This is a genomic window from Nocardia anaemiae NBRC 100462, assembly GCF_001612725.1.
In the GTDB taxonomy this organism is placed as follows: domain Bacteria; phylum Actinomycetota; class Actinomycetes; order Mycobacteriales; family Mycobacteriaceae; genus Nocardia; species Nocardia anaemiae.
Genome location: NZ_BDAZ01000050.1, coordinates 1 through 57,671, shown reverse-complemented (window position 1 = coordinate 57,671; position 57,671 = coordinate 1). Strand labels below are relative to the sequence as shown.

At 66.2% G+C, this 57,671-nt stretch carries 43 protein-coding genes and 1 tRNA gene; 29 read left to right on the top strand and 15 right to left on the bottom strand.

Going from position 1 to position 57,671, the window contains the following annotated elements:
• Window positions 1-84: 84 nt before the first annotated feature.
• Window positions 85-891, bottom strand: coding sequence for a helix-turn-helix domain-containing protein (locus tag NA5_RS26495; protein ID WP_062990727.1), 807 nt, complete (start codon window positions 889-891; stop codon window positions 85-87).
• A 123-nt stretch (window positions 892-1,014) separates the two neighbouring features.
• Between NA5_RS26495 and NA5_RS26490 the strand changes: the two genes are divergently transcribed.
• Genes NA5_RS26490 through NA5_RS26480 form a run of 3 tightly spaced genes read left to right on the top strand, consistent with a single transcriptional unit; the run spans window position 1,015 to window position 2,848 of the window.
• Window positions 1,015-1,449, top strand: a complete 435-nt coding sequence (locus tag NA5_RS26490) for a hypothetical protein (RefSeq protein WP_062990810.1) — start codon at window positions 1,015-1,017, stop codon at window positions 1,447-1,449.
• Window positions 1,446-1,832, top strand: coding sequence for a cupin domain-containing protein (locus NA5_RS26485; RefSeq protein WP_062990725.1), 387 nt, complete (start codon window positions 1,446-1,448; stop codon window positions 1,830-1,832). Before NA5_RS26490 ends, NA5_RS26485 begins: the two co-directional genes overlap by 4 nt.
• Window positions 1,829-2,848, top strand: coding sequence for a zinc-dependent alcohol dehydrogenase family protein (locus NA5_RS26480; protein ID WP_063813592.1), 1,020 nt, complete (start codon window positions 1,829-1,831; stop codon window positions 2,846-2,848). The genes NA5_RS26485 and NA5_RS26480 overlap by 4 nt, the downstream gene beginning before the upstream one ends.
• A 9-nt stretch (window positions 2,849-2,857) precedes the next feature.
• Here NA5_RS26480 and NA5_RS26475 read toward each other — a convergent pair whose 3' ends face one another.
• A complete protein-coding gene (locus NA5_RS26475; RefSeq protein ID WP_083897694.1) occupies window positions 2,858-3,082 on the bottom strand; it encodes a hypothetical protein in 225 nt (74 codons plus the stop codon).
• A gap of 35 nt (window positions 3,083-3,117) precedes the next feature.
• A complete protein-coding gene (locus NA5_RS26470; protein WP_062990723.1) occupies window positions 3,118-3,897 on the bottom strand; it encodes an HNH endonuclease family protein in 780 nt (259 codons plus the stop codon).
• A gap of 621 nt (window positions 3,898-4,518) precedes the next feature.
• On the opposite strand from NA5_RS26470, the gene NA5_RS26465 reads away from it, so the two are divergent.
• Together NA5_RS26465 and NA5_RS26460 are read left to right on the top strand one after the other, a co-directional pair.
• Complete coding sequence (locus NA5_RS26465) at window positions 4,519-5,391, top strand: haloalkane dehalogenase (RefSeq protein WP_062990721.1); 873 nt, start codon at window positions 4,519-4,521, stop codon at window positions 5,389-5,391.
• 84 nt (window positions 5,392-5,475) lie between these two features.
• On the top strand, window positions 5,476-6,357 hold the full coding sequence (locus NA5_RS26460) for an RNA polymerase sigma factor (RefSeq protein WP_084484428.1): 882 nt from the start codon (window positions 5,476-5,478) through the stop codon (window positions 6,355-6,357).
• Window position 6,358: 1 nt separating this feature from the next.
• On the opposite strand, the gene NA5_RS26455 is transcribed toward NA5_RS26460, so the two are convergent.
• Window positions 6,359-7,246 (bottom strand): oxidoreductase, encoded by an 888-nt coding sequence (locus tag NA5_RS26455; RefSeq protein WP_062990719.1) that lies wholly within the window; start codon window positions 7,244-7,246, stop codon window positions 6,359-6,361.
• 74 nt (window positions 7,247-7,320) lie between these two features.
• On the opposite strand from NA5_RS26455, the gene NA5_RS26450 reads away from it, so the two are divergent.
• Window positions 7,321-7,920 carry a TetR/AcrR family transcriptional regulator gene (locus NA5_RS26450; protein ID WP_062990717.1) on the top strand — a complete coding sequence of 200 codons (600 nt, stop codon included), beginning with the start codon at window positions 7,321-7,323 and terminating at the stop codon, window positions 7,918-7,920.
• 101 nt (window positions 7,921-8,021) lie between these two features.
• On the opposite strand, the gene NA5_RS26445 is transcribed toward NA5_RS26450, so the two are convergent.
• Window positions 8,022-9,158 (bottom strand): TDT family transporter, encoded by a 1,137-nt coding sequence (locus NA5_RS26445; RefSeq protein WP_062990715.1) that lies wholly within the window; start codon window positions 9,156-9,158, stop codon window positions 8,022-8,024.
• A gap of 70 nt (window positions 9,159-9,228) precedes the next feature.
• On the opposite strand from NA5_RS26445, the gene NA5_RS26440 reads away from it, so the two are divergent.
• A complete protein-coding gene (locus NA5_RS26440) occupies window positions 9,229-10,137 on the top strand; it encodes a LysR family transcriptional regulator (RefSeq protein ID WP_062990713.1) in 909 nt (302 codons plus the stop codon).
• Here NA5_RS26440 and NA5_RS26435 read toward each other — a convergent pair.
• On the bottom strand, window positions 10,134-10,793 hold the full coding sequence (locus NA5_RS26435; RefSeq protein WP_062990711.1) for a phosphate signaling complex PhoU family protein: 660 nt from the start codon (window positions 10,791-10,793) through the stop codon (window positions 10,134-10,136). The genes NA5_RS26440 and NA5_RS26435 overlap by 4 nt on opposite strands.
• Window positions 10,794-10,998: 205 nt before the next feature.
• Between NA5_RS26435 and NA5_RS26430 the strand changes: the two genes are divergently transcribed.
• Window positions 10,999-11,394 carry a nitroreductase/quinone reductase family protein gene (locus NA5_RS26430; RefSeq protein ID WP_062990709.1) on the top strand — a complete coding sequence of 132 codons (396 nt, stop codon included), beginning with the start codon at window positions 10,999-11,001 and terminating at the stop codon, window positions 11,392-11,394.
• Window positions 11,395-11,584: 190 nt separating this feature from the next.
• On the opposite strand, the gene NA5_RS40655 is transcribed toward NA5_RS26430, so the two are convergent.
• On the bottom strand, window positions 11,585-11,752 hold the full coding sequence (locus NA5_RS40655; RefSeq protein WP_157110646.1) for a hypothetical protein: 168 nt from the start codon (window positions 11,750-11,752) through the stop codon (window positions 11,585-11,587).
• A gap of 36 nt (window positions 11,753-11,788) precedes the next feature.
• On the opposite strand from NA5_RS40655, the gene NA5_RS26425 reads away from it, so the two are divergent.
• The 11 genes from NA5_RS26425 to NA5_RS26375 all read left to right on the top strand — a co-directional run bounded on the left by NA5_RS26425 (window position 11,789) and on the right by NA5_RS26375 (window position 22,620).
• Window positions 11,789-12,628: an MlaE family ABC transporter permease gene (locus tag NA5_RS26425; RefSeq protein WP_062990707.1), complete on the top strand. Its 840-nt coding sequence runs from the start codon at window positions 11,789-11,791 to the stop codon at window positions 12,626-12,628.
• Window positions 12,628-13,494, top strand: coding sequence for an MlaE family ABC transporter permease (locus NA5_RS26420; protein ID WP_062990705.1), 867 nt, complete (start codon window positions 12,628-12,630; stop codon window positions 13,492-13,494). Before NA5_RS26425 ends, NA5_RS26420 begins: the two co-directional genes overlap by 1 nt.
• 3 nt (window positions 13,495-13,497) lie before the next feature.
• Complete coding sequence (locus tag NA5_RS26415; RefSeq protein ID WP_062990703.1) at window positions 13,498-14,532, top strand: MlaD family protein; 1,035 nt, start codon at window positions 13,498-13,500, stop codon at window positions 14,530-14,532.
• Window positions 14,529-15,533 (top strand): MlaD family protein, encoded by a 1,005-nt coding sequence (locus tag NA5_RS26410; RefSeq protein ID WP_062990701.1) that lies wholly within the window; start codon window positions 14,529-14,531, stop codon window positions 15,531-15,533. The genes NA5_RS26415 and NA5_RS26410 overlap by 4 nt, the downstream gene beginning before the upstream one ends.
• A complete protein-coding gene (locus tag NA5_RS26405; RefSeq protein WP_062990699.1) occupies window positions 15,521-16,540 on the top strand; it encodes an MlaD family protein in 1,020 nt (339 codons plus the stop codon). The genes NA5_RS26410 and NA5_RS26405 overlap by 13 nt, the downstream gene beginning before the upstream one ends.
• Window positions 16,540-17,628, top strand: a complete 1,089-nt coding sequence (locus NA5_RS26400; RefSeq protein ID WP_062990804.1) for an MlaD family protein — start codon at window positions 16,540-16,542, stop codon at window positions 17,626-17,628. Before NA5_RS26405 ends, NA5_RS26400 begins: the two co-directional genes overlap by 1 nt.
• The gene (locus NA5_RS26395; RefSeq protein ID WP_062990697.1) at window positions 17,625-18,671 is read left to right on the top strand and encodes an MlaD family protein; all 1,047 of its coding nucleotides are present in this window, start codon (window positions 17,625-17,627) and stop codon (window positions 18,669-18,671) included. Before NA5_RS26400 ends, NA5_RS26395 begins: the two co-directional genes overlap by 4 nt.
• Before the next feature lie 2 nt (window positions 18,672-18,673).
• Window positions 18,674-19,624 carry an MlaD family protein gene (locus NA5_RS26390; protein ID WP_245672409.1) on the top strand — a complete coding sequence of 317 codons (951 nt, stop codon included), beginning with the start codon at window positions 18,674-18,676 and terminating at the stop codon, window positions 19,622-19,624.
• Window positions 19,625-19,740: 116 nt separating this feature from the next.
• The gene (locus tag NA5_RS26385) at window positions 19,741-20,430 is read left to right on the top strand and encodes a hypothetical protein (protein ID WP_062990693.1); all 690 of its coding nucleotides are present in this window, start codon (window positions 19,741-19,743) and stop codon (window positions 20,428-20,430) included.
• 46 nt (window positions 20,431-20,476) lie between these two features.
• A complete protein-coding gene (locus NA5_RS26380) occupies window positions 20,477-21,358 on the top strand; it encodes an aminoglycoside phosphotransferase family protein (protein ID WP_218020158.1) in 882 nt (293 codons plus the stop codon).
• A gap of 236 nt (window positions 21,359-21,594) precedes the next feature.
• Complete coding sequence (locus NA5_RS26375) at window positions 21,595-22,620, top strand: DUF418 domain-containing protein (protein ID WP_062990689.1); 1,026 nt, start codon at window positions 21,595-21,597, stop codon at window positions 22,618-22,620.
• A gap of 25 nt (window positions 22,621-22,645) precedes the next feature.
• On the opposite strand, the gene NA5_RS26370 is transcribed toward NA5_RS26375, so the two are convergent.
• Window positions 22,646-22,837: a heavy-metal-associated domain-containing protein gene (locus NA5_RS26370; protein WP_062990687.1), complete on the bottom strand. Its 192-nt coding sequence runs from the start codon at window positions 22,835-22,837 to the stop codon at window positions 22,646-22,648.
• 142 nt (window positions 22,838-22,979) lie between these two features.
• Here NA5_RS26370 and NA5_RS26365 point away from each other — a divergent pair, with 142 nt between their 5' ends.
• Window positions 22,980-23,471: a hypothetical protein gene (locus tag NA5_RS26365; RefSeq protein ID WP_062990685.1), complete on the top strand. Its 492-nt coding sequence runs from the start codon at window positions 22,980-22,982 to the stop codon at window positions 23,469-23,471.
• A gap of 11 nt (window positions 23,472-23,482) precedes the next feature.
• Window positions 23,483-23,638 carry a DUF6131 family protein gene (locus tag NA5_RS41405; protein WP_169811366.1) on the top strand — a complete coding sequence of 52 codons (156 nt, stop codon included), beginning with the start codon at window positions 23,483-23,485 and terminating at the stop codon, window positions 23,636-23,638.
• Window positions 23,639-23,689: 51 nt separating this feature from the next.
• Here the strand turns inward: NA5_RS41405 and NA5_RS26360 are convergent, their stop codons facing one another.
• Window positions 23,690-24,412: a VIT1/CCC1 transporter family protein gene (locus tag NA5_RS26360; protein WP_062990682.1), complete on the bottom strand. Its 723-nt coding sequence runs from the start codon at window positions 24,410-24,412 to the stop codon at window positions 23,690-23,692.
• 123 nt (window positions 24,413-24,535) lie between these two features.
• Entirely contained in the window at window positions 24,536-24,925 is a 390-nt protein-coding gene (locus NA5_RS26355) for a PPOX class F420-dependent oxidoreductase (RefSeq protein ID WP_062990680.1), read from the bottom strand.
• Window positions 24,926-25,055: 130 nt separating this feature from the next.
• Here NA5_RS26355 and NA5_RS26350 point away from each other — a divergent pair, with 130 nt between their 5' ends.
• On the top strand, window positions 25,056-26,048 hold the full coding sequence (locus tag NA5_RS26350; protein WP_062990678.1) for a sigma-70 family RNA polymerase sigma factor: 993 nt from the start codon (window positions 25,056-25,058) through the stop codon (window positions 26,046-26,048).
• Here the strand turns inward: NA5_RS26350 and NA5_RS26345 are convergent.
• Window positions 26,045-26,749 (bottom strand): flavodoxin family protein, encoded by a 705-nt coding sequence (locus NA5_RS26345; protein ID WP_062990802.1) that lies wholly within the window; start codon window positions 26,747-26,749, stop codon window positions 26,045-26,047. The two genes, NA5_RS26350 and NA5_RS26345, sit on opposite strands and share 4 nt — an antisense overlap.
• A gap of 391 nt (window positions 26,750-27,140) precedes the next feature.
• Window positions 27,141-30,026, bottom strand: a complete 2,886-nt coding sequence (locus tag NA5_RS26340) for an AfsR/SARP family transcriptional regulator (protein WP_084484427.1) — start codon at window positions 30,024-30,026, stop codon at window positions 27,141-27,143.
• 329 nt (window positions 30,027-30,355) lie between these two features.
• Between NA5_RS26340 and bla the strand changes: the two genes are divergently transcribed.
• Window positions 30,356-31,255, top strand: coding sequence for a class A beta-lactamase (gene bla, locus NA5_RS26335; protein WP_157110645.1), 900 nt, complete (start codon window positions 30,356-30,358; stop codon window positions 31,253-31,255).
• On the opposite strand, the gene NA5_RS26330 is transcribed toward bla, so the two are convergent.
• Window positions 31,244-32,266 carry an AraC family transcriptional regulator gene (locus NA5_RS26330; protein WP_062990800.1) on the bottom strand — a complete coding sequence of 341 codons (1,023 nt, stop codon included), beginning with the start codon at window positions 32,264-32,266 and terminating at the stop codon, window positions 31,244-31,246. The two genes, bla and NA5_RS26330, sit on opposite strands and share 12 nt — an antisense overlap.
• Window positions 32,267-32,362: 96 nt before the next feature.
• Here NA5_RS26330 and NA5_RS26325 point away from each other — a divergent pair, with 96 nt between their 5' ends.
• A complete protein-coding gene (locus NA5_RS26325; RefSeq protein ID WP_062990798.1) occupies window positions 32,363-33,910 on the top strand; it encodes a flavin-containing monooxygenase in 1,548 nt (515 codons plus the stop codon).
• A 35-nt stretch (window positions 33,911-33,945) separates the two neighbouring features.
• Here NA5_RS26325 and NA5_RS26320 read toward each other — a convergent pair whose 3' ends face one another.
• Window positions 33,946-35,154: an FAD-dependent oxidoreductase gene (locus NA5_RS26320; protein ID WP_063813590.1), complete on the bottom strand. Its 1,209-nt coding sequence runs from the start codon at window positions 35,152-35,154 to the stop codon at window positions 33,946-33,948.
• Between the two features lie 80 nt (window positions 35,155-35,234).
• On the opposite strand from NA5_RS26320, the gene NA5_RS26315 reads away from it, so the two are divergent.
• Window positions 35,235-35,702, top strand: a complete 468-nt coding sequence (locus tag NA5_RS26315; RefSeq protein WP_062990672.1) for a MarR family winged helix-turn-helix transcriptional regulator — start codon at window positions 35,235-35,237, stop codon at window positions 35,700-35,702.
• A 50-nt stretch (window positions 35,703-35,752) separates the two neighbouring features.
• Window positions 35,753-36,469 (top strand): hypothetical protein, encoded by a 717-nt coding sequence (locus tag NA5_RS26310; protein ID WP_157110644.1) that lies wholly within the window; start codon window positions 35,753-35,755, stop codon window positions 36,467-36,469.
• Between the two features lies 1 nt (window position 36,470).
• On the opposite strand, the gene NA5_RS26305 is transcribed toward NA5_RS26310, so the two are convergent.
• On the bottom strand, window positions 36,471-36,884 hold the full coding sequence (locus NA5_RS26305) for a VOC family protein (protein WP_062990668.1): 414 nt from the start codon (window positions 36,882-36,884) through the stop codon (window positions 36,471-36,473).
• 103 nt (window positions 36,885-36,987) lie between these two features.
• On the opposite strand from NA5_RS26305, the gene NA5_RS26300 reads away from it, so the two are divergent.
• From NA5_RS26300 to NA5_RS26290, 3 genes are all read left to right on the top strand, one after another.
• A tRNA-Met gene (locus tag NA5_RS26300) sits at window positions 36,988-37,061 on the top strand.
• Window positions 37,062-37,883: 822 nt separating this feature from the next.
• Window positions 37,884-51,629 (top strand): type I polyketide synthase, encoded by a 13,746-nt coding sequence (locus tag NA5_RS26295; protein WP_218020157.1) that lies wholly within the window; start codon window positions 37,884-37,886, stop codon window positions 51,627-51,629.
• The coding region (locus NA5_RS26290) for a type I polyketide synthase (RefSeq protein WP_157110643.1) at window positions 51,626-57,671 on the top strand (6,046 nt) is incomplete at its 3' end. The genes NA5_RS26295 and NA5_RS26290, both read left to right, overlap by 4 nt.

Genomic DNA, 57,671 nt, shown 5'->3' with positions numbered 1-57,671 from the left:
ACGCGGGCACTGGCGTCGATCCGAGGTCTGCTGCTCCGGCGTCGCCGACCAGTGCTGAGTTCGCATCGGCGAACGGGCTGAGCGCTAGTCGGCTTGCGCTTGACGCTGTTCGGAGCGACGGCGCAGGAATTCGGCGGTTTGGTCGTCGGCGGGCAGGAAGGCTTCCAGGTGGAGTTCGGAGAGGGTTATGTCTACGGCGGTAGCGAAGCTGGTGATGGTGGTGATCAGGCGGAGTTCACCGTCGGGGCTGGTCAGGCGGAGGGGGACGGCGAAGCCGAGGTGGTCGGGGCCGGGTGTGGCGGCGGGTAGATAGCTTTCGAGTTCGGCTATGAAGTCGTCGAGGCCGGAGTCGGGGCTGCGCAGGGCCTTGCCGCGCAGGCTCTCGGTGACGTGGCGGCCCCATTCCGGGAGATTCAGCACGCGTCGTGCCAGGCCGTCGGGATGTAGGGCGAGGCGAAGAACGTTGACCGGCGGAGTGATCAGTTCGGTGGCCGCGCCCTCGGTGAGGAGATCGAAGGCGGCATTGGCGGCGACCAGCTTGCCGTAAGGGCGGGTGACGACGGCGGGATAGGGCAGGTGCCCGTCAAGAATGCGCTCCAATGCGACTCGTACGGGGCCCAATTCCGGTGTGTGCAAATCGGATTCGGGGAAGATCGGGGCAAAACCGGCGGCGAGCAGCAGGGCATTGCGCTCGCGCAGCGACAACTCCAGCGATTCGGCCAGCCGTACCACCATGGTGCGGCCCGGACGCGAGCGACCCTGCTCCAGGAAGCTCAGATAGCGCTGGCTGGTGTCCGCGCGAATGGCCAGGTCGAGCTGGCTCACATGGCGCTGCGTGCGCCAGTGCCGCAACTGCTGAGCGAACGGATTCGGCTCCACCACTGTCGTCATGAATTCAGTGATATCCGACCCGCGGTGTCCGCGCCATTCCCCGGAGGGAATGACCGAACCGCATCGGGTGTCATTCCCTGGAGGGAATCGCGCAACAGCGCCGCGCTCGCAAAACTCGGTGCCATGAGGAATGACAACGACCTGACCCCCTTCGCCGAGCGCTACATGGCCCAGTGGAACGAAGCCGATCCGGAGCTGCGCCGCAAGCTGATCCAGGAGATTTGGGCACCCGACGGCGTCCAGACCCTGGTCGACCCGCCGGTCGAGATCCGCGAGGCGGCGGCGAACCTGAACTTCGCGGTACCCGCCTTGGAAGTGCGCGGTCACGACGCGATGGAAGCCCGGGTGTCGCGCGCCTACGAGATGTTCGTGGCTCCCGGCGAGTACATCTTCGAAGTAGGTGCGGCCACCCGACTGCCCGCCGGTCTGATCGGCCTGCCCTGGTCGATGGTGTCGCGCGCCGACGGTTCCGTCGCGGGCGGCGGTTACGAGGTAATCGGCCTCGACTCCGACGGCCGCATCACCTCCGACCACCAATTCATCGAAGGCGTGCGGTGACCGAGGCCTTACGGTTCAGCCGAATCGTGGGCACCGCGGACGGCGGCTCCCGATTCGTGGATGCGGAACTCGCACTGACCGGTCGAACCGTCGCCGCGGGCGTACCAGCAATGGCCGTCGCCGGAATGTCGGCGGCGGCGACCGTAACTTACTTGCGCAGTTCGCAATTCGACAGCGAACCGCATCCCGCGCCGACGCGGCAATGGGTCGTGATGCTGCGCGGTGTAATCGAAGTGACCACGAGCGACGGCGTTCGGCGCAGATTCGGGCCCGGTGACCTCGTCCATGTCGAGGACACCGACGGCCGCGGCCACATCACCACCGGTGTCGGCGACGCGCCCTTTGAGGCGCTGTTCGTGCCTACCACAGGAAGCAGATCATGAATGCCATTGCCTACCATCTCGATCCACTACATGGTTTAGCCGGTCTGACCGTCCGGGACCAGGAGTTTCCGCAGCCGGGACCGAATCAGGTGGTCATCAGGGTCCGTGCGGCCTCGCTGAACCGGCGGGATCTGATGTTGATGGACGGGATCTACCCGCTGCCCGCGACCCCCGGCATCATCCCGCTGTCCGACGGTGTCGGTGAGGTTATCGCCTTGGGCGACAATGTGACTCGTGCCGCGCTCGGCGATCGGGTGACCGCGTCGTACTTCGTGCGCTTCATCAATGGACCACAGCGACTGGCCCACGTCGCCGAACAATACGGCGCCAACTACGATGGCATGCTCGCCACTTATGCGGTGCTCGAAGAGGATTCAGTGGTGCATGTGCCCGAACATCTCACCGATATCGAGGCCGCCACGCTGACCTGCGCGGGAGTCGTCGCGTGGGCGGCGCTGACCAAGCCGGTACCGGTATCGCAAGATCAGACGGTCCTGACCGTCGGTAGCGGTACCGTCGCCTTGTTCGCGGTCCAGCACGCGAAAATGCTTGGTGCTCGGGTTATTTCGATTACCTCCCGCCCGGAGAAGGCCGAGCGGCTGCACAAGCTCGGCGCGGACGAGACCATCGACCGCAATGCGACACCGGACTGGGACGAGAAGGTGCTCGAACTCACCGACGGCCACGGCGTCGAACATGTGGTGGAGGCCGTCGGGCTGCCCACCCTGTCGAAATCGGTGCGCTCCGCGGGTTACAACGCGATGGTCACCATGATCGGCGCAGCGCAGCTGCCGAAGGGAGAGGCATTCGAGAATCCGTTCATCGGATCGTATCTGGCCATCCGTCGGATCGCGGTCGGTAGCCGGGACGATTTCGAGGCGATGAACCGCACCATCAGCGCACATCGCATGCGCCCGGTCATCGATCGGACGTTTCCGCTCGACCAGGCGGTGCAGGCGTACCGCTACTTCCGCGAGGACAATCCCTTCGGCAAGGTCGTCATCACCATGCCGTAGGCCTACGTATCAGGCCTCGAAGGGCACGGTATTGCCTGCCGCATCACGGGTTCCGGCGGTGGCTTCGATGGCGGCCGCCAACTCGGCGACGGTGGTCCAGGTGCGCGGCGGCTCCGCCTCGAGATTGCCGATGGTGTACCAGGTCTCGGTTTTGCGGTAGCGGACCAGGCCTTTACCCGTCGCATCGACGGTGACATCGAGCTCGCCGGAGACCGTCCCTTCCTCTTCGGTCATGACGGCCGCCTTGGCGGAAATCTCGATGATGTCGCTTATTTGAACTCTCCTCGACTGACGCAGTCGGCGACTGCGTTGCGCAGTGCGGTGTGTTCGGCGGGATCAACGTTCAGCGCATATTTTACTTTGATCTTGACGTAATGCTCGAGATAGCCACACCGGAATTTTCCCGGCGGCAGATAGTTCGCGGCATCCTGGTCACCCTTGGACCTGTTGGCGGAGGGATCGGAGGCGATCAGATTGACGGCGTCGTTGGCGATCCGGCGGCGAGTATCTTCATCGCGCTTATTCGCGCCCGAGCGCCAGGCCTCGGCCAGCGGCACGATGTGTTCGGCATCGACACCGGCCGGGTCGGTAATGAACTTGTACGGCTTGAGTTTTCCGGTCTTGGAATCCAGTACGCCGTACTGGTCCTGCCAGCCACCACCGCGGCCGACGGTGAGCTCACAGGTCTTCGGGTCGAGTTTCACCGAGCCGGCCGCGTCACGGAGCATCATCACGTCACGGCTGGTGCACTTGCTGTACTGCGTGAAGTCGGGGCCGAAGCCGTGCTCGGGCTTATTGGTATCCCAGTGCGGGAACTTCTCTCGGCTGTAACCTTCCATCGATTCTTCGGGCGCATCGACGAGCTGGCCGAGCAGATCGTTGATGTCCTTGCCCGACGCCGTTGTGACATTCGCCGGTCCGGATCCCTTGCCGGTCTTGCCGGTCCACTCGTCGAAAAAGGAATAGCCCACGGCGACAACGACAGCCAATACGACGGGTGCGCAAACAGCGAGTACGCGACGCGCGGTGCGGGACGACAACCACTTCACAAAGATCGAACTTCCTAGCCTCGCACCGATGAATTTGTCGGGCGTCAAGCTACCTGCGGCTGATCGTCCCGTATGTGATTGTCGCGTATGACGTTCGGCACAGCCAGTCGAAGGACGCACGCTGTGGCAAGGGGACTCGACGCAGACACAGAACCACCCCTGAGTCGGCGTGCCGGCGCTGATCCAGGGGTGGTCGTGTCACGAATGAGCTCGTGCGCGGCCGAATGAACGGGCCGGTTGTCCAGGCCGGATGATCCGTTCTCGCGGCGCCACGAGGCTGATGAGGGAAGTCTCGTCGTGCCGTGTCGTACTGCGGGTAACTCCTCGTGACGGTCTGTGCGAACTCCATTGTTCTTACGTAGAGCGACAGTAGATCATTCCACATTCCTTTGCAATGGCTTTACTTAAGTCTGAGAATCTCCTGAAAGCCGAACCGTGCGGTTGAAACATGTACGGCTCAGATACGGAAGTTAGGTTTACCTGCGGTTGTGGTGGGATCGCGTGCGCGACCGCCTTTCCTGTAGGTGACGAGCGTCACATTCGGCGGCAGTCGCAGCGGGGCCGAAACGTGTGTCGAAACCGCGTGCAGGCATAAAGCCGGATCCAGGAAGGACCAACATCATGGCTACCGTCGACGTTCTCGACTCGTTCATCAACTACACCGACCGCGGTGCCGGTTCAGTACCGGTGGTGTTCCTGCACGGCAACCCGACCTCATCGCACCTGTGGCGCAAGGTGATCCCGCACGTCGCCGATCAAACCCGGGTGCTCGCACCGGATCTGATCGGAATGGGTGCGTCCGGGAAGCCGGAAAGCGCCTACCGCCTCGCGGACCACGCCCGCTACCTCGATGCCTGGTTCGACGCATTGGGCCTGGACCAGGTCGTCATCGTCGGCCACGACTGGGGTGGTGCGCTCGGTATGCACTGGGCGGCACGGCATCCCGAGCGCATTCGGGGCATCGCACTGATCGAGACGTTCCTGCGGCCGATGCGCTGGGACGAACTTCCGCCGCTCGGCGCCGAACTGTTCCGCAAATTCCGGACGGCGGAGGGGGAGCGAATGGTGCTGGTGGAGAATACGTTCATCGAGTTCAACCTGCCGAAGGGCATCACCGATCTGTCGCAGGAAGATCACGACGTGTATCGCGCCCCGTTCCCGACGCCGGAATCGCGTAAGCCCATGCTGGCCTGGACGCGCGAATTTCCGGTGGAGGGTGAGCCCGCCGATGTGGTTGCGTTGGTGCAGAACTACGACCGGTGGGCGGCCGAGTCGCCGGGGGTGCCGAAGCTGCTCATGGCGCTCGACAATGGCGTCGGCCTCGGCTCGCCGGAGGTGATCGCTTGGGCCGCGGAGACATTCGCCGGTGCCGAGGTCGTCTCGGTCGGCCGGGCGGGACATCACGCTCCGGAGGATCAGCCCGATGCCATCGGCACCGCGGTCGCGACGTGGTTGCGCGCGCACTCGTTGACGGCGGCGACCGCGGGTGCGTGAGCGGTGTGCGCCGCGCGAGTGCGTGCCACCCGCGCGGCGCACACCGGACTTGCGTAACGCCGGATACCGCCGAAGGATTGTGCGGTGGAACCCGAGCTATCGCACCCGGACACAACGGCTGACAGCGCCGAAGACAGCGCTCGGGAGCGGGAGCTGGTCGATCGGGCGATTGCCGGTGATGGAGCCGCCATCTCGAATGTGGTGCGGCAACTACAGGATCCGCTGTATCGGCTCGCGCTGCGCATGGTGTGGCGACCCGCCGAGGCCGAGGATGCGACGCAGGAAATCCTGCTGCGAGTGGTCGGCAATCTCGCGACGTGGCGGGGTGAGGCCAAGCTGCTGACCTGGGCCTACCGCATCGGCGTCAACTATCTGCTGAACCTGAAACGGCAGACGCCCCAGGAGGCGGCACAGCTGAGCCTCGATGCTTACCGCGACGGACTGGCCGACGGGCTCGTCGCCGACGACTATCGCGGACCCGAGGCCGAACTGCTGACCCACGAGGTGCGGTTGAATTGCAGTCAGGCCATGTTGCAGTGCCTAGCCCGCGACGAGCGGGTCGCTTTCGTGCTCGGTGACGTTTTCGAACTCGGTTCCGCCGATGCCGCCTGGATTCTGGGTATCACCGCATCCGCATTCCGAAAGCGCTTGGAACGAGCCAAGAAACGCATCGGCACATTCCTGAATTCGACCTGCGGGGTGGCCGATCCCGAGGCGTTCTGCCGCTGCTCCCGTCGAGTCGACAAGGCATTGGCGCTCGGACGCGTCGATCCGAAGCGACCGATATTCGCCCGACATGCGGTGAGTGCGGGTGGCCGCAGCGTCAGCGAGGCCGAGCAGCAGATGATCCGGCTGCACGACGCCGCGGCGGTAATCCGGGTGCACCCCGATTACGCCGCGCCGCAAGCGAAAATGGACGCGATCGCGGGACTACTGAATTCGGGCAGGTTCCCGCTGCTCGACTGATTCACGCCTTGACCGGGAACCGCACATCGGTCAGTTCTTCGGACTTGGTCCACAATGCGGCGGCGAGGTCGGCGTTCGCGGCGGCTGTGCTGCGCCCGACGACCTTCGGGTGACCGCGGAATTCGAACCAGCTGTCCGGGCCGACATAGCCTCCCGGCGGCAACTCCTGGCTGGCGGCGAACAGTGTGGGCAGCGCGCCGAAACTCGCATCCTGGGCGAGCAGTTTATTGCCCACCCGCATGACCTCGTGCAGGATCCGGTTGCCGGAATGGCTCTGTAGATTGGTTGCGGCCCAACCGGGATGGGCGCTGAGCGCGAGCCGCGATCCGGATTCGGTGAAGCGCCGCTGCAGTTCCAGGGTGAACAGCAGATTGGCGAGTTTGGATTGCCCGTAGGCGGCGACGGAATTGTAGGTGCGGGCTTCCCAGTTGAGGTCGTCGAGGTCGATGCTGCCGCGGCGGTGCGCCTGCGAGGAGACGGTCACCACGCGGTCGGTGATATGGGGCAGCAGCAGATTCGTCAGCGCGAAATGGCCGAGGTGATTGGTGCCGAATTGGCGCTCGAAACCATCCTTCGTGCGTCCGGCGGGGACCATCATGATGCCCGCATTGTTCACCAGCACGTCGATATCGCCGGACCAGTCGGCGGCGAAGCGGCGAACGGAGGCCAGGTCGGCGAGGTCGAGTTCGCGCACCTCGGTGTGGCCGGAAATGCTCTTCGCCGCCTCCTCGCCGCGCGCGATATCGCGCACCGCGAGCACGACCCGGGCGCCGACGCGGGCCAGTTCACGGGCCGTCACCAGGCCGATCCCACTATTGGCGCCGGTGACCACGACGGTGCGGCCGTCGAAACGGGGCAGATCTGCGGAAGTCCATTCGGGGTTCGTCATAACGCCAATGTAGGCAGTGACAACAAAGTAGTCAATGCCAACACTGGGGGCGTATCGGATATCCTGCAGCGACCATGAGTTTTGTCCGCTCCCGCTCCTATCACCACGGTGACCTGCGCGCCGAGCTGCTTCAGCGCGCCGAGGCCACGTTGCGCGAGTCCGGCGTGGACGGGCTGTCACTGCGTCAGCTGGCCCGCGACCTCGGTGTCAGCCATGCCGCGCCGAGCAGGCACTTCCGGGATAAGCAGGCGCTGCTCGACGCGCTCGCACTGGTCGGTTTCGACCGGCTCGCCACGGTATACGGCGAGGTCGACCCGACCGGATCGTTCTCCGAGCGGCTGCATGCCATCGCGCGCGCCTACCTGAATTTCGCGATCGATAATCCGGCGCTGCTCGCGCTGATGTTCGCGCGCAAGCAAAGTCCGACCTCGGGCGAGGAAATGCTGGCCGCGGTCGAGCGGGCGTTCACCGTGCCCATCGCCTTGATCGCCGAGGGGCAGGCAGGCGGTGAAGTGGTTGCGGGCGATCCGATGCGGATCGGTATCGCCGCTATTGCCGCACTGCAAGGGTTGGCCACTTTCGTCGGGTCCGGTTTCGTCGAGGCCGAGCACGCGGAAGCGGCACTGAGCGAAACGATTACCCAGCTGACCTACGGTCTGCGCCCCCGCGATTGACGGCCGTCGTGACCACGAGACGCGCTCCATCGAAGGCAGCATGTGGGTGATGCCGCGGTGGGTTGCTCGCCATCAGCGGGTGCACCTCGAGACCCGACCGATCAGGCCGGTCGCAGCAGCGGCCCGATGACCAGGCCGCGAATGGTCTTGGCGGCGACGACTGCCCAGGCGCTGACCAGTCCGATATACAGCGTGACCGCGGCGACGGCGAAGATATCGGCACCGGTGTGGCCGTAGAGCGCGGTGCTGCCGGTAATGCAGGTGCCGAGCGGGAAGGTGAAGCCCCACCAGGTCAGGTTGAACCGCAATTCGCCTGCGCGAGCGGTCTTTACCGTGACGGCGGTGGCCAGCGCCACCCACAGCATGGCGAAACCCCAGGTGAGTACGCCGAAGATCACCGAGAAGACGGTCAGCCCCTTGGCATAGAGGTCGGGCAGTGCCGAGGGCCCGGCATTGGCGAGCAGCCCTGCGGCGGTGACGGATTGGCCGAGCGGGCCGAGCACGAGCCAGACGGTGGGCACCATGCCCGATGGCGGGATGCCGTGATGCACCAGGCGTGACCAGATCATGGCGGTGGTGATCAGAGCGGCGATCAGGCTCAGGCCGAACATGGCCAGGCACAGCAGGATCATGGTGAGCCGCAACTGGCCTTCGGGCAGATAGGGGACCAGCAGTGCGCCCATGGCCGCCGACACCATCGGCGGCACCACCGGCATCAGCCAGCCGCCGAAGGCGGCATCGGGCGCGATGTGGTGGTTGGTGAACATCCGGTAGGGGATGGCGACGGCGGTCAGCAGGCCGAGCGCGGTGCCGAGCGACCACAACACCCAATCGACGGCGAGTGCGGCATCGAGACCGATCACCTCGCGCCCGAGGACCAGGGTGCCTGCGCCCACGGTCACCAGTGCCATCGGCGGTGCGCCGTAGAAATGCGACATGACCGGGTGATCCTTGTGGCTACGGGCCTGCTCCGGATGGCGCATCCAGTGCACGACCCAGGCGGTGCTCACTGCCACGAGTAACAATGCGGCAAGCGCCCAGACGACCGTCGCCGCAGCGCGCAGACCAGGAAACTGCAGCGGCAGCGTGGCGGCGGCATTGGCGACAATGCCGGTGCCCATGACGGCCGCGAACCAGTTGGGCCCGAAGTGTCGCAGCGAGGGGGATGCGGCATTCTGTCCGAGCTCGCCGAGCAGACGCCGCGGGGCTGCGGGACGCAAGGTTGCTATGGCGGTCACGAGTCCAGGTTCGTCGGTGTCGGCGGTGGCGAGTAGTCACCGCCTTCCTATGCATGCATAGACTCGTTCTATGCCCCTGTCGCCGCGTGTCCCCGATCTGGCCGCGCTCGACCTGCTGCTTTCGGTCATCGAACTGGGCAGTGTCGGACGCGCGGCGCAGGCACACGGCATCAGCCAGCCCTCGGCGTCCTCGCGCATCCGCTATCTGGAGAAGTTGGTCGGCATGCCGGTGCTGGAGCGCACCACCCTCGGTTCCCGGCCCACGCCAGCCGGGGTATTGATCGCCGAATGGGCCCGCGGGGTCGTCGATGCGGCGCAGCGATTGGACGCGGGCATCGACACCTTGCGTGCCGAACGCGATTCGCAGCTGCGGGTGGCGGCGAGTCAAACCATTGCCGAATATCTGTTCCCCGGCTGGCTCATGACCCTGCGCGGTACCGCACCCGATACCGCGATCGCATTGCGGTCCGGCAATTCCGTCGAGGTCGCGCAGGCGGTGCTCGACGGCAAGGACGCCATCGGCTTCATCGAGAGCCCGCGGAATTTCCGTGGGCTGGACAGTCATGTCGTGGCCCGCGATCGGCTGGTCGTCGTGGTCGCCCCGCAACACCGCTGGGCCCGCCATGGCTCGGTCGACCTGGCCGAACTCGCGCGAACCGCGCTGATCCAACGCGAACCCGGATCCGGCACCCGGACTTGGTTCGAAAATGCTGTGGCGCGGGCGATTCCGGGCTGGGAACCCACGGTCGCGCTGGAACTCTCCTCCACCACCGCGATCAAAACCGCGGTCGCTTCCGGTGTCGGTCCGGCGGTGCTCAGCTCCCTTGCCGTGGCCGCCGAAATCGCCTCCGGCACCCTCGTTTCGCCGACCGTCACCGGTCTGGATCTGGCCCGAACCCTGCGCGCTGTTTGGCTGGCGGGCCACCGCCTCGCCGGTCCGGCCCGCGACCTCTACACCATCGCCCGCCGTTCTTCTTAGCTGGCGTCGGAGATTTGGGCTGTCGGCGGAATTCCGGTGTCCAGGAAGCGGATCAGGCGATCGATGCGGATGGTGTGGTCGATACAGCGTTCGAGGTTATTGCCGACCAGGGCGATATCGATGGCGGCCTCGGTGGCGGTTCGCTCGGTCAGCGCCGAGTGGAGTTTCCGGTGGAGTCGATCCATTGCGGGCGCCGCGGAATCGGGCGTGACGGGCTGGCGGCCGGTGGCGACCGATTCGCCCGCGAGGGCGGTGTGGTGCGCGGCCAATCGGCCCATCGCGGTGAGGATATCCATCAGGGCTTGGGGCGCAACGGGTTCCGGGTGATATTTGTAGACCTGATCGGCGACGCGGCTGATCAGCGAGCCGATCCCGGACAGCTCACCGGCGATCTGGATGGCGGTGACGACATGTCGCAGATCGCGGGCGACCGGCGCTTGCAGTGCCAGCAGCACCACGGTTCTGGCCTCGCAGGCGGCGTACATCTTCTGTAGCTGCTCGTCGAGCGCGAAGGCTTCATAGGTGGCGGCGAGATCGGCGTCGCCGAGCGCGGCCGTGACACGCTCGGTGGCATCGTGGGCGAGCCGACACATGAGCGTCAAATCATTGGTCAACGCGATGAGCTCGCGAGTGAACTGGGTCCGCACTCCGCACATTGTCGCTTATCGCCGCGCCGTCCAGGACACGAATCTCGACTCGATCGTCCGACCGATTGCAGTGCATCGTTGTTCACTGCGATGTCGACCTTATTGGCGTCGTTGAATTTCCAATGGCGAAGGCGGCGGTCCCGCCGGGAATACCGCTGGTCGGGCCCGTATCGGCACAGTGTCGAATGCGATGGGCCGGTGCTAGCGTCAGGAGATGGCGAACTTGCGCGAGGTTCAGCACCGAGTCGTGACGGCATTTCAGCGGCGGGTGGGGAATCCGATTCTGCGCAGATTGCCCACGCAGCAGTTGCTGGAGACGGTGGGGCGCGTGAGTGGGCAGCCGCGGATTACGCCGATCGGGGGTCGGCGGGTCGGCAAGGAGTTCTGGCTCGTCTCCGAATTCGGCGACAAGTCGCAGTATATTCGAAATATCAAGGCCGACAATCACGTTCGAGTGCGGCTGCGCGGACATTGGCACACCGGTACGGCACAGTTATTGCCGGATGATGATCCGCGCGCCCGGTTGCGATCGTTGCCCAAGGCCAACAGCGCGGGTGTTCGATTGCTCGGCACCGACCTGCTGACCGTCCGGATCGATCTCGACGACTGAGGTAGCGCTGCCGCAGCAACTATCTGGCTAGATGGTTCGCTGGTCCTCGGGCTCGGCGCAACGCACATGGTGCTGCTTGCTTCGACGGTCGTGGTCACACGCTGACGGTGGTGTCGGGTCGGGCGACGCTGCCGCGGGGCGGTGCTCATATGGCTCTGTTCTCGGCTTTTGCGTTCCTCGCCGCTAGTTCTCAGCCGGTGTGATCGGACCCATGAATAGCCGAATCGAGCGCGCTGAACGGCGAGTAAGTGGCGAGCATCACAGCATGCCGATTTTGTTGTGACTCGCCGTAACGATTAGCTTGCTGAATGTTGGCATCGACGCCGAAATCCGGAGAGTGCGGCATGAAATTCGACACAGCCCGTGCCGCGAGCGCGACCGCGGGATATGGAATATGACGTCCGACCTGCGGACCCGCGAATCCGCGAGTTCGGTTGTCCGGAAGAACTTTTCGGATACGGTCGTCTCGTCGCTGCGCACCTTCGGCCGGGCCTTCGGCGTCGCGCAGGAATCGGTTCTCGGCGCGTTCGGTGATATCGCGCGCGGCCAGTTCCAATGGCGCGAGGCCGTACTCCAGGCCTGGCGGTTGATCACCGTCACGACCATCCCGGCGATCTTGATGGCGATCCCGTTCGGCGTGATCGTCTCGATCCAGGTCGGCAATCTCATCCACACCCTCGGCGCGGATTCGCTGCTCGGCGCGACCGGTGGACTCGGTGTCATCAAGCAGGGCGCACCGATGGCGACCGGCTTCCTGCTCGGCGGCGCGGGTGCGGCGGCGATCGCGGCGGATCTCGGCGCACGCACCATTCGCGAAGAGATCGATGCGCTCAACACCATGGGCATCAGTCCGATCCACCGCCTGGTGATCCCGCGGATGGCGGCCATGCTGGTGGTCGCGCCGCTGCTGAATATCCTGATCATCTTTGTCGGCATCATGGCCGGATACGCGGTCGCCATCGGCGGACAGGGCGTCACGCCGGGCAGCTACTGGGCCACCTTCGGGTCGTTCACCACCACCGCGGATGTGTGGGTCTCGCTGGTGAAGGCGCTCATCTTCGGCTTTCTCGTTGTGGTCATCGCCTGCCAGCGCGGACTGGAGGCCAAGGGCGGACCGCGCGGTGTCGCCGATGCGGTGAATGCCGCGGTGGTGCTCTCGGTCGTCTCGATCACCGTGGTGAATCTGGTGCTAACGCAGGTCACCGCCATGTTCCTGCCGACGAGGCTGGCCTGATGGCGATTTCGTCCTACGCCCCCAAGGGGTTCGGCTGGCTCACGCGGTATTTCCGGCGCGGCCCTCGGGTGCTCGGCGCGGTCGACGGCTTCGGCTTTGTGGCCGTCTTCGTGGGGCAGGTGCTCGCGGCGATTCCGTTGACGCTCAGGCGGTATCGCGGTGAGACCATGCGCGCCATCACCGATATGACCTGGGGCCGCGGCTCGGTCGTGGTCGGCGGCGGCACTGTCCCGATGATGATCGTGCTCGGGCTGGTCATGGGTGCCTCCGTCGCGGTCGAATCATTCGCGACACTGAGCATGCTCGGGATGGGACCAGTCACCGGGATCGTCTCGGCCTACGCCACCACTCGCGAACTCGCGCCCATCGCGGCCGCGGTCGGCTTCGCCGCGCAGGCGGGTTGCCGGATCACCGCGGAGATCGGTTCGATGCGCATCTCCGAGGAGATCGACGCCATCGAGGCGCTCGGTCTGCGTTCGGTGCCGTTCGTGGTCACCACCCGGGTACTCGCGGGTGCGCTGGCGATCGTGCCGACCTTCCTGATCGCGCTGATCCTCAGCTACGCGGCCTGTCGCGGCATCATCACGCTGGTGCACGGCCAGTCCGCGGGCGTCTACGACCACTACTTCTTCCAGTTCGTCTCCGGCTTCGATGTGATCGCCGCGGTGATCAAGGTCGCCATCTTCGGGACGGTGGTGATCCTGGTGCACAGCTATTACGGATTCTTCGCCACCGGCGGGCCGGAGGGCGTCGGTATCGCGTCGGGTCGCGCGGTGCGCACGAGTTTCGTGGCCATTATCGCGATCGACATGGTGCTCAGCATTGTGCTGTGGGGCTTCAACGCGGCGATCAGTTTTACGGGGTAGCGGATGCCGAAGTATGGAATGCCCGGTGTAGCCGCGGACAAGAAGCGTTCGCGGACGGTTGGTTCGGCGATCATCGCGCTGATAGCCGTTGTCGCCCTGGCCACTTCGCTCTATCGGCACCTGCGCGCCGACGAGGGTCTGCGAATCGCGTTGCACACCCAGCAGATCGGTGACGGTCTCAGCGCGGGCACACAGGTGCGCCTCGACGGTGTGCTGGTCGGCACGGTCGCGCAGATCGCGCCGGATGAGCGCGGCACCCAGCGAATCACCTTGCGACTGGACCGATCCCGGCTCTTCGGCATCGATGACAGCCTGCGCGTCGACTACGCGCCGGCCAACCTGTTCGGCATCAGCGAACTCGAATTGCGCCGTGGGCCAGGTGGTTCGCCGCTGCGACCCGATGCTGTCATCGATCTGACCGGCGGGCGCGCGGCGGATGTCTACGACGCGACGATGGGCAGCATTCTGCGCAGCCTGTCCCAGGTCGGCGCGACCGTGTTCACCCCGCAGTTGGCCAGTGTCATCGCGCAGGTCTCGGCGGACTTCCAGGCATTCACCCCGCTGGTGCAGGCCCTGATCACGGTGGCACGAACCATTGCCGACAACCAGAGGATGCCGACCTCCGAGCTCGTCGGCAGACTCGGCCCGGCCTTCGACGGCGGCGGGAAATTCGCGGGCGCCACCATCGAGGTCCTCGATCAGATCCGCGATATCAAGATCCTGCAGACCGATCGTGAGCGCTACGACCGCGGTGTCGCCGCGTTGACCGGCAGTATCCTGCCCGCGCTCGGGACAACGCTGACCTCCGCGGGCGGCCATTTCGCGGAGGGCGCCGACATGCTCGCGCCGATACTGAATGTGTTGGCGCAGATGGTCCCTCGTCCGCAGCAGTCCGCGGCCGAGCTGCGGGTTCTGCTCGAACGGCTGCGGGCCGCCATGCCGGATACGCCCGACGGTCCGGTGCTGAATCTCGACGTCGATCTGCGGGGTGTGCCCGGTATCGCGGTTCCGCTGCTCGGTCCGGCGGGTGTGCGATGACGGTGCGTGCTGCCGCCTGGCGGCTCGGCGTTTTCGCCGCGGTGATGATCGTGGTGCTCTCGCTGGTGCTGACGGCGATCAAGCGGCCGGTGGCCGGGGATACCGAGGCGCACGATGCGCTGTTCACCGATGCCAATGGCCTGAAGGTCGGCGATGACGTACGCATGTTCGGTGTGCAGGTGGGCAAGGTCGAGGGCATATCGCTCGACGGCATTAGGGCCAAGGTCCATCTCACCGTCAGGACCGCCACGCCCATCTACGACAACAGCACCCTCGCGATCCGATACCAGAACCTCACCGGACAGCGGTATATCGACCTGCAGCAACAGCCGAACCCGGGTGTCCGGCTACCCGCGAACGCCGTTGTCGACACCGGGATGACGCTGCCGTCCTTCGATGTGACCAGCCTGTTCAACGGCCTGAAGCCGGTGCTGGCCACCATGTCTCCGGAGGCCGTCAACCAGTTCACCGAAAGCATGCTCGCGGTGATCGAGGGCGACGGTTCGGGTTTGGGTCCGGCCATGGATGCCATCGGCAAACTGAGCAAGTACGTCGGCGATCGGCAGACGGTGATCGCGACGCTGGTGCGCAATATGTCCGAACTCGCCGACCGGGTGGGCGGCCGGGTGCACTATCTGGTCCCGCTGCTGGCCAGGCTGACCGATATTTTCCAAGCGCTGCAGGCGAATATCGGCGGCCTCGCCGAATTCGCCATGAACGCGCCCTCGGTGCTCGGGCCGCTGGACCGGCTGCTCGCCACCGTCGGCCTGACCGCCGACAGCGGAGCGGATATCGACGGACTCATCCGCAGCCTCTTCCCCGACCCGCAGGAGGCCGTCGACGTTTTCGGCAAGCTGCCCGGCCTGCTCGCCTCGATCGACAATGCCGTGCCGCGCACCATCGCGGACTGGAAACCGGTGTGCAGCAAGGGAAATGCCGAGCTGCCGAATCCGGTGCGGGTGCTCGTCGGCGGACAGAAGGTGGCGGTATGCAACGGATGAGGCAATGGTTCGGCGGCAATGCGCCGATCCTCGACGAACCGGCGCGGCTGCGCAAAGAAGTGCGGCTCGGCATAGTCGGCGCGGTGTTCGTGGTCATCGCAATGGGCGCCGCCGCAGCGCTTTACGTGATTCCGTTCGGCAAGACGACCTACACCGCGGAGCTTTCTGAGGCGCAGTCGGTGAAGTCCGGCGACGATATCCGGGTGGCTGGCATCTCGGTCGGCACCGTGAAATCGCTGGAGTTGCGACCGGATAAGGTCATCATGCGGTTCACCGTCGACTCCGATGTGTTCGTCGGTGACCAGACCTCGCTCGACGTGCGCATGCTCACCGTGGTCGGCGGCCACTATGTCGCGTTGTTCCCGGCGGGCACCGAGCCGCTCGGCGATAAGCCGATTCCGGCCGACCGAGTCCGCCTGCCCTACAGTCTGATCCAGACTTTTCAGGACGCCACCGCACCGATCGGCAAGATCGACGGTGATACCTTGCGGCGCAATCTCGCCGCGCTCGACAAGTCGGTCGAGAGTGCGCCGGATGCCTTGCGCACCACGCTGGACACTGTCGGCGGCTATATCGATGCCATCGACCGCCAGCGCACCCAGGTCTCGAATGCCATTGCGGTGGCCGATGAATACGTGACCATGTACGACGGCGCGAAGAGCGATCTGCGCAGGTTGATGGAGAATGCCAATCTGCTCGAGACCGTACTCCTGAATAAGCGCGCCGAGCTGCGCGAATCGATTGCCTTGCTCAACAGCGTGGTTCAGCGGATCGCCGCGCTGGCACCGTCCTGGGATGCCACGTTGAAGCCGAAGGCGCAGCAATTGGCCGATGCCCTGCCGCGACTGGAACAGATGGGCGGGCAGCTGGAGCCGATTATTTCCTCCGCACACAACCTGAGTCAGAAGTTGCAGGGGCTGGTGATTCCGGAGGGCGGGATCGTGGTGGATCAGTCCGGCGAAACCATTCAGGCGGTGTGCGTGCCGCTACCCGGGAAGGCGTGCTGATGCTGAATCGGGTGCTCGGCTCGCAGGCGTTCATGTCGATCGCCGGTGCCGTCGTTGTCGCCGCGCTTGCTTTCGCCGGGTATCTCATCGCCTTCGATCCGCTACAGAGGACCGAATCCTATTGCGCGATAATGCCCGACAGCATCGGGCTGTATCCGGGCAATCAGGTGACGATGCGCGGTATCACGGTCGGCACGGTTACTTCGGTGCGGAACCAGGGCAAGGGCGTGCGGGTCGAATTCGATGTCGATGCCGACCATCCGGTGTATGCCGATGCCTCGGCCACCACCGTGTCCGACACCGTGGTCGCCGATCGCAATCTGGCCGTGTTGTCCAGCGGTAAGAACATGCAGCGCTGGGACAGCGGCCAATGCATCACCAAGACGCTCACCCCGAAGAGCCTCACCGAAACGCTGACCGCGCTGTCCTCGCTGTCCGATCAGCTCAATGGACCCGATCAGAAGTCGCTGGCCAAGGGCCTCGCCGCACTCGACGCGGCAACCTCGGGCACCGGAGCGCAGGTCAATGAGCTGATTCGCAACCTCGGCTCCGCACTGAAATCCCCCGATGCCGATATCGGCCATCTGGCAGGCATTTTCGATGCGTTCGCCTCGGTATCGCAGAAGGTGAACCAGTATTGGGGCGATCTGCAATCCATGCTGGTCCGCATCGGGCCCGCGCTGAATCAGGCGAGTACCGAATTGCTCGGTCCCGCAGTGCAACTCTTCGACGGGCTGCGCCAGATCCTGCCCATGCTCAATGACATCACCAGCATGTTCGGTGATCCGATTATGCGCGCGCTCGACGCGAGCGTGCCGCTGATCAAGCTGCTGCGCGCCAATGTCGGCTCGCTGCGCGATGTCGTGCTCATGACGCCCGCGCTCACCTCGGCATTCCGCACGGTTGTTTCCGATGGTGCGCCGGGTATCACCTATGCGTCGCCTAGGGTGGCTGTTCCGCAGTATGAAGCCGAAAAGGTTTGTGCCGCAGTCAATTCTGTGGCGCCGGGAAAGTGCGCGGGTGCCGCGAACGGCATGGTCGATGTGCAACTCGTCCCGCTGGTACTCGGATTGGCAGGTGGACGATGAGAAGGCGCCTCGTGGCGGTCGTGCTGGCGGCCGGAATCGGCTTGGGCGGCTGTGCCTTCGACCCGTCATCAGTGCCGGTCCCCGGCACATCGGTGTCCGGAGCCAGCTATCGCGTCCGGATCGAATTCGCGAATGTCTTGAACCTGCCCGCCAAGGCCAAGGTGATCGCCAATGGCGCGCAGATCGGCACGGTCGACAAGGTCGCAGTGGTCCCAGCCGCCGAAGCGCCCGCGGGCCGCGGCGGATTCGTTGTGGTCGACGCCGATATCGCGAAGTCGGTGCAGCTGCCGACCACGACCATCGCGGAGCTGCGGCAGAACACCGTGCTCGGCGATATCCACATCGCGTTGACCACGCCGCCCAATGGTTTCGGTTCGCTGCTCGGACCCGACGGCGTCATTCCGATCGAGCGGACCAAGCCGCCGGTGCAGCTCGAAGACACCATGGCCGCCATGGCCTTCTTCGTCCAGGGCGGCGCGATCGGCCAGCTGCAGGACATCATCAATCGGTTCAATTCCGTACTGCCGCAGGATCCTCGGGAGACGGCGCGCATTTCGAAGGTAATGGGCGGCGATGCCGCGGATCTGGCCGCGAATCTCGACCAGGTGGATTCGCTGCTGTACGGTCTACTCACCAATTCCGAAGTGCTGCACGATATTCGGCCCGAGCTGGACGACATCCTCAGCGCGGAGTCGGTGCGGCAGGTGAACGCGGCGACGAATTCGTTCGCCGGAGTGGCGAATATCTTCGGCGTACTCGGCCCGGTCGGCAGGTCGATGACCTGGCTCGCGCCGTTGGTGCAGTCCAATGACGCGATGCTGCGAGCCTTCGTGCCGATGCTGACCGGCGGGCCGCTGGACCTGCGGTCACCCTCGAACATGGCCATGCTCGTCGCGTTATTGCGCGACAAGATCATTCCGTACGTGCAGCGTGGCCCGAAGGTGAATATCACCGGCGTGCGGACCGATGGCGCCGCGGTATCCGAGCCCGAACAGGTGGATCGGATCATTCAGACATTGCGCATGATCGGAGCGGTCCGTTGAAGATGGGTTCGCTGGTCTCACTCGGCGGCATCGCTGCCATCCTGATCCTCGGCGCGGGCTATCTGACCTTCGGCGTGGTGCGGTTCGATCCGTTCGCCGATTACACCGATGCCGCTATGGTGCTGCGGAATTCGGGCAGTCTCGGAGTCGGCTCGCCGATTCTGCTCACCGGCATTCCGGTCGGCAAGGTGACCTCGGTGCGGAATACGGCCGCGGGCGTCGAGATCGGCTTCCGCGTCGACAAGGGACAGCAGGTGCCGACCGACAGCACCGTCACCATCGAGCAGCTCTCCGCACTCGGCGAGCCCTATGTGCAGTTCGTGCCGAATTCCGACAGCGGACCGTATCTGAAGGACGGACAGCGGCTCGATACCGAGGATATTCGCGCACCGCTATCGATTCCGGAGGTGGCGCGGCTGGTCACCAAGACCATGAACCAGCTCGACCCCGCGGTGGTCGGCTCGATCGTGGATACGCTCGGTAAGTCGCTCTCCGGCACCTCCGCGGTGATGCCGGAACTGACACGGTCGGGCGATCTGCTCGCCGCGACCATCATGACCAGGGCCCCGAAGATCGCCGAACTGCTCAATAGCTTTCAGCTGGCCGCGAGCGATATCGAATGGGCCGGACCGGCCACTTCGATCGGCGCGCCCAATCTGGTGCGGTTCGGTCAGTCGCTGGACGATCTCGTCGAGGCGGTCGGTCGGCTGGTCACGGCCGGGAACAGTCCGCAGATGTATCTGACGGGTGATGGCCTGGTGCCGTTCCTGCAGCGGGTGACCGAATGGATGGACAAGGTCGGGCCGGAGCTGAAATCGCTCATTCCTGGACTGCGGCCGCTGGCCGACGCGGTCACCGCCAGTGCGCCGCGCATCGATCTCGGCAGTCTGGTCAGCCAGGCGCTGCATGAAACCGAGGACGACGCCGTCAAGGTGCGCGTCGGCATCAAATAGGGCACTACCTGCGCGAACCCATGTCGTCAAAAGTTGATCTTCCCCGGCGCGTCTTCGGTAGCCTGCCAGCAGAGCTTTTCGTGAAGGTAGTCCCTACTCGGAACGAAGGCGGTGCGATGGTGGAATCCGGTGTCGGCGCAACACCCGGCGGTGGTCGCGGAAACGGCGTGGTCATCGCGGCCGTTATCGCCGCCGTGCTCGCCCTCGTGGTTTCGATCGCGCTGCTGATGCGGTCGAATCAGGATGCGAAGAACGACGTACCGCCATCGGCCACATCGAGCGGCAAAGCCACCGCTCGTTCCGCACCCCCGCTCGTGCCGCCGTCGAACCGCGCTACCTCCGGGGCGCAACCGGCGCGCAAGCCCGGCGACGATTGTTCGCACGAAGGGATCGTCGCCCAATGGGATATGCGCAATGGCCTGTGGGTCTGCGCACCGCGGGAACCGGCACGCAATCAGCATCAGGTCGGCGACGATTGCTCGCACGACGGGATCGTCGCGCAATGGGGCCAGGCACCCGATGGTGCCTGGAACTGCATACCGCAGGGTCAGGGCGTTGCGGAAGCGCCGCCGGTGCCACAGAATCCGGTGCCTCGCTCGGTTCCGATCCCGGAGTATCCGAGCCCCAATCCGGTCCCGGAAAATCCCAACCCCCACCCGGTCCCCGAGAATCCCAACCCCAACCCAGTCCCCGAGAACCCCAACCCCAACCCGGTCCCGGAGAATCCGAGCCCCAACCCGCCTCCGCAGAATCCGATCATCATCCCGGGCCTGCCCCCGCTGCCGCCGCTGCCCGGACTGCCGTAGCCGACCGACGACGAAATTCGTTCGACACGGCTGCGATGCTCGATTGGTGATCGTTGTCCCCGAATTCTTCGCCGATCGTCTGGTCAAGATGGAGCCCACGGCGCGGGCTTGGTTGGACGGTCTGCCCGAACTCGCGGCTCGGTACGCCGAGCGCTGGCAGCTTCGGTTCGAGGGCGCGCCCATGCATGGTTATGGCGGCCTGGTGTTGCCCGCGGTGCACGCGGACGGCAGTCGGGTCGTGCTCAAACTCGGCCATCTCACTCCGGAGACCCGCGACGAACCGGTCGCACTGACCGCCTGGGCAGGCAATGGCGCGGTGCGGTTGCTCGACAGCGATGCCGAGCACGGCGCGCTCCTGCTGGAACGACTCGATCCCGCCCGGTCATTGGACCTCGAGCCCATCGATGATGCGGTTCGCGTCATCTCCGTCCTGCTGCGTCGGCTCGCCATCCCCGCTCCGCCCGGCGTCTCCCGCGACCTGCGCGCCGAGGCCGAGCGCCTGGTTGAGGAGTTGCCGAAGGATTGGCAGCGCCTCGGCGCGCCCTTTCCACGCAAGCTGCTCGACGCTGCCGTCGATGTCTGCGCTCAGCTCGGCCCGAGCGCGGACCGGCTGCTGGTGAATGAGGATCTGCACTTCGAGAACGTCCTCGGCGGCACCCGCGAACCGTGGCTGGTCATCGATCCGCAGCCGCTGGCGGGCGACCTCGAATTCACCACGCTGTCGCTGCTGTGGAATCGGCGCACCGAATCCGCCCTCGACGATCGCTTTGCCGCCGTCGTCGATATCGCCGGGCTGGATTCGGATCGCGCCCGCGCCTGGACCCTGGTCCGTGCCGTGCAGAACTGGTTGTGGTTCGTCGAAGACGAGGACACCGAAGACTTCGGCTGGCCCGCCGTCCAGGCCATTGCCCCGTGGGCCATGCGCTGATCCTTCCGGCCATGCGAAAGAAACGACTGCACGCCGCCCGCCCCGCCGACGCACCTTGGCGAAATCGCTTGCGCGCCAGGCCGACAGAGACCAGGCCGCCCAACTTCACCGCTCGCCGGTCCCCGCGTCGGCGCTACTGGTGAACCGGAATCGTTCGCCGCAATCCGGGCTGAGACGCGAACCCGATGTGCATGTCTCGCGCCGGGATTCGGGTTGAGGCTCGATAGCGTAAGGGTATGGATCCTGTCGGTGGGCGACCGCGCATCCACGAACTCGACGCGGTGCGTGGCCTCGCGCTGTGCGGGATTCTGGTGGTCGATATCTGGCAGCTGACCGATATGCGGGCGACCATCGGGGCGGGCATCGTGGATCCGCTGCGACATATGCTGTCCGTGCTGGTCGAGGGGCGGTTCTTCCCGATCTTCTCGTTCCTGTTCGGGCTGAGCTTTTCGCTGTTCCTGGATCGTGCCGCAGAGCGCAGCGACCGTCCGAGGCTGGTACTCGCACGTCGGCTCATCGCACTCGGTGTGCTCGGCCTGATTCACCATGTGTTCCAGCCGGGTGAGGCGTTGCTGCCGTATGCGATCGTCGGGTTGGTTGTTCTGCTGCCCGCTGCTGGGCTGGCGCGCTGGGTGATACTGCTCGCCGGACTGGTTGCCACGATCGGGGTTCCGGTCACGATCGGCGGTGGGCTCGGGTTGGTGCCTGGCCTTTTCCTGCTCGGCCTGGCGGCCGACCGCTTCGACCTCGTCGACAACCTGCGCGATCACGGCTGGCGGATCGCGCTGGTCTTCGTGTTGGCCGTGCCCGCCGCGGTGGCCGCCGGGGTGTGGGAGTACCGCACGCCGTATATCGATCTGTGGACCGGCAGTGCGGCTCCGGTGGCCGGATTGCTCGGTGCCCTCGCCTATTTCACCGGATTCCTGCTGTTCCTGCGCACCGAGACGGGGCAGGTATTCGCGGAGGTGCTCGAGCCGATGGGGCGGATGGCGCTGACCAATTACCTCTCGGCAACCGGACTCGTCCTGGCCGCCGACCCGTGGCTTCGGCTATCCGGTTCCAATCGCTACGGCGCACTGCTCGGCTTGGCCGCCGGGATCATCGCGGTGCAGGCGGTATGGAGTCACTGCTGGTTGCGCTGGTTCCGCTACGGTCCGCTGGAATGGATGTGGCGGTGTGTGACCTGGTGTCGGCTGGTGCCGAACCTCCGCACGCGAGCCGAACGCCGGAAACTCACAGTGCCGTACGGGCGCGGTCGCTAGGGAAACCTCAGCAACTCGTGGGTGGCTACTTCGCGCCCACGCCCGCCGAGCGGATCGCGTCGAGTACTTCACCGTAGGAAAGGGTGGAATTAACGGTGATGGTTTCCGAGGTGCGGTCGACATCGACCGATTGCACGCCGCCGAGGTTGTAGAGCGCGCGTTCGGCGACGACGGCGCGCTCGTCCGAGTAATCGGTCATATCAAAGGTGTAGGTCATCACGACCTCCTGGTAGGTGGCTGTCTTCGGTTCGGCGGATAACCGAATCGGCGGTTTTCAAACGGCGCGCCGGTGCGGTGTTTGATTTCGGAATTACCGGGCATAGCCAGAATGTAATATCAACCAGCGCAACGGGATTGTCATGATCATTATCATCGGGCTCGTCGTTCTCATCGGCGCGGTAATTATCGGCGTTGCCGGAGTGGCGGCCAATACGGGCGAAGTTCGTACGTCACCAGGCGATTTCGGGGTATTCGACTATCACTTCAGCGTCTCCGCGGGGGAACTCTTCCTCTACGGGATCGCGATCGGGGCGATCGGGATGCTCGGCCTGAGCCTGCTGCTCGCGGGCCTCTGGCGTAGTTCCCGTCGTAGCAGCGCCGCACGGCGCGATCTGCGGCAGTCGCGCCGGGAGTTGGCGGCGCAGGAAAAGGCGGTCAAGGCCGAGCAGCGTCGAAGCACGCCACCGGCGGCAGCACCGCCCGCCACGACACCACCCGCGACCGATCCCGCGCAGGTCACCCCGCCGAAAGGCGGAAAGCCGGTGTGGAGCCGGAACCGGTTCATGCGCCAGCCCAGCGGGTCGGCGCCGGTCGAGACATCCGGCCGCACAACGGTCAAGACGACCAAGTAAAGGAAAGAACGATGATCGTCCTCGGCTTGATACTGCTCATTGTCGGGTATCTGCTCGGAATCGGTCTGCTCACCACAGCCGGAATCATTTTGCTGCTCATCGGTGCGATCCTCGCACTCGTCGGGTCGGTGGGGCGCCCGGTCGGCGGTCGGCGGCACTATTACTGACGCCAACGCGCTGAGCGAAGAACGGGCCGAGGGGTTTCCCTCGGCCCGTTCTCATATCCCGGCGACGCCCGCCAATTGACCGATGCCATAGGTGATCGCCATCGCCAGCGCACCACCGATGACTACCCGCAACACCGCGCGTGCGCGATTACTACCGCCGAGCCGGGCACTGACCGATCCGGTGATCGCCAATGCGATCAACACCGCCGCGAATGTCACCGGAATGCGAGCCGTGGTCGGCGGCAGGATGATCGCCAACAGCGGCAGCAGCGCACCCAGGGTGAACGAGACCGCCGAGGAGACGGCCGCGGCCCACGGATTGGTCAACTCGTGCGGATCAAGACCCAGTTCGGCTTCGGCGTGGGCGAGGAAGGCATCGTGCGCGGTCAACTCCTCGGCCACCTTGCGCGCCGTCTCCGGTGTCAGCCCCTTCGACTGATAGATATCGGCCAGTTCGGCCAGCTCGAATTCGGGTTCTTCGCTGAGTTCGGTGCGTTCCTTGGCCAATAGCGCCCGCTCGGAATCGCGCTGTGCGCTCACCGAAACGTATTCGCCGACGGCCATGGAGATCGCACCCGCGGTGAGTCCGGCGATGCCCGCGGTGAAAATGGCCGAGGCACTGGTCGTCGCCGCGGCGACACCGACAACCAGACCCGCGGTCGACACGATGCCGTCGTTCGCCCCGAGTACGCCGGCGCGCAACCAGTTCAGCCTCGATGCCAGACCCTCACCATGCGGTTCGTGCGGGTGCGGCGAACCGGGCGTGTTCTCCATAAGCCGCAGACTATGCGAAAGTCCGCAAAGTATCAGCCAGCCGAACTGCCGCGCCACAATCGTCAGGTCGGATCGGCATGGGTGGTGGTCGCGAAAACCGAAGCAGCACAGGGTGACCGCCGATCAGGACGGCGGGAAGGCGTAGAGCTTCTCCGGTGTGATCCGCACGATCAGCCGCTCGGCCTCTGGTTCCGGCGGCGGGGTGGCCCCGTTCATATACCGGCGGTACAGCTCGTACAGCAGCGTCTTGTCCGGATCCTCGGTGATATCCACCCTGCCGCGAATCTCCACATAGCGACCGTTCGTCCGGCTCAATACCAGCAGGCTGACCCGCGGATCGCGCATCATATTGCGGGTCTTGAGCCGACCCTTGATGGTGCTGAACAGCACCGTGTCGTCCTCGTATTTCACGAAGATCACCGAGGATTGCGGTCGGCCGTCGGCATTCGCAGTCGAGAGGATCGCGGCATGCGGTTCGTCGATCAGCGTGCGGACAGTGTCATCGAGTTTCATCACGAGTCTCCTTTACGAGTGGTCGGATAGGTAGACCCGGGCGATCGTATGAAGGAATCGGGTGCGGTGATTATTTTTCGGCGCTCGGTCGGTCTACCTCTATGAGGCCGCCGACCGGAAGGACCCGCCGATGACGCAGGCGAGCACCGCGCATATCGAGTTCGATCGCCGCACCCAGCCGTATCGGCGCGAATTGCTCGCGCACTGCTACCGGATGCTCGGCTCACCCGACGACGCCGAAGATCTGGTCCAGGAGACCTATCTACGCGCCTGGCGGGCCTTCGACGGCTTCGAGGGCCGCTCGTCGGTGCGGACCTGGCTCTATCAGATCGCCACCCATGCCTGTCTGTCCGCACTGCGGCATCGCAGCCGCCGCGTTCTGCCGTCCGGACTCGGCGCGCCCACCGTCGACCCGTCCGCTGCTGCGGCCATGGACTTCGACGTGCGATGGCTCGGTCCGTTGCCGGACGCACTCGTGACCGATGAATCCGATGATCCGGCCAGTGTTGTCGCCGCCCGCGACAGTCTGCGGCTCGCGCTGATCGCCTGTCTGCAACAGCTCTCCGGTAAACAGCGCGCGGTTCTGCTGCTGCGCGACGTCCTGGATTTCCCGGCTGCCGAGGTGGCCGAGTTGCTCGGCAGCACGACCGCCGCGGTCAAGAGTTCGCTACAGCGTGCGCGGGCCCGGCTCGACGAACTCGGTGCGGTCGCAGCGGATGCGCGTAACCCGACCGAACCCGAGCAGCGCGCACTCCTCGACGCGTACATGACCGCATTCCAGAACGCCGACCCCGACGCCATCGAGCGCCTGTTGCATCGCGATGCGATCCTCGAAATGCCGCCCGCCACAACCTGGTTCGCGGGCAAGCGGACTTGCGTCGGGTATCTCGCCACCCAGGTACTCGGTACGGCGGGCGACTGGCTCATGCTGGCGACCGTCGCCAACGGGCAACCTGCCGCCGTCGCCTACCACCGCGAAACAGGCGGCGGCTACCGGGCTTTCGGACTTGCGGTGCTCACCACCACCGACCGCGCGATCACCCGCATCGCCGCCTTCGGTGACGCGAATCTGGTCACCGCATGTGGATTTCCGGCGACCATGCCCGAACCCACTGCGCCCTAACGATGTTCGGGATTCTCGAAGTCGAACCGGCAGCCCGCATCCCATTCGGAGCGCTGGTTGCCGTGCGCGGGTATGCCGCTGTTGTCCTTCAGCATCCGGGCCAGATGCAAAAGGTTCCAGGTCATGAAGGTGGTATTGCGGTTGGTGAAATCGTTTTCCGGACCGCCGGAGCCCGGATCCAGATATGACGGTCCGGGTCCGGCCTCGCCGATCCAACCGGCGTCGGCCTGCGGCGGAATCGTGTAGCCGAGGTGCTGGAGGCTGTAGAGGATATTCATCGCGCAGTGTTTGACGCCGTCCTCGTTACCGGTGATCAGACAGCCGCCGACTCGGCCGTAGTAGGCGTACTGACCGCGCTCGTTGAGGACCGACGAATTGCCGTACAGTCGCTCGATCACCTGTTTGGTGACCGAACTGTTGTCGCCGAGCCAGATCGGTCCGGCCAGCACCAGGATGTCGGCGTCCATCACCTGTCGCTGCAGCGCGGGCCATTCGTCGGTGGCCCAGCCGTGCTCGGTCATATCCGGCCAGACTCCGGTCGCGATGTCGTGATCGACGGCGCGGATGTGCGAAACCTGGACGCCGTTCTTCGCCATGATTTGGGCACTGATATCGATCAGGCCCTGCGTATTGCTCGTCTCGGGGGAGCGCTTGAGCGTGCAGTTGATGTACAGCGCCCGAAGGTCGTCGAAGGTTGTCATCTCCGAAGTGTGTGCTGGTCCGGTGGTCGCGACAAGGAGTTGGCCCGGCATGTCACCGACTCGTCAGGCCTGGCAATTGCGACTCGGGGTTCTTTCAGATAGTCGATGGACCGGGCGCACCGGCAACCGGTGCTGCCGGGGCGACCACGGCGTGCGCGGACTGCGTGGACCGGACCCGGCGGGCCCGCAGCCGCTGACGATGCGATGTCCGCGATTCGGGTTGAACCTGTCGATCGGCCACCGCGGTCGGACATGTCGATACGCCTTGCGTACCCCTCGCACACAAGTCGGTATAGCGCGCGCCCGCACGGTGATACCACGACGGCGATCGCATCGACCCAGAGAATTCCAGGCAACCATCAGTGCCCGATAAACGTTGGATAAACGCCGCCTAATCCGCGATATCGACGCTCGGCGCGGCACTGAACAGCCGGTCGATGGTGGGCGGCGCCAGACCAGCGCGTCGGAAGATCTCCGCCGCCTCGGCGAACTCCGTCGCGGCCGGACCGGTGCGCCCCTGTGCGGCCAACGCACTCGCGTGCAGTGCCAGCGCACGCGCCCGGTCGATCGGATCGGCCGCCGTGGTGAGCAACCGAACCGCTTCCGCGGCTTGGCTTTCCGCATTCGCCACATTGCCTGCGCGCAGTTGGATTTGCGCCAATCTGGTTCGCGCCCACCCCTCCCAGAGTCGCACACCATTGCGCTGCGCGATCCGCACGGCATCGTGGCCGAGTTCGAGTGCCCGTTCGTGTTCGTCACGCATCGATAGCGTGGCCGCCAATTCGTGGGTCGCCCAACCGAGTGCCACCGGATTCGACGCCGCCTGCGCCAACGCGATGGCCCGACCCGCGATATCGACCGCCTCGTCGTATCGCCCTGCCTCGCAATAGGTTCGGGTGACCAACGCCAGACACCAGGCCTGCATCGACCGGTCACCGAGTTCACGGGCGAAGCGCATCGCATTCTCGAAGTGCCGACGTGAGGTTTCGACATCGCCGAGTCGTCGATCGGCGATGCCGAGCAGGACCTCCGAGAGCACCGCGATCCGGCGATCGGCGTCGTCGGTTGGCGGACCGGCCGCCGCGTCGAGATACTTCAGACTCGCCTCGACCTCGCCGAGTCCGACCTGCAGCAGCGCCCCGAGGGCGACCCGGATGCGGCGTTCGCTCGCGTGCGATTCGCGAATCGCGGTGTCCAGCAAGGCCGTCAGCGCTTCGGACAGTTCCCTGGCGCGGGTGCCCGCTTCCATCAGTTCGGCCATCACCCAGGCCAGATCCGCCGCCACCTGCAGTGCGCGGCCACCGACCCGGGCGGCCTGCCGGTGCAGCGCGATTACGACCGGCCGTTCGACGTCGTTCCAAACCTGTCCCTCGGATCCGCTGGCAAACCGCCGCCCCGGCACGGTGGTCGGGATCAACAGGCGCGTGGTGTTGCTGTAGTCGATGGCGCTCAACAGGTTCTTTGCACCCGCGAGGTAGTAGTCGAGCAGCCGGACCAGCACTGCCGACTCGTCCTCGTCGGCGACGCTCTGGGCGAACAGGCGCAGCAGATCGTGGAATCGGTAGCGGCCGGGCACCGTGGTCTCGAGCAGGCTCAGATCGACCAGTGATTCACAGATCCGCTCGGCCTCGGATTCCGCGATGCCGAGCACCGCGGCCACGCCGTCGACCGGAAGATCCGGGAAGTCGACGAGCGCGAGTGTGCGAAATGCCTTGGCCTGCTTATCGTTCAGCTGTCCGTAGCCCATCCGGAACGCCGCCTCGACACCGAGTTCGCCGGTCTCCAGCACCGCGAGCCGACCCTTCTCGTCGGCCAGTCGCGCCGCGAACGATCCGATCGTCCATTGCGGCCGCACCGCGAGTCGCGCGCCGACAATGCGCACCGCCAACGGCAGGCATCCGCACAGCGCGACGACCTGTCGTGCCGCGGCTTCCTCGGCCGCGACGCGTTCCTTGCCGAGGATGCGGATCAGCAGTGCCATGGCCTCGTCACGCTCGAGCACGTCGAGGCGGGTGCGGCGTACGGCGGGCATCTCGGTCAGCGCCGAACGACTGGTGATCAGCACCGCGGTCCCTGGCGTGCCCGCGAGCAGCGGCGTCAATTGCGCACTGTCCCTGGCATTGTCGAGCACGATCAGCATGCGCTTACCGGATAGGCGGGTGCGCAGTTCGGCCGCGCGATCGTCGACGGTGCCCGGTATGTCGCCCTCCGCGATGCCGAGTGCGCGCAAGAATCCGCCGAGCGCGTCACCGGGTGAGGTCGGCACCGGATCGACGCCGCGCAGGTTCACATACAGCTGTCCGTCCGGGAAGCGATCGCGCACGTGATGAGCCACATGCAGGGCCAATGTGGTCTTGCCGACACCGCCCATGCCGCCGACCGCGCAGATGGCGACCGCGCTGCCGCCGCCGGTCAATTGCTCGGCAATGCGCTGCACGAATTGCTCGCGGCCGGTGAAATCGGCGATATCCGGCGGCAGTTGCGCGGGCACGACCGGCTCCGGGCCGTAGCCGTTCTGTCGCGGTGTCGGCATTTCGGCGCGCAGGATGCGCTCGTGCATCGCGGTCAGTTCCGGACCGGGTTCGACGCCGATTCCGTCCACCAGATCGCGGCGGGCCCGCGCGAACACTTCCAGCGCCTCGGCTTGGCGGCCGCAGTGATACAGCGCGGCCATGAGCAGCGCGCGGAACCGTTCGCGCAATGGATGCTCATCGATCAGCGGACCCAGTTCGGCGACCGCGTCGGCGGCGCGGCCGACCTCGATATCGAGGGCGAGTCGGTCCTCGAGAATCGCCAGGTGCCATTGCTCGAGGCGGGTGCGGTGTCGTTCGGCGAAAGGTCCGACCAATCCGCTCAGCGCGGGACCGCGCCAGCGGGCGAGTGCGTCGATCAAGGCCGCGCGTGCCGCGTCCGGTGACTCGCCGCGCACCCGTTCGGCCGTGGCCACCAGGGCCTCGACCTCTTCGATATCGGTCGAGCCTGGTGGGATCCGCAAGGCGTAACCGTCACCGACCGAGACCAGCACCGTCGACGGTGCGCGCGAAATCCGATCCGGTTCCAGCACCCGCCGCAATTGCGCGACATGGGTGCGCAGCGCGGCGATGGCGCGCGGCACCGGATCCTCGCCCCAGATTCCCTCCACCAATTCCGCTGCGGTGACCGACTTTCCGGCACGCAGCAAGAGCGCGGCCAGTACCGCGCGACGTTGCGGAGGTCCCAATTCGAGCGGCGTCTCCCCACGCCACCCGCAGACCTCGCCCAAAACGGAAAACTGCACTGACCCGACCTCCCGGACCCGGGAGCTTACGCGCGCATCCCGCGAACGGCTCGTTCATTCCTTGACTATCCGATATTCATCGATCCCTGCTACCGCGGTTGCGGCTTGCCTGTTCGCCGATGGTGGCTCACACCATCGGCCTGACGTTCGACCGTGAGCAGACCGCGCGGGTGCGGCGGAACGGACACTGCGCGTGCGGCGGTACCCTGATTTTCGGTGCGTCCGAGCCCACTGCCGGTGCCCTACGCTGCGGCGATATCGGTTCCGATATCGGGTCTCGGCCATGTCGGTCTTGGACAGGCGGATCGGCATTGTGCTGTCGTGTCGCCATGACAAAGATCGGTAGACGCGGGGCTCGTATGGGGTTCGTTCTGGTGACAGCGGTGCTGCTCGGCGCATGTGCGACCGAGTCGGGGAATCCGGACCCGGCGCCGACCCGGATCGGCCGGTTGGCCGGTATCGAGCAGCAGCATCAGGCCAGGCTCGGTGTCTTCGCCGTCGATACCGGCTCGGGTAAGACCGTCGGCCTCCGTCAGGACGAGCGGTTCGCGATGATGTCGACATTCAAGACGCTCGCGTGCGCCGCGCTATTGCGCGAACATCCCCTCGCCACCGGATATTTCGACCAGATCATTCACTTCACCGAGGCGGATGTGGCGGCCGCGGGTGGTTCGTCGGTCACCGGCACCCGAATCGATAGCGGTATGTCGGTGTCGGAACTGTGCGATGCGGCCATTACCCGCAGCGATAATGCCGCGGGCAATGAACTGCTGAAATTACTCGGCGGACCGCAGGCGCTGACCCGGTTCCTGCGGTCCATCGGCGATGAGATCTCCCGACTGGACCGCTGGGAGCCGCAGCTCAATACCGCCATCCCCGGCGACGAGCGTGATACCACCACGCCCGCGGCGATCGCCGCCGACTATCGGGCGCTGACGGTCGGCGACGCACTCGCCGCGCCGGAGCGTGCGCAGCTGACGGCGTGGCTGATCGCCACCACCACCGGCGGCACGCGCATTCGCGCTGGCGTACCCGATGATTGGCGGACCGGCGACAAGACCGGAACCGGCGACTACGGCTCCGCCAACGATGTCGCCGTCACCTGGCCCGGCGCAAGCACCGCGCCGATCGTGATCGCGGTACTGACCACCCACTCCAGCCCAGATGCCAAGGTGGACAACGCATTGGTCGCCGAGGCGGCGAAAGAGGCCGTGGGTCTACTGCGGTAGCCGGTGCTGCGCGCCTTCCCGGCGAACGGCGGTAGGCGTTGTGCCCCACCACCTTCGGCAGCATCGGGTGAAGGTGGCCTGCTCGGACAGTCCGATCAGCGAAGCGACCTGGCTCATCGGCATATCGGTGGTGGTCAGGTAGCGGCGGGTCTCGTCGCGGCGGACGGTATCCAGGATGGTGGCGAAGGAGGTGTCCTCGGCGGCGAGGCGTCGTTGCAGTGTGCGCGGATGGATTGTCAAAAGCCTTGCCACGGCGGTGATTTCCGGCGGGGAAGTACCCAGTAATTGTTGTACGGCGGCACGGACTTTGGGTGCGATGGCGGCATCCGCGCCGCCGGACTGTTCAGCCAGGAATGCCATGGCCAACCGGTGCAGATTCTCGTCACCGCCGCTCAGCGGCCGGTTCGCCAGGCTGATCGGCACGCGCAACATCGCCGCGGCACGCTCGATCCGCACCGGTGCGCCGAAGAACTCCTCATAGAGCCGGATCGGCGCGGCCGGTCGATATGGCAGTTCGACCGAGCGCAGCCCGTAGCGCACGTCCACCAGCCGCTGAAATGTGCGGTGCACGAAGGCGAGTCCGAGGTCGGTGCCCTGGACCGGTGTCGGGCCGCCGGGCTGGATGCCATAGCGCAATGCGGTCACGCCGCGATCGCCATACGGGTCGGATTCGAGCGTCAGACTGAGCGACCCCGCATGCAGGAACAGATAGCGCGAACAGCATTCGAGGGCATCGGCGAGCGTCGGCGAGTTCCGGATGGCCAAGGCCAGCGGGCCGAGCATATCCAGATCTTGTCGATGCGAAATGCGCAGGCCGAGATCGGGGCAGTCGAGCCGCTGCGCGGCCAGTTCGAGCGCCGCGGCGACCGCCTGATCCGGCACCAGCAGATCGTCGGCATCGAGGGCGGCGATCGGCAGCCCGACGGCGGTGGCGAACTCCTCGGCGTTCCCGCCCAGCTCGGCCACCGTCGCGCGAAATCCGCGCAGCCCTGCGGACCGAATCACTGACATGTCGCTCAGAATCAAATACTTGTCGCGCAAAGTCAAGAATCGGGTCGGCTGCCCTCGCAGACTGGAACTATGCAGGCAGCATCGCGCAGCGATTCGATGAGAGATGGCGGCAGGGAGACGGGCGGCCCCGTAGTTCCGGAGCACCTCGATGTCGTAATCGTCGGCGCCGGGTTATCCGGCATCGGCGCGGCGTATCGGCTGCAGACCGAATGCCAGGGCAAGACCTATGCCGTGCTGGAGGCACGCGAATCACTGGGTGGGACATGGGATCTATTCCGCTATCCCGGGATTCGCTCGGATTCGGATATGTTCACCCTCGGCTATCCGTTCAAGCCGTGGCGGGACGCGAAGTCGATCGCCGACGGTCCGTCGATCCTGCGCTACGTCGAAGAGACGGCCGCGGAATTCGGCATCGACCGGCACATCCGCTACGGCACCAAGGTGGTCGGCGCCGACTGGTCCACCGCATCGGCGCGCTGGACACTCACCCTCGAGCAGCGCGATTGTGCCGGTTCCGTCACCCAACGCACTCTGACCTGCGATTTCCTCTATGCCTGCGCCGGGTACTACAACTACGACCAGGGCCACTCCCCGGAGTTTCCCGGCATCGACTCCTTCGCCGGTCGGGTCGTGCATCCGCAGTTCTGGCCCGAGGATCTCGACTACGCGGGCAAGCGCGTCGTGGTCATCGGCAGTGGTGCGACGGCGGTCACGCTGGTGCCCGCCATGGCCGATGCGGCCGAGTCGGTGACCATGCTGCAGCGCTCGCCGACCTGGATCAGTGCCGTTCCCGGCCGGGACAAGCAGGCCGACAAGATCCGCGAATTGCTGCCGCCGCAGCTGGCGCACCGCCTGATCCGCACTAAGAACATCCTGTTCGGCATCGGTTTCTATCAGTACTGCCGTCGCCGTCCGGAGGCCGCGCGCAGGCTGCTCACCGGTCTGACGACGCGAATTCTGAAGGATGAGAAGGCTGTTGTCGAACACTTCACGCCGGAGTACGACCCGTGGGATCAGCGGCTGTGCGCCGTACCCGATGCCGACTTCTTCAAGGCGATGAAGAAGGGCAAGGCCCACGTCGTAACTGACCACATCGAAACCTTTGTGCCCGAAGGCATTCGGCTGAAGTCCGGTCGAGTTCTGGAGGCGGATGTGGTGGTTACCGCGACCGGGCTGCAATTGCTTGCCTTCGGCGGCATTGCGCCGCGGGTCGACGGAGCGACGGTGAATCTGTCGGAGCAATTCGTCTGGCAGGGCGCGATGCTCACCGGCGTACCGAATTTCGCGGTCTGCATCGGCTACACGAATGCGTCATGGACATTGCGTGCCGATCTGACCTCACGGTTGGTCTGCAAGGTCATCAACCACCTGGACCGCAACGACTATGCGGCCGTGGTGCCGAAGCCGGAGGGCAAGCTCGACGAGCGTCCGCTACTCGATCTGGCCTCCGGCTACATCCAACGCTCGATCGGCGACTTCCCGCGGCAGGGGGATCGGCATCCGTGGAAGGTACGGCAGAACTATCTGCTCGACTCGGCCACGACCATGCGCACCAGTCTGCACAAGACACTGGCCGCGACCCCGCGCTCGGCCGTCCGCCGCACGGTTCCCCGCTCTCGCATATCCAGTGGGGACCTCGCATAACGTGCACCCTGTGCGGGGTCCTCGCAGAGTTTGCGTCAACGGGACACCGGCTCGGGAGTCCAGTCGATTCGGTGGTCGTATATCCAGTTCAGGGGGGTGACACCGGCTTTGGCGGCTTTGCGGAGGAAGTAGGGCGTGAGTAGACGGACCAGTAGGCGAGCGAGTCCGTTGGATGCCTTGTCGCTGGTGGTTTCCGCGCCATAGGCAACCACCTTCTCGACCCGCTCGCGGCGGCTGTCCTCGAAGGCGGCCAAGGCCGCGGCGGTATCGGGGATATCGCGCAGGCAGATCGCCAGCGTCACGGCGTCTTCCACCGCCATGGACACGCCCTGGCCGGAGGAGGACGCCACGGCGTGTGCGGCATCGCCGACAATGACCATATTGTCGTTGTGCCACTTGGTGACCGTCGGCATGTCGTACTGGTTGAAGGCGGGGACGAAGGTGTCATCCGGTGTGGCGGCCACGATCTGGGCGGCCGGGCCGCGATCCGCCGCCAGCAATTCGACGAGTCGCGCTCGCCAGTCGACCGACTCGGCTGCTGAAAGTTCCCGCGTCCGAGGCATATTGGCGAACCACCAGATCTCGCCGTCCGGTGCGACGAAATAGCCGAAGAACGCCTTTTTGCCGAAGATCATGCTGTACACGCCGGGCCGCAACCCGAGTTCGCTGTGCAGCGCCGGATCGGTGACGAATCCGCCGAGCCCGTAGATGCCGAGGAAGTGCGCCTTCGGTGCGGCCGGGTCGATGATTTCCCTGGTGCGGGAACGGATTCCATCGGCACCGATCAGTAGGTCGGCGTCCATCGTGGTGCCGTCGGCGAAGCTCGCCCGGACGCCGTCCTTGGTCGATACCGCGTCCACCAGGCGTTTGTTGTACTCGAACCGCACACCGCGCCGGGTCGCCTCGGCATTCAGCGCTCGATACATATCGCGCCGTTTGATGCTGTGCGTGACGGTGCCGTCGGGCAGTGTGCCGCCGATCGGCATATCGGTGATGTGCTTGCCGCCGCTGGTCGCGAAGGACAGCGTGGCCGTCGGATGTCCGAGCTCGGTCACCACATGATGTGCGTCCAGCAGCGCCAGCGCCGACAGTCCGTTCACCGCCACGGTCAGATACGCGCCGATCTGCTCGGCCGCCGCCTCCGCGTATGCCTCGCACACGATCGGCTCCAGCCCCGCTCGCTGCAGTGCCATCGCGGTGACCGGTCCGGCGATCCCGCCGCCGATGATCAGTGCCTTCTTCATGGGTGTCTCCCGAAATCTCTCTTGACTCTGCGGTATCTTGATTATCAAGGCATCATTAGCTTGACGATCAAGAGGCTTGAATGTCAAGAGAAAAGTTGGAGCTGGCGGAACTGCGCGCCGAGGTCGGTCGGGAAGCGCAGGCGCTGCAGGCCGCGGTGGATGCTGTGGACCAGGCCGCCGCAACCAATCTGGGCGTCAACCGCACCGATCTGCGCTGCCTGGAAATCCTGTGGCACGGTGCAACGACCCCCGGCGCACTTGCCGCCGAACTGGGTCTGACCAGTGGCAGCGTGACCACCATGCTGGACCGTCTTGCCAAGCTCGACTACGTCGTGCGATGCCCGGAACCGGGGGACCGTCGCAAGATTCTCATCCGTATCACCGACGCCGCGATGGCCAAGGTCATGCGGATCTACGGGCCGATCGCCGAGGAGGGTGCGGACGAGGTATCGCGCTACAGCGCCGCGGAACTGCGCCTCGTTCTCGACTATCTGCGTCGCTCGCGCGAGCTGCAGCAGCGTCACCGCATCCGGATCACCGAGCTCTGAAATACCTTCCGCAAGTGGGTGTTCATGGCGACAGCTGACATGATCACCCCATGATCGAATTGCGTAACGCACGGTGGGCAGTGGCAATGGCGGCGGGCGCGGTACTCGTCGCTGGCTGTGGCAGCGAGCACGACTCGGCGGAGCACTCGAAGTCCGCGGCCCCCAGCACACCTCGCGAACAGTTGGTGCTGACCCAGGAGGAATTCCCCGCGGGCACGAAGAAACTCGACCTGCCACCGGAGCAGCTGCAGTCGACGGTCGGCGACCTCACCGCAACCCAACAGAACGCCACCTTCACCCCGGCGGAATGCGGATCCACGCAGCAGGATCTCGGCGCGGTGACCAAGGAACTGCTCGCGCAGTCATCCATCGCGGCGGCGACCGGTAAGTCGGGCCAAATCTTTGTCGAATTCGTTTCCGGGCGAACCGGAGATCTGCAACGCATCGCCGACGGCAATAAGCGCTGCGGTTCGGTCGAGGTGGTCGCGAGCTACGACGGTCACCAGGTCACCGCGAAGGAGCGCGTCACGGATCAGGCTGTGCCCCAAGAGCTGAAGGGCGCGAACGCGATCGCCTACCATGCGACGAGCACCGCGACCACCGATGCCAGCGACAAGCCACTGACCCAGAACGCCTACCTGGGCTACGCCGAGGTGCGGGGCATCACGGTCGCGGTTCGGGTTGCCGCGCTGGACGATTCGCTCGACCAGGCGGCCTTCGATCAGTTCTTCGTGGCGGCGGTGCAGAAGGTGACGAAGGCGGCCTAGCCTACTTGCGGACGATCAGTTCCAACGCGATATTGTCCGGATCCCGGAACTCGAGGATATAGCTGAACCCGATGTCCTTGATATCTCCACGCGCGACCCCGCAGGCGTCCAGATGGGCTGCGGCAGCCTCCAATTCGGCCAGTGAGTTCAGCGGGAACGCGAGATGATCGAGCCCGACCCGGTTCTCGTCGAAGCTGTCGGTGCCGACCGGCCGCAACCCGATCATCCCGTGCTCCATCCGATAGATCACTCCACCGAACAGAAAGCCGAGCCGCTCGCGCGTCGCCTCATCCGCATCGGCGGGCACCTCCAGCGCAACCGGCCATCCGAACACCTTCTCGTAGAACGCCCGCGACCGATCGATATCGCAAACAGTCAGTCGCACATGGGCAATGGAACTAGTGGCAATCGGCATACCCCCATGCTCGCACACCCACCCCCGATTACCCGCTGGTCAACCCGTCCCACCTGCCGTTTAGGTAAGTGCACGACCCATGCTGTAGCGTTGTCCCTACCGACGCGGGGTGGAGCAGCTCGGTAGCTCGCTGGGCTCATAACCCAGAGGTCGCAGGTTCAAATCCTGTCCCCGCTACTAGGGAAATGGCCCGGAACATATTGTTCCGGGCCATTTTTCGTTCCCGCCGTCGGAGTGCGTTCCGGTCGGCATCGCAAACCCTCGGCTTATTCAATATTGGATTTGTTTTTCGACCCTGCGAACAGCGTCTTTGGTGGAGGCCGCGGACGTAGCAAACGATCAGAAAGCGGACTGGTTCGCCTTCCCATGCTTGGAAAGTCCACTCGGACGAGGTCTGCTATTCCTGGTGTAGCGACGCCCCGAGGAGACCAATGCTTTACATCGCACAATCCCAATCGAGCCGACTGGTGATCACTCCTCGATCGAGCCTGCGACTCGCCCTCGGCCGCGGTAACCATCGGGAAGCTACTGGTCGGTTGACAAGGCCAAGATCGTCAAATTACTGTTCAGTACGATGAATCGTGTTCTGCTGTTCGGATATTTGAGGGATCGTCGTGCTGATTCCACATAGCTGTCATATAGGTGCCGTGCATGCACCTCGCGGCAAATGTTTCGGGCACCATCGCCTCTTGTGTGCGCCTGAACCTCCTGGTGCGCCCAAGTAGCGCTGCGGCCCTCAGCAGCGTTTGCTGATTATTTGCGGCGCCGCGTCCGGCGGCGCACCATGGCCAGTTCCGGCCTAGCCTGCTCCGTCTCCTCGGGTCCCAGGTCGCTTGCGGAAGACGCTCCGCATCATTCCGGGCTCTTCGCTGAGCCTCGATCGCGTCGAAATCCGTTCTGTCCGAAGCGGGAATCGTCTGATTCCTTTGCCGCGGACGACAAACACACTCGTCAGAGGTTTATGGCGGGTCCCAGCTGCCTTGGGAAGGATGTTCAGAGGTGACCGGATCGGCGTTCGAGGTCGCTATCGTCGGCATGTCCTGCAGACTGCCCGGCGCGGCCGATCTCGACAGTTACTGGCAGCTGCTCAGCGAGGGGCGCGCCGCGATCGGCACGGCTCCCCCTGGACGGGAGAGCATCACCGAGCGCGCCGGATTCGTCGACACCGTAGGGGAGTTCGACGCGGACTTCTTCGGGGTGTCGCCCAACGAGGCGCGGGCGATCGATCCGCAACAGCTGCTGGCACTCGAGTTGAGCTGGGAGGCGCTCGAGGACGCTGGCCTGGCCGCCACGGCGCGCGATGCCCGGCGGTGCGGTGTGTTCCTCGGTAGCACCGGAAGCGATTTCGCCGAAATCCTGGCCTCCCGGGGCGGTCCAGGCGTCAGCCGCCACTCACTAAGGGGAGTCGGACGCGGCATCATCGCGAACCGGATCTCGAACTACTTCGGTTTCAGCGGCCCGAGCATGCTTGTCGACAGTGCCCAGGCATCCTCGCTGGTCGCGGTGCATCTGGCCTGTGCGAGCCTGCGCAGCGGTGAGTGCGAGGTGGCCCTGGCCGGTGGCCTGAACCTGATCCTGTCGCCGACCAGCGGTGAGCGTATCGAGCAGTTCGGCGCGCAGTCGGCGCTCGGCGCCTGTTACACCTTCGACGCGCGGGCCGATGGGTTCGTGCGCGGCGAGGGCGGCGGCATGGTGGTGCTGAAACCCTTGGCGCAGGCGGTCGCCGACGGCGACCGGATCCATGCCGTCATCCGCGGCAGCGCGGTCAACACCGGCAACGAACGCCGAGTGCTGACCGCCCCGAGCCGGGACGCGCAGGCGGCGGCGATCAACTCCGCGCTGACCGCGGCGGGCGTCGAGGCGCCGTCGGTGCAGTACGTCGAATTGCACGGCACCGGAACACCCGCCGGTGATCCGGTGGAAGCCGCCGCGCTCGGCGAAACCTACGGCGCGAGCCGGGCATCGGATGCGCCGCTGGCCGTCGGATCGGTCAAAACGAATATCGGGCATCTGGAAGGTGCCTCGGGTATCGCGGGTCTCATCAAGACCGTGCTCTCGCTGACCAACCGGAAGCTGGTTCCCAGCCTGAACTACGAGACGCCGAATCCGCGAATTCCACTCGCGGACTTGGGTTTACGAGTTGTTACGGGCACCGAGACCTGGCCCGCGGCCAGCGTACGCAGGGCAGGTGTGTCCTCGTTCGGCATGGGCGGCGCCAACGCCCACGTGATCCTGGAGCAGGCGCCTGCCGTCGGATCCGGCGCGTCCACGGCGGACGGCGCGGCCGGTGCGGTGCCGTGGGTGGTATCGGCCCGCAGCGAGGAAGGTGTGCGGGCGCAGGCGGCCAGACTGCGGGAGTGGCTGCTCCGCCATCCGGAGCCGGATGTGGTCGATGTGGCTTACTCGCTGTTGGCAACCCGAGCCCAGATGGAGTGGCGCGGCAGCGTGGTCGGGCGGGATCGAGCGGAGCTGCTGGCGGGCTTGGCGACCCTGGCCGACCCGACCGCGCCCGCCGTGCCGATCGAGCCGACGACCGAGCGGGCCGAGCGGCGGCGGGTCGCGTTCGTCTTCCCGGGGCAGGGCAGCCAGTGGGAGGGCATGGCGCTCGGCCTACTGGATGCGGGTGGGGCATTCGCGGAGTCGATCGCGGAATGTGAAGCGGCACTTGCGCCGTATGTGGACTGGTCGCTGACGGCGGTACTGCGTCGCGATGCGGATGCGCCCTCGCTGGATCGGGTGGACGTGGTGCAGCCGGTGCTGTTCGCGGTCATGGTGTCGCTGGCTCGGCTGTGGCGTGCGCACGGGGTGGAACCGGACGTGGTGATCGGTCATTCCCAGGGCGAGATCGCCGCCGCCTACATTGCCGGTGGACTGTCACTGTCCGATGCGGCGCGTGTGGTCGCGCTCCGGTCGCGGGCGGTCGCCGATGAACTGGCCGGACAGGGCGGCATGGCCTCGATCGGACTCGGTGTGGATGCGGTCCGGGAACGATTGTCGGCATATGGGGATCGGCTGTCGCTGGCAGCGGTGAACGGGCCCGCACAAAGTGTGATCGCCGGTGATGTTCCGGCGATGGAGGAATTTCTCGCCGCCTGCGCCGGCGACGGTGTGTGGGCCCGCCGGATCCCGGTGGATTACGCGTCACATTCGAAAGCGGTCGAGCGGCTCCGTGATCGGTTGCTCGGCGAGCTGGAGCCGATCCGCCCGCAATCCGGGTCGGTCCCGTTCTTTTCCACCGTGTTCGCCGATCGGTTGGATACGGCGGAACTGGACGCCGAATACTGGTATCGGTCGTTGCGGGATCCGGTCCGATTCGCCGAGGCCGTTACGGCGCTGATCGCGGACGGTATCAACGGATTCGTCGAGGCGAGTCCGCATCCGGTGGTCACGATGAGTATCGGCGCCATCGCCGAGGCGGTCGGTGCGGCCGAGGACGTGGCTGTTGTCGGGTCGCTGCGGCGCGGTCAGGGCGGACCGGAACGGTTCCTGGCATCGCTGGCACAGGCCCATTGCGCCGGTGTGCGGGTGGGTCCGCGCGCGCTGGTCTCCGGTGGGGCGCGGGTCGACCTGCCGCCATATGTGTTCCAGCGTCGTAACTTCTGGGCCGGTGCGCCGGTCGCTGTGGGTGGCGTCACGGGTGTCACCGATGTCATCGCGACAACCGATGATCACATTTCCGATGGCGGTGCGCAGGCCGCGGGACGGGACGACAGCGCGCTGGCGCGCACACTGCTGGACACCCCCGAATATCAGCGCGACACAGTGGTTCTCGACATTGTTCGTGCGCATGCCGCTGCCGTACTCGGCCACGAGTCGGCCCGATCCATTCACCCCGACCTGCCGTTCACCGAGTTCGGCTTCGACTCCGTCAGCGGGGTGGAGTTGCGGAACCGATTGATACGGGCCACCGGTGTGCCGCTGCCGAAGACGCTCATCTTCGACCATCCGACCGCGGGTTCGGTCGCTGCGCTGCTGCGGGCGCAGGTTGCCGGAACCGATCGCGGGCGGCGGGTAGTGCGGCGTGCGAGGTCGGACGAACCCATCGCGATCGTGGGCATGAGCGCCCGATTCCCGGGCGGTGTGCGGTCCGCCGAGGACCTGTGGGACCTGGTGGCGGCGGGCCGGGACGCGATCGGCGAATTCCCTGCCGATCGCGGCTGGGACCTGGACCGGCTGTTCGACCCGGACCCCGACAAACCGGGAAAGGTCTACACGCGCCACGGCGGATTCCTCAGCGGTGCGGGCGATTTCGATCCCGGATTCTTCGGTATCAGCCCCCGCGAAGCGTTGGCGATGGATCCACAGCAGCGGCTGCTGCTCGAAACAGCCTGGGAGGCATTGGAAGACGCGGGCATCGACCCGGTGTCGTTGCGGGGCAGCGACACCGGGGTGTTCGCCGGTGCCTGCACGTCGGGATATGCCGGGCGGGTGACCGGTGACCTCGAGGGATTCCGGCTGACCGGCACCTCGCACAGCGTCATCTCGGGCCGCGTCGCGTACGCGTTCGGCCTGGAAGGTCCGGCGGTAACGGTGGATACGGCGTGCTCGTCGTCGCTGGTGGCAGTGCACCTGGCATGCCAGGCGCTGCGCCAGGGTGACAGTTCGCTGGTGCTCGCCGGTGGTGTGACCGTCGCGGCCAGCCCATATCTGTACGTGGACTTCTCCCGCCAGCGGGGCCTGGCGCCGGACGGTCGCTGCAAGGCGTTCTCGGCTGCCGCCGACGGTGTGGCGTGGTCGGAGGGCTCGGGAGTTCTTGTCCTGGAACGACTTTCGGATGCGCAGCGGCTCGGCCACAATATTCTGGCCGTCGTTCGCGGTAGTGCGGTGAACCAAGACGGCGCGAGCAATGGTTTGACCGCACCGAACGGTCCCTCGCAGCAGCGGGTGATCGAGCAGGCCCTGGCCAATGCGGGGATCTCGGCGGTCGACGTGGACGCGGTGGAGGCGCACGGGACCGGCACGACCCTCGGTGATCCGATCGAAGCGCAGGCGTTGATTGCCGCCTACGGACAGGATCGCGGCGATCGGGAACCGTTGCGGATCGGTTCCTTGAAATCGAATATCGGCCATGCCGTGGCCGCCGCCGGTGTGGCCGGTGTGATCAAGATGGTGCAGGCGCTGCGGCACGAGCGGCTGCCACGGACGCTGCACGCCGAAACGCCGACCCCGCACGTGGATTGGGCCGCGGGCGCGGTGCGTCTGCTGACCGACGCCGAACCGTGGACCGCGGGCGATCGAGTGCGCCGGGCCGGTGTGTCGTCGTTCGGGATCAGCGGCACCAACGCGCATGTGATCCTCGAAGAAGCACCGGCCGCACCGGTAGCCGCCGAGGGCGACACCGAAGACGGCTCGAATATGCCGGTCATCCCACTGCTGGTGTCGGGCAAGGGCGAGGCGGGTCTGCGCGCGCAGGCAGCCCGGCTGCGTACCTGGTTGTCGCAGCGGCCGGAGATCCATGTCGCGGATGCGGCCTATTCGCTCGCGACGTCGCGGGCGCAGCTGGATTCGCGCGGTGTGGTTCTGGGTCGCGATCGCGATGAGCTGCTCGAGCGGCTGGCGCAGCTCGCCGAATCGGGTACCGGCGCCGGTGTCGTCACAGGCGCCGTCGGTTCGGGGACGACGGCATTCTTGTTCACCGGCCAGGGTGCGCAGCGGATCGGTATGGGTGCGGGCTTGTACGAGGCCTTCCCGGTATTCGCGGATGCCCTGGATTCGGTATGCGCCCAGTTCGACCCGGTGTTGGAGTGCTCGCTCGCAGACATCATGTTCGGTCGGACCGGTGCCACGGTTCTGGATCGGACCGAGTTCACCCAGCCTGCCTTGTTCGCCTTCGAGGTAGCGCTGTACCGGTTGCTGGAATCCTTCGGCGTCACCCCGGATGTGTTGATCGGACATTCGATCGGAGAAGTCGCGGCCGCATATCTCGCGGGCCTGTGGTCGCTCGAGGACGCGTGCCGGTTGGTGGCGGCGCGCGGCCGTCTCATGGGTGCGTTGCCCGAAGGCGGCGCGATGCTGGCGATCGGAGCCTCCGAAACCGAGGTGAACGAGGTCGTCGCTCGGTATCCCGACAGTGTGTCGGTCGCCGCGGTGAACGCGCCTGAAGCCCTGGTGATTTCGGGTGACGAGGACGCAATCGCCGAGATCGAGGCCTTCTTCGCCGAGCGTGGCCGGAAGACGTCGCGGCTGCGGGTGAGTCACGCTTTCCACTCGCATCGGATGGAGCCGATGCTGGCCGAATTCGAGTCTGTGGCAAAGGACTTGACGTACAACCGCCCCCACCTGCCGGTGGTATCGAACGTGTCCGGCCAGCTTGCCGGGGACGAGGTGCTGCAACCCTCCTACTGGGTTCGGCAAGTGCGGGCCGCGGTGCGTTTCGCGCCTGGTATCGAGACATTGGTCTCCTCGGGTGTGCGCCGATTCCTGGAAGTCGGGCCCAACGCGGTACTGGCGGCGATGACCAGGCAGACCCTTCCGGAGGCCGCGCAATCGCTGGTCGCGGCCGCCGCGCGCCGGGATCACGATGAGCCGCGACAATTCCTGACGATGCTGGCGCACGCCCACACGTCCGGTGTGAGCGTGGATTGGACGCCACTGTTGCGTCACCCGGCAGTACGACGAGTTCCCCTGCCCACGTACGCCTTCCAGCACCAGCGATTCTGGTTGCCGCCGCGTTCGGAAGCAACCGGAGACACCCTCGGCCATCCGCTGCTCACCGGTGTGGTGCCGGTGGCCGGTAAGGACGAGTTCGTTTTCACCGGCCGGTTCTCGCTGTCGACCGACCCCTGGGTCGCCGACCATATGACCTACGGCACCGTGGTGCTGCCGAGCGCGACCCTGGTCGAGTTCCTGCTCGTCGCGGGCGGCCGAATCGATTGCGGCGTCGTGGAGGAGCTGACCCTGGAGGCTCCGATCCTGCCGTCGGCGGACGACGAGGTCGAACTCCAGGTATCGGTGCAAGAGCCCGACCCGACCGGGCGCCGCCCGTTCACCTTCTACTTTCGCAAGTCAAGCCGCCGAGCGGGTGAATGGGTGCGCAACGCCAGCGGAGTACTAGCCCCCTCCTGGGATGGCGATGACGCTCTGCTGGATCGGCTGCGGGAGAAGGCGTGGCCGCCCGCCGACGCCGAAACTCTGGATACCTCTTGGATTCCCGAGCGGATCGCCAAGGGATCCGGGCTCGAATACGGTCCGGCGTTCATCGGTGTCGACGCCGCATGGCAGCGGGATGGGACCGTATTCTCCGAGATCACCCTGGATACCGCCGCCGCGCCCGAACCGGAGCGGTTCGATCTGCATCCGGCCCTGCTCGACCTGGTGATGCACGCCGGGCTGGCCGGGCTCGCCTGGCGCGAGCAGGACAGCGATCCGAACACCGGCCGGTTGCTGTTCCGCTGGGGCGGGGCGCGACTGCACCAGCCGCTGGTCAAGGCGACGACGCTGCGGGTCATCGCCGTGGCGAGCGGTCCGGAGACGGTTTCCGTTGCGACCGTTGATGATTCGGGACGACCGGTGATTTCCGTCGACGCGGTCGTCATGCGCCCGTATGACGTGAAACAGATGCGCGCCACCCTGGCCGGAGATGACGCCGACCTCTACGAGATCCAGTGGACGCCTGCGCCGACGGCGACATCGAGTGTGTCCGTCGATCGGCTGGCCGTACTCGGTTCCGTGCCGGTCGCCGGAATCGAGACCGGCTATCCGAGCGCGTCGGAACTCGCTGCGGCACAAGATATTCCGGATGTCGTCATCTGGCGTCCGGAGGCCACTGCCGCGGCCGACGATCCCACGGCCGTTCGCGGCCACCTGGAGAACGTGCTGGCGACGGTGCAGGCCTGGCTGGCCGAAGACCGTCTGGCCGACACTCGGCTGGTCGTAGTGACAACGAACGGTGCCGCACTGCCGGGCATGGCACCGGATCTCGCCGCGGCAGCCGTGTGGGGCCTGATGCGCAGCGCCCAATCCGAATATCCGGGACGGTTCATCCTTCTCGACGCCGCCGCGCCCATGGATTACCCGACACTGGTCGGCGCGATGATCGCGGCAGACGAACCGCAGGCCGTGGTGCGCGAGGGCACATTGCTCGTGCCGAGGCTGGCCAAAGCGCGAGCCGAGCACGATGCCGAGCCGGGACGGGCCCACCCGTCGTCCGACCGCCACGCGACGCCGTCATTCGGTGCCGGTACCGTACTGATCACCGGCGGCACCGGTGGCCTCGGCGCACTCGTGGCTCGACATCTGGTCGCCGCGTATGGAGTCCGCCAACTGCTGCTGGTGTCCCGGCGTGGCGAAACTGCCGATGGCGCAATGGAACTGGTGTCCGAGCTGTCCGCGGCCGGTGCCTCGGTCCGCGTGGCCGCCTGCGATGTGGGTGATCGAGAAGCCCTGCGCGCTCTGCTGGATTCGATCGATGCAGAGCATCCGCTGACCGGGGTGGTGCACGCGGCGGGTGTCCTCGACGACGGCACCGTCGCGGGTCTGACCACCGAGCAATTGCGGCGAGTGTTCGGCTCGAAGGCCGCCGCCGCATGGCACCTGCACGAGCTCACTCGCGACCATGACCTGTCGGCCTTCGTGCTGTTCTCGTCCGTCGCGGCGACGATCGGATCGGCCGGGCAGGGTAATTACGCGGCAGCCAACGCCTTCCTCGACGCGCTGGCGCACCGCCGCCGAGCTGAAGGGCTGTCGGCGATTTCGCTGGCGTGGGGGCCCTGGAATTCCGCCGCCGGTATGACCGGTGGCCTGGACCGTAGCGCCGTCGCCCGCTGGGAAAGGCTCGGTCTGCACCCACTCGGCAACGATGAAGGTCTGCGGCTGTTCGATGCGGCTACCGGCCGCGCCGCGCACCTGGTCGCGATCGGGTTCGACCCGGCGCAGCTGCGGCGCGGAGCGCGCAACGATGCGGTGCCGACGGTGTTCCGCGGTTTCCTTCCCCGCACCACGGACCGGACCGCGGCCGCGTCGAGTTCGCTGGGCACACGATTGAGCCGGGTACCGGAGGCCCGACGCGCCGAGGTGGTGCTCGAGCTGGTCCGGGAGCACGCGGCGGCCGTACTCGGGCACGGTTCGGCCGAAGACATCAGCCCCGACGAGCGATTCGACGCACTGGGATTCGACTCGCTCGGCGGCGTCGAATTCCGCAACCGGCTGGCCAAGGCCACCGGTGTCCAGTTGCCGTCCACCCTGGTCTTCGACCACCCCACCGCCGCGGCGGTGGCCACCCTCTTGCACGCCAAGATCGAGGGAACAGAAGCCGGTCCACGGACCAACCGGGTGTCGCGCCGTGTCCGCGTGGACGAGCCCATCGCGATCGTCGGCATGAGCTGCCGATTCCCGGGCGGTGTTCGCACCCCGGAGCAGTTGTGGGATCTGGTGCGGTCGGGGACCGATGCCACCACCGAATTCCCGAACGATCGTGGCTGGGATCTGGAGCAGCTGATCGATCAGGACCCGGATAAGCCCGGCACGGTCTACAGCCGCGGCGGCGGATTCCTCGATGACGCAGGTGATTTCGACGCCGGATTCTTCGGAATCAGCCCGCGCGAGGCCCTGGCGATGGACCCGCAGCAGCGGTTGCTGCTGGAAGCCTCATGGGAGGCACTGGAGGAATCGGGAATCGACCCGATCACCTTGCGCGGCAGCGACACCGGTGTGTTCGCGGGCGCATGCGCCTCCGGATATGTCGATCACGTCACCGGCGACCTGGAAGGCTTCCGGCTGACCGGCACCACCCACAGTGTCGTATCCGGGCGCGTGGCATACGTTTTCGGCCTCGAAGGACCAGCGGTCACCATCGATACCGCATGCTCGTCCTCGCTGGTGGCATTGCATCTGGCGTGCCAGGCATTGCGTCAGGGGGAAAGTTCGCTGGCACTGGCCGGTGGCGTCACCGTCGCCGCGACCCCTTATCTCTCAGTGGATTTCGCGCGGCAACGCGGCCTGTCGCCGGATGGCCGGTGCAAGGCGTTCTCCGCCGCTGCCGACGGCGTGGCCTTCGCCGAGGGCGTGGGCGTACTGGTCCTGGAGCGGCTGTCGGACGCGCAGCGGCTCGGCCATGACGTCCTGGCCGTCATCCGGGGCAGTGCGGTCAATCAGGACGGCGCGAGCAACGGCCTGACGGCGCCGAATGGTCCGTCGCAGGAGCGAGTGATCGCGCAGGCCCTCGCGAATGCCGGGCTCACCCCCGCCGACGTGGATGCGGTGGAGGCGCACGGAACCGGTACTCCCCTGGGGGATCCCATCGAAGCCAACGCGCTGATCGCCGCATATGGGCAGGATCGCGGGGATCGGGAGCCGCTGCGCATCGGATCCATCAAATCGAATATCGGTCACACCGTCGCGGCCGCCGGTGTCGGTGGCGTGATCAAGATGGTGCAGGCGCTGCGACACGAAGCCTTGCCGCCGACCTTGCACGCGGAAACGCCGTCCCCGCATGTGGATTGGTCCGCCGGGGCGGTGCGGCTGCTGACCCGGCCGGAACCGTGGCGTGCCGGGGGACCGGTGCGCCGGGCGGGTGTGTCCTCGTTCGGAGTCAGCGGCACCAACGCCCACCTGATCCTGGAGGAAGCGCCCGCCCCGCAGCCTGTCGTCTCGCCACCGGCTGCCGACCACCCGCATACGGCGGCGCCATGGCTGGTGTCGGCCAAGAGTGAGAACGCCCTGCGGGCACAGGCGGCGAAATTGCAGCAGTGGCTGATCGATCACCCCGACGCCGATCCGGCGGATGTGGCGTATTCGCTGGCGACGACACGTGCGCAGCACGAGTGGCGGGCAGCGGTCCTCGGCTCTGATCGCGACGAACTGCTGGCGCGGCTGGCGAAGCTGGCCGCCGGTTCCGCCTCGGCCGGAGTGGTTTCCGGCACGGTGGCCTCGGGAAAGACCGCCTTCCTGTTCACCGGTCAGGGCGCGCAGCGGGTCGGCATGGGCGCGGGCCTGGCCGAGGTCTTCCCGGTATTCGCCGCCGCGCTGGACGAGGTATGTGCCGAGTTCGATGCACTGCTCGGATATTCGCTGAAGCAAGTGATGTTCACCGGACACCTGATCGACGATCATGGCGTCGACACGGCGACCGGGATCCTGGATCGGACACGACTGACCCAGCCCGCGCTCTTCGCGTTCGAAGTGGCGCTGTATCGGCTGCTGGAGTCGTTCGGACTCGTCCCGGACATCGTGATCGGGCACTCGATCGGTGAACTGGCCGCGGCGTACGTGGCCGGTGTGTGGTCACTGGAAGACGCCTGTGCGCTGGTCGCCGCGCGTGGGCGGCTGATGGATGCGCTGCCGACGGGCGGCGCGATGCTCGCGGTCGTCGCGTCCGAGACCGAAATCAGCTCGGCGATCGCCGGATTCGGTGATCGGGTTTCGGTGGCGGCGGTGAATGCGCCTGCGGCCGTGGTGGTCTCGGGTGACGAGGACGCCGTCGACGAGATCGATCGGCAGTTCACCGGGCGGGGGCGCAAGACGAGCCGACTGCGGGTGTCGCATGCGTTCCATTCCGCTCGCATGGAGCCCATGCTGGCCGAGTTCGAGACCGTCGCGGCGGGTGTGGCCTTCCACGCCCCGCGGATTCCTCTGGTGTCGAACGTCTCCGGCCGGATCGCGGGAGACGAGATCCTGGATCCGCGGTACTGGGTGTCGCAGGTGCGCGCCGCGGTGCGTTTCGCGCCCGGCGTCGAGACGCTGGTGGCCTCGGGCGTGCGCCGGTTCCTCGAAGTCGGACCCGACGCGGTGCTTGCGGCGATGACGCGGCAGACGCTTGCCTCGGATGTCGAGCCTCGATCGGTGGTCGCCGCGGCGGCCCGCCGGGACCACGACGAGGTCGAGCAGTTCCTGACGATGCTCGGCCAGGCGCACATCGCCGGGATCGCGGTGGACTGGAATCGACTGTTCACCCGGACGGCACGAGTCGCCTTGCCCACCTATGCCTTCGACCATCGGCGGTACTGGCTCGAACCAACGCCCGCCGAGTCCTCGAACGTCTCCTCGGAGCACCCGCTGCTCACCGATGTGGTTCGCGTGGCCGACCGCGACGAGTGGCTGTTCACCGGGCGGCTTTCGCTGCGCACCCATCCATGGATCGCCGACCACACCGCCTACGGAGTGGTGCTCGTTCCGAGTGCCGCGCTGATGGACATGCTGCTGGTCGCGGGTCAGCGCATCGGATGCAGTGCCGTGGAGGAGCTCATCCTGGAGACGCCGATCATCCCGCCGGAACAGGGGGATGTCGAACTCCAAGTGCTGGTGCGGGAACCGGATTCCGCGGGACGTCGATCGTTCACGTTCCACGACCGTCGCGCCGGGGACACCGAGAGTGAGTGGCGGCGCAACGCCAGTGGCGTGTTGAGCGGTCGGCAGCTGATCGACATCGGACTCGTGGACATGCTGCGCAGCGGGCCGTGGCCGCCCGTCGACGCCGAACCGGTGGATACCGACCGGATTCCGGCCCAGATGGCGCGTGCCGCCGTACTGGAATACGGTCCTTCGTTCATCGGCGTCGACGCCGCCTGGCGCAGTGGTGACACGGTTTTCTCCCAGGTCACCCTGAACCAGGACACCCCGGCCGAAGGGTTCCGGCTGCACCCGGCGCTGTTCGACATGGTGATGCATGCCGGGATCGCCTGTCTGATCCGGACCGCCCACGAGGGCAACCCCGCCGAGAGTAAATTCTTGTCCCGCTGGGGCGGAACGCAATTCCACAGCACGTCCACGGTCAGGACGTTGCGGGTGATGGCCATCCAGCGCAGCAGCGAGGCGATCGCCGTCGTGGCCGTCGACCAGGACGGAACCCCGGTGGTCACCGTCGACGAAGTGGTCATGCGCTCCTACGACGTCCAGCAGTTGCGCGCCATGCTGCCGGGGGCACGTGCGGCACGGTACGGGTTGCGCTGGGCGCCGGTGGACTTGCCGGACGGACTCACTTCCGCCGAAAGCGCCGCCGTGCTCGGAGTCGCGCAAGTGACCGGAATCGGCGAGCGGTATCCGGATCTGACGGCGCTCGCTTCGGCTTCGCCCGTCCCGGACATCGTAGTGTGGTCGGAAATCACTGCACCACACGATGATTCGCGGTCATCCGGGCGGGCTCGGGTCGATGCCGCCTTGCATACGGTGCGAGACTGGCTGGTCGACGAGCGATTCGCTCGGTCCAAGCTCGTCATCGTGACCGCACGTGCCGTGGCCCTGCCCGATGAGACACCGGATCCCGCATCGGCAGCGGTATGGGGGCTGATCCGTAGTGCTCAGACTGAATATCCGGGCCGGTTGGTACTGCTCGACACAGCGGAATCCGTGGGCGCGCAGCATCTTTCGGTCGGATCGATCCGGTCTGTGATTGCCACTGGAGAGCCGCAGGTTGCAATGCGCGGCGACCGCGTCCTGTTACCGAAACTGGCGGAGCTGACCTCCCTGGAGGGGGAGCGCATATCCTTCGGCTCCGGGACCGTCCTGATCACCGGTGGGACCGGTGGATTGGGCGCGCTGCTGGCCGAGCACCTGGTCACCGAGCACGGTGTGCGACGACTACTGCTGGTATCCCGCCGTGGCGAGAGTGCCGACGGCGCAACGGAACTCGCAGCAGAGCTGTCCCGATCCGGTGCCGAGGTGCGCATCGCCGCCTGCGATGTCACCGACCGCGATGCGCTTCGAGATCTGCTGTTCAGCATTCCCGCGCAGCACGCACTGACCGGTGTCGTCCACACCGCGGGAGTACTCGACGACAGCACCTTCCACACGCTCACCGATGATCAGATCGATCGAGTGTTCGCTCCGAAAGCCGATGCGGCGTGGTATCTGCACGAGCTGACCCGGGACATGAAACTTTCGGCGTTCGTGATGTTCTCGTCGATCGCCGGAATGATCGGTTCCGCCGGACAAGCGAATTACGCTGCCGCGAACAGCTTCCTGGACGCCCTCGCGATGCAGCGCCGCGCCTCGGGACTACCGGCACTCTCACTTGCCTGGGGTCCGTGGCAGCAGGACATCGGTATGACCGGCGCTTTGGATCGCACCGGCGTAGCCCGATTGGAGCGACTGGGCCTTGCCCCGCTGGACCGCGCCGACGGCCTGCGATTGTTCGATGAATCGCTGACCACGGCCGAGCCGGTGTCCGCGCTGTTGCAGCTGGATACCGACAAACTGCGCCTGGAGGCGCATACCGGTCCGGTACCTGGGGTGCTGCGCGGGTTCGTTCGCGAACGCGGCCGGTCGGCCACGACATCGAGTGCTGAACTGTCGCTCGGGGAGCGTCTGCACGGTGTGGCGGAGCCGAAGCGACGTGTGGTCGTGCTGGACCTGGTGCGGGAAAAAGTGGCGGCGGTACTGGGTTACGGGTCTGCCGACGACATCGGGCCTGATCGTGGCTTCAGCGAGCTCGGCTTCGATTCCCTCGGCGCAGTCGAGTTTCGCAACCGGCTTTCGAAGGTGACGGGGCTGTCGCTGCCCTCGACCCTGATATTCGACTACCCGACCGCGGGAGCTGTCGCTGATTACTTGCTGACGCAGACCGCGGTAACGGCGTCCGAGCAACCGACGTCGGCGGTGCCCGACGACATCGCGCGGCTCGAGATCCTGCTCGAGCGGATTATCGCCAACGGCAGCGACAACGACGAGACCGTTGCCGGATTGCGGAGTGTCAACGAACGTCTGCGTACCTATCTGACCGGCAAGTGGTCAGGCGATGCGTACGACGATCTCGAACTCCGTTCCGACAGTGAACTTTTGGATCTGATCGACGAGGAGTTCGGCCCAGCATGAGCAACCCCGGCACCGGCGACGAGGAACGGCTCAGCCGGTATCTGCGCAAGCTCACCGTAGACCTGCGCGCCGCCAAGAAGCACATCCACGACCTGGAAGAACGTGCCAGCGAACCGATCGCGATCGTCGGCATGAGCTGCCGGTATCCGGGCGGTGTCGAAACTCCGGCGCAGCTGTGGGATCTGGTCGCTTCCGGCACCGACGCCGTCGGTCCCTTCCCGACCAACCGAGGCTGGGACCTCGAGCGGCTGTTCGACACCGATCCGGATACGCCAGGGACGGCCTACACCCGGGAAGGTGGATTCCTGGATGCCGCAGGCGATTTCGATGCGGGATTCTTCGGAATCGGTCCGCGCGCGGCCGAGGCGATGGATCCGCAACAGCGCCTTTTCCTGGAATGCGCATGGGAGGCATTGGAGGACGCGGGCATCGATCCGGTGTCGCTGCGCGGCAGCGACACCGGTGTGTTCGCCGGTGTGTTCCACCTGGATTACGGCCTCCGCGTGGGTTCGCCGGGCCTGACCGCCGAGTCGGAGGGTCATGCCTACGTAGGTGTTTCAGCCAGCATCGTCTCCGGGCGCGTCGCCTTCACCTTCGGTTTCAAAGGTCCGGCACTCTCGGTGGACACCGCGTGCTCGTCGTCGCTGGTCGCCCTGCACCTCGCCTGTCAGGCGCTGCGTCAGGGCGAGACCTCTCTCGCCCTGGTCGGCGGGGTCACCGTGATGTCCGACCCCACCGTGCTGATCGCATTCAGCAGGCAGCGTGCGCTTTCCCCGGATGCGCGGTGCAAGGCCTTCGCGGCAGCCGCGAACGGGACCGGGTTCTCCGAGGGCATCGGCATGCTCGCGGTCGAGCGGCTGTCGGACGCCCGCCGCCACGGCCACCAAGTCCTCGCGGTCATCCGCGGCAGCGCGGTCAACCAGGACGGCGCCAGCAGCCATCTGACCGCACCGAACGGTCCGTCGCAGGAAAAGGTGATCGCGCAGGCCCTCGCCAGTGCCGGTCTGAAGCCCGCCGACGTCGATGTGGTCGAAGCGCACGGCACCGGCACACCCCTCGGGGATCCGATCGAGGCGCAGGCGCTGATCGCCGCCTACGGTCGCGATCGCGCCGGAGATCCGCTGCGTATCGGCTCGCTCAAGTCGAACATCGGACACACCTCCGCCGCGGCCGGTGTCGGCGGTGTGATCAAGATGGTGCAGGCGCTGCGACACGAAATGCTGCCCGCGACACTGCACGTCGATGCTCCGACCCCGCATGTGGACTGGTCGGCGGGATCGGTGCGGCTGCTCACCACGGCGGAACCGTGGCGGGCGGGACAGCGGGTGCGTCGCGCAGGCGTGTCCTCCTTCGGCGCCAGCGGCACCAACGCCCACCTGATTCTGGAAGAGGCCCCTGCCCTGGAGCAGGCCCCTGCCGAACCGGCAGACGAGGCCCCCGATCGTGGTGCGAAGGCGGTCGCGTCCGGCGTCACCCCATGGCTGGTATCGGCGAAAACCGAGGACGGCCTGCGCGCGCAGGCGGCCAAACTGCGGCAATGGGTGACCGAGCACCCCGACATGACCGTCGATGACATCGGCTATTCACTGCTGACGACCCGCGCCCGGCTGGACTGGCGGGGAACAGTAGTCGCCGCCGATCGGGAGGCGATGCTCGCGGGACTGGCAGCGCTCGCCGAACACGGCTCGGCGAGCAGCACCGGCGGCGTGACGGCAGGCAAGGCGGTGACGCGCAAGGCGGCCTTCCTGTGCACCGGACAGGGGGCACAGCGGGTTGGTATGGGACGTGAACTGTACGAGGCGTTCCCGGTATTCGCTGCCGCGCTGGACGAGCTGTGTGAACAGTTCGATCCACTGCTGGGCGGTTCGCTGAAGCAGTTGATGTTCACCGGTCAGCTGGCCGATGGCAGCCCCGGCAATGCCGATGTCAGCGTTCTGGATCGGACCGAATTCACCCAACCAGCGCTGTTCGCATACGAAGTCGCGCTGAGCCGACTCATGAACTCGTTCGGTGTGACACCGGATGTCGTGGTGGGACATTCGATCGGCGAGCTGGCTGCCGCGTACATCGCCGGTGTGTGGTCGCTCCCGGACGCGTGTCGGTTGGTCGCGGCGCGTGGCCGCCTCATGGGGCGGCTGCCCGAAGGCGGCGCGATGTCGGCGATCGCGGCGAGCGAGCACGAGGTAGCCGAGGCGCTCGTCGATCATGACGACCGAGCCGCCATCGCCGCGGTGAATTCACCTGCCGCCGTTGTGGTTTCCGGTGACGAGGATGCCGTTGCGGCAGTCGAGCGGTGGTTTGCCGACCGCGGGCGCAAGACCTCGCGGTTGCGGGTGTCGCACGCGTTCCATTCGCCCCGGATGGAACCGATGCTGGCCGAGTTCGCCGCGGTCGCACGGGATGTGACCTACCACCGCCCACAGATTCCACTGGTGTCGAATCTCTCCGGTCGGATCGCCGGGGATGAAGTGCTCGAATCCACATACTGGGTCCAGCAAGTGCGGGCGGCCGTGCAATTCGCCCCGGGTGTCGACACCCTGGTGGCCTCGGGCGTGCGCCGATTCCTGGAAATCGGTCCCGATGCGGTCCTGACCGCGATGTCCCGGGAATGCCTGCCGGACGATATCGAATCGCAGTCGCTGGTGCTCGCCGGGGCCCGTCGAGGACGGGCCGAGGTCGAGCAGTTCGTGAATTGCCTGGCGCACGCGCACGTGGTCGGTGTCGACGTCGACTGGAGGGTGTTTTTCGCCGCGCGCCCGGTCTCACGAGTGCCGTTGCCCACCTACGCTTTCCAGCGCCGTCGCTACTGGGTCGAACCCTCGCTCGGCACCGCCGGTGTGGAATCCGCGGGTTTGGCTGTGGTCGAACACCCGATGCTGGACGCGGCATTGCCGATGGCAGATGGTGGTGTCGTCCTGACCGGACATCTGTCCCCGCTGTCGCAGCCGTGGCTGGCCGACCATGTCATCGGTCGGGTCATGCTGTTGCCGGGGACCGGGTTCGTGGAGTTGGCATTGCGTGCCGGTGCCGAAGCCGGGTGTCCGGTGCTAGAGGAATTGATGTTGCAGGCGCCGCTGGTGTTTCCGGCGGCAGGCGGCGTGCGAATCCAGGTTGTCGTCGGCGCGCCCGAGCACGAGTTCGCACAGCGATCGATATCGATCTACTCGCGCGGTGAACACGACCGCGACGGGCAGTGGGTACTGAACGCGCGTGGTCTGCTGACCACCCGAGACGACACGGCCGCACCCGAACCGGAGGTATGGCCGCCGTCCGCGGCGACCGGTATAGATGTCGCGGCCGCGTACACGGGCTTGCTGGCGCTTGGCTATGACTTCGGTCCGGCGTTCCAGGGTGTGCGGGCGTTGTGGCGACGTGGCGAGGAGGTGTTCGCCGAGATCGCCGTCGATGCGGACGCCGGGGTGCGAGCCGAAGGATTCGGGATCCATCCGGCACTGCTGGACGCCGCCTTACACGCGAGGCTGCTGGCCGATGTGCCCGAAAACGGTGCGGGACAGTCGGAGTCACCGTTTACGGTCGGGGCGGGACAGGTGGTGCTGCCGTTCTCGTGGGAGTCGGTGTCGCTGCACGCGGCCGAATCATCGGCCTTGCGGGTACGTCTGACCACGACCGGGTCGTCGGTGTCGATGGCGGTGGCCGATGAGCAGGGACAGCCGGTGTTGTCGGGGTCGGTGACGACCCGGCCGATGCCATGGGAACAGCCCGCAGCCGCGGCCGATCAGGTACTGGAGCTGGTGTGGTCGCCGAGCGCATCCGCGGCGCCGGTGCGGGATTCGGGTATGGGTCGGTGGGATCGGTTGGATCCGGAGTCGCCGGTACCCCCGGTGGTGGTGGTCGAGGCCGGGTCCGGCTGGGACGACCACATCGATACCGACGTGGTGGCTACCACCCATACCGAGGTTGCGCGGATCCTCGAGGTGGTGCAGGCGTGGCTGGGGCGGGATCGGTTCGCCTCGAGCACGCTGCTGGTCGCCACGCGTGGCGCGGTGGCGCTGCCCGGTGAAGATCTCACCGATCTCGCCGGTGCCGCGGTGTGGGGTTTGGTGCGCGCGGCGCAGGCGGAGGATCCGGGCCGAATTGTGTTGCTCGACGCGGACACCGACATCGACGAGCAGCTCGCGGCCAGGGTCGTCGCAGTGGACGAACCGCAGGTGGTGGTGCGTGCCGGTGTCGTCAACACCGCTAGGCTCACTCGATCCGCAACCCGCGATTCTGTTGCCGACGTCGATGCTCGCGCCTTCGGTACGGGGACGGTGCTGATTACCGGCGGCACAGGCGGTTTGGGCGCGGTCGTGGCCCGGCACCTGGTGGTCGAGCACGGCGTGCGGTCGTTGCTGCTGGTCAGCCGCAGCGGCCCGGGAGCCGAGGGAGTAGCCGCGCTCAGCGCCGAATTGGCGCAGCTGGGCGCGCAGGTGCGGGTGGTGGCCTGCGATGTCACCGATGCCGCCGCGGTCGCGGGCCTGCTGGGCGAAGTGCCCGCGCAGTGGCCGTTGACGGCTGTGGTGCACGCCGCGGGTGTGCTCGACGACGGGGTCATCGCGTCGTTGACCGCGCAACGGGTGGACACCGTACTGGCACCGAAAGTCGACGCGGCCTGGTATCTGCACGAGGTGACCGCGGATCTGAATCTGGCCGCGTTCGTGGTCTTTTCGTCGGTCTCCGGCACGGTCGGTGGTCCCGGGCAGGGCAACTATGCGGCAGCGAACACGTTCCTCGATGCGTTGGTGGCACACCGTCGAGCACGAGGGCTGGCGGGCCAGTCCCTGGCGTGGGGTCCGTGGGCACGCTCGAGCGGCATGATCGGACAGCTTGCCGAGGCCGATGTGGCCCGGATGAGTCGCGGCGGATTCACCGCGATGCCGGACGAACTGGCGTTGGCCGGATGGGATGCGGTACTCGATCGGGGCGCGGCACACGCGGTGATCGCCGTGGTGGACACCGCCGCGATCCGTGCTCTGGCCGAGGCCGGACAACTGGCACCGCTGCTGCGGACACTGGCACCGACAGTGGTCCGGCGCTCGGTGCCGACTTCGGCGGTGACGTCGGGTCTGCGGCAACGGCTTTCCGGTCTGGATGCCGATCGGCAGCGGCAGGTGTTGCTCGATACGGTGCGCACCCACAGTGCGGCCGTGCTCGGTCATGACGGTGTGTCCGCGGTCGATCCCGATCGCGTGTTCCAAGACCTCGGTTTCGATTCCCTCGGCGCCGTCGAGTTGCGCAACCGACTCAAGACCGCCACCGGCCTGGCACTGCCGCCCGCAGTCGTCTTCGACTACCCGACACCACAGGCGCTGGCCACCTACCTTGCCGGTGAACTCACCGGCACCGGGCAGGACATCGCGGTCACTGCCGCGAAAGCCGTTGACTACGACCCTATTGCGATTGTCGGCATGGCGTGCCGGTACCCGGGCGGTGTCAGTTCGCCCGAGGACCTCTGGAATCTGGTCGTAGACGGGACCGACGCGACGTCGGAGTTCCCCGTCAATCGAGGGTGGGATACCGAGCGCCTCTACGATCGCACGGGCGAGACACCGAATAGCACGTACACGCGTGCGGGTGGCTTCCTGCATTCCGCCGGTGAATTCGATCCGGCGTTCTTCGGTATCAGCCCCAATGAAGCCGCACTGATGGATCCGCAGCAGTTCCTGCTGCTGGAGACCTCGTGGGAGGCGTTGGAGCGGGCCGGTGTGAATCCGGCGGCGCTGCGCGGCAGCTCGACCGGGGTCTTCACCGGCATGATGTATCACGACTATCCGGCCAACGCGAACTCGGGATCTATTGCCTCCGGCCGAGTCTCGTATGCATTCGGTCTGGAGGGGCCTTCGGTCACCGTGGACACGGCGTGTTCGTCGTCGTTGGTGGCGCTGCATTTGGCCGCGCAGTCGTTGCGGTCGGGGGAGTGTGATCTGGCGTTGGCCGGTGGTGTCACGGTGATGGCCACCCCGGAGACGTTTGTGGAGTTCAGTCGTCAGCGGGGTTTGTCCCCGGATGGTCGGTGTAAGTCCTTCGCCGATGCTGCCGATG

Excerpts from the sequence above, each read along its gene's own strand:
- NA5_RS26495 (WP_062990727.1), bottom strand. The coding sequence starts at position 891 with ATGACGACAGTGGTGGAGCCGAATCCGTTCGCTCAGCAGTTGCGGCAC.
- NA5_RS26490 (WP_062990810.1), top strand. The coding sequence starts at position 1,015 with ATGAGGAATGACAACGACCTGACCCCCTTCGCCGAGCGCTACATGGCC.
- NA5_RS26480 (WP_063813592.1), top strand. The coding sequence starts at position 1,829 with ATGAATGCCATTGCCTACCATCTCGATCCACTACATGGTTTAGCCGGT.
- NA5_RS26475 (WP_083897694.1), bottom strand. The coding sequence starts at position 3,082 with ATGACCGAAGAGGAAGGGACGGTCTCCGGCGAGCTCGATGTCACCGTC.
- NA5_RS26465 (WP_062990721.1), top strand. The coding sequence starts at position 4,519 with ATGGCTACCGTCGACGTTCTCGACTCGTTCATCAACTACACCGACCGC.
- NA5_RS26455 (WP_062990719.1), bottom strand. The coding sequence starts at position 7,246 with ATGACGAACCCCGAATGGACTTCCGCAGATCTGCCCCGTTTCGACGGC.
- NA5_RS26450 (WP_062990717.1), top strand. The coding sequence starts at position 7,321 with ATGAGTTTTGTCCGCTCCCGCTCCTATCACCACGGTGACCTGCGCGCC.
- NA5_RS26440 (WP_062990713.1), top strand. The coding sequence starts at position 9,229 with ATGCCCCTGTCGCCGCGTGTCCCCGATCTGGCCGCGCTCGACCTGCTG.
- NA5_RS26435 (WP_062990711.1), bottom strand. The coding sequence starts at position 10,793 with ATGTGCGGAGTGCGGACCCAGTTCACTCGCGAGCTCATCGCGTTGACC.
- NA5_RS26430 (WP_062990709.1), top strand. The coding sequence starts at position 10,999 with ATGGCGAACTTGCGCGAGGTTCAGCACCGAGTCGTGACGGCATTTCAG.
- NA5_RS26425 (WP_062990707.1), top strand. The coding sequence starts at position 11,789 with ATGACGTCCGACCTGCGGACCCGCGAATCCGCGAGTTCGGTTGTCCGG.
- NA5_RS26420 (WP_062990705.1), top strand. The coding sequence starts at position 12,628 with ATGGCGATTTCGTCCTACGCCCCCAAGGGGTTCGGCTGGCTCACGCGG.
- NA5_RS26415 (WP_062990703.1), top strand. The coding sequence starts at position 13,498 with ATGCCGAAGTATGGAATGCCCGGTGTAGCCGCGGACAAGAAGCGTTCG.
- NA5_RS26410 (WP_062990701.1), top strand. The coding sequence starts at position 14,529 with ATGACGGTGCGTGCTGCCGCCTGGCGGCTCGGCGTTTTCGCCGCGGTG.
- NA5_RS26405 (WP_062990699.1), top strand. The coding sequence starts at position 15,521 with ATGCAACGGATGAGGCAATGGTTCGGCGGCAATGCGCCGATCCTCGAC.
- NA5_RS26400 (WP_062990804.1), top strand. The coding sequence starts at position 16,540 with ATGCTGAATCGGGTGCTCGGCTCGCAGGCGTTCATGTCGATCGCCGGT.
- NA5_RS26395 (WP_062990697.1), top strand. The coding sequence starts at position 17,625 with ATGAGAAGGCGCCTCGTGGCGGTCGTGCTGGCGGCCGGAATCGGCTTG.
- NA5_RS26390 (WP_245672409.1), top strand. The coding sequence starts at position 18,674 with ATGGGTTCGCTGGTCTCACTCGGCGGCATCGCTGCCATCCTGATCCTC.
- NA5_RS26385 (WP_062990693.1), top strand. The coding sequence starts at position 19,741 with ATGGTGGAATCCGGTGTCGGCGCAACACCCGGCGGTGGTCGCGGAAAC.
- NA5_RS26375 (WP_062990689.1), top strand. The coding sequence starts at position 21,595 with ATGGATCCTGTCGGTGGGCGACCGCGCATCCACGAACTCGACGCGGTG.
- NA5_RS26370 (WP_062990687.1), bottom strand. The coding sequence starts at position 22,837 with ATGACCTACACCTTTGATATGACCGATTACTCGGACGAGCGCGCCGTC.
- NA5_RS26365 (WP_062990685.1), top strand. The coding sequence starts at position 22,980 with ATGATCATTATCATCGGGCTCGTCGTTCTCATCGGCGCGGTAATTATC.
- NA5_RS41405 (WP_169811366.1), top strand. The coding sequence starts at position 23,483 with ATGATCGTCCTCGGCTTGATACTGCTCATTGTCGGGTATCTGCTCGGA.
- NA5_RS26360 (WP_062990682.1), bottom strand. The coding sequence starts at position 24,412 with ATGGAGAACACGCCCGGTTCGCCGCACCCGCACGAACCGCATGGTGAG.
- NA5_RS26355 (WP_062990680.1), bottom strand. The coding sequence starts at position 24,925 with ATGAAACTCGATGACACTGTCCGCACGCTGATCGACGAACCGCATGCC.
- NA5_RS26350 (WP_062990678.1), top strand. The coding sequence starts at position 25,056 with ATGACGCAGGCGAGCACCGCGCATATCGAGTTCGATCGCCGCACCCAG.
- NA5_RS26345 (WP_062990802.1), bottom strand. The coding sequence starts at position 26,749 with ATGACAACCTTCGACGACCTTCGGGCGCTGTACATCAACTGCACGCTC.
- bla (WP_157110645.1), top strand. The coding sequence starts at position 30,356 with ATGACAAAGATCGGTAGACGCGGGGCTCGTATGGGGTTCGTTCTGGTG.
- NA5_RS26330 (WP_062990800.1), bottom strand. The coding sequence starts at position 32,266 with ATGTCAGTGATTCGGTCCGCAGGGCTGCGCGGATTTCGCGCGACGGTG.
- NA5_RS26325 (WP_062990798.1), top strand. The coding sequence starts at position 32,363 with ATGAGAGATGGCGGCAGGGAGACGGGCGGCCCCGTAGTTCCGGAGCAC.
- NA5_RS26320 (WP_063813590.1), bottom strand. The coding sequence starts at position 35,154 with ATGAAGAAGGCACTGATCATCGGCGGCGGGATCGCCGGACCGGTCACC.
- NA5_RS26315 (WP_062990672.1), top strand. The coding sequence starts at position 35,235 with ATGTCAAGAGAAAAGTTGGAGCTGGCGGAACTGCGCGCCGAGGTCGGT.
- NA5_RS26310 (WP_157110644.1), top strand. The coding sequence starts at position 35,753 with ATGATCGAATTGCGTAACGCACGGTGGGCAGTGGCAATGGCGGCGGGC.
- NA5_RS26305 (WP_062990668.1), bottom strand. The coding sequence starts at position 36,884 with ATGCCGATTGCCACTAGTTCCATTGCCCATGTGCGACTGACTGTTTGC.